The sequence below is a fragment of the Catonella sp. genome, assembly GCF_052169795.1.
GTDB lineage: Bacteria > Bacillota > Clostridia > Lachnospirales > Lachnospiraceae > Catonella.
The window spans coordinates 1-57,671 of the sequence record NZ_JBQNBU010000004.1 but is presented as its reverse complement, the minus strand read 5'-3'; the positions used below and the strand labels follow the sequence as shown (position 1 = coordinate 57,671).

The window sequence follows — 57,671 nt, the reverse complement described above, 5'->3', positions numbered from 1 at the left end:
GAAGTGGTACAGGATATTGTCAAATCTCCGGTATCAAGGCATTATAATCAGATAGAAGAAAGTGAAGCCCTTAAGATAAATACAGAAGACTCATATTTTTTAACTACAATAATTGTAAAAACTGTCATAGGTGATAAAATAGAGATTACCAAAGAGAAAGTTTATAACTATACAAATGGAGTTATACTGAAGGATACTGAGGTACAGGGTTATTTGATTTCAAGAGGGAAAGAGGAATACAGCATTGTACTTCTTAAGGATGATGTAGGTAACGGAAGAGATTTAAACGGCATAAAGGGAGTGTACGGGCTTGGACAAGCTATGGTCTGTGCTCTTCATAAAAAGGATGAATGTATGACAGTACTGAGGTGGTAGATGAAACGGTACTATATTTAGATTACAGCGAACAAAGGGATAAGAAGGTACAAGGCTAGCCTGTTACCTGCGTTAGTAAGATAAAAAGGAGATTGGATAAGTGGAAAAATGGATTGATGTTGATTTATTACAGAATTATCCGGAAGCTTCGGATGAGATGGTAAAAGATGCTCTTGATACCTGTACAAAACAGGTTAAGAACAATCTTCCTGAATTTGAGGAGCATTTTCCTCCTGCAAACAGTGAAGGAAATTTTTATAAACCGGACATTAATACAGACTGGACAAGCGGTTTCTGGACAGGAGAAGTTTGGCTTGCTTATGAAAATGCTGCAAATGCTGAAGATAAGGCATTATTTGAAACAGCAGGCAAGAAACAGGCAGATTCATTCTTAGAGAGAATTAACGTAAGACATTATATAGATCATCATGATATGGGATTTTTATATATACCGTCCTGTGTTGCGGCATATAAACTGCTTTCTTATGAGAATGGAAAGGAAGCGGCGATAAAGGCTGCCGACCAGCTTGTAAGCAGATATCGTCCTGAAGGAAAGTACATTCAGGCCTGGGGAGAAATGTGGGCAAGGGATAATGCAAGACTTATCATAGACTGTATGCTTAATGTACCGCTGTTATACTGGGCAAGTGAGGTTACAAAAGACGGACATTATGCGGAGATAGCTAAAAACCATATCCTTACAACAATGAAGTATGTTATAAGGGATGATGATTCTACCTGGCATACAATATTCTTCGATCCGGACAGCGGTGAATTTTCTCATGGCGCTACCTGTCAGGGATATAAGGATGCTTCAGCCTGGGCAAGAGGGCAGGCCTGGGGAGTTTACGGAACTGCTATAGCATATAAAAATACAGGTGATAAAGAATATATTAAGTACTTTGAAAGAGTATCAAAATATTTTCTCAGTCATCTTCCAAAGGACCTTTGTCCATATTGGGATTTAAGTTTTGGAGATGGGGATGAGGCTGAACAGCCAAGAGATTCTTCATCAGCAGCAATCGCAATCTGCGGATTCTTAGAAATGAGCAAGTACCTTGATGAGGAGAAGGCGGCATATTATACATCGGTTGCAAGAAAACTTATGCACTCTCTTATAGAGAATTACCAGGTAAAGGATAAGAGCATATCAAACGGTCAGCTTCTGCATGGAACCTATGCAAAGAAGACACCGTATAACACCTGCAACAACAGAGGGGTTGACGAATGTGTTATATGGGGAGATTACTTCTTTATGGAAGCACTTACAAGACTGGTAAGAGCGGATTGGGAGATGTACTGGTAAACTAACTACAGGAGTAGAAAGATGATTAAATTAAAAATTGTAGGTAAAGACGAAAGAGAAAAGGCCTGTGGCTTTGAAGGTGATGACAAGGCAGAGCTTGTTTACTGCAGTGAATACCTTGACGGAGACAGGATAGTGCTTGATACGGACAGAACCGGAAGATACTGTGTGGTACGCTTTGAAGACAGTATGAGAGAGGCATTTATATATGTGCCGGGTAGAAATGTGGCATTCTTTATACCGTCTGCAAATAACAGGCCTAATTATTCTCCTAAAAGCTTTACAGGAGCAATGCATTATATAGAGGCACGTTATGCAACGGATGAGGAAATAAGCAAGGTAAAAAATCTGGTATTAAATGTATATGACCAGCATGAAAATGCTACATTTTATCCTCATGCATCAGCAAACGTGGAAACCAGAGGAGAGGCGGTGTTTGCGGCAAGAAATGCCGTAGATGGAATGTATGCCAATTCTTCACATGGAAGATACCCATATCAGAGCTGGGGCATCAACAGAGATCCAAATGCTGCCCTTACCATAGATTTCGGAAGAGAAGTGCTTATCAATGAACTAAGGCTTACACTTAGGGCGGATTATCCTCACGATAATTACTGGGTAAGTGCAACCGTTAGCTTTGATGATGGAAGTAAAGAGGTATTAAAGCTTGAAAAATCAGAAAAACCACAGTGCTTTAAGATAAAGGAAAGAAAGATTAAGAGCTTTGTGCTTGACAAGCTTATAAAGGCAGAGGGCGAATCTCCATTCCCTGCACTTACACAGATTGAAGCCTGGGGAGTTGAAGCGTAGCAATATCACCCCATAGTCACAGACCTAAAACAGTTTATCCTACTGTATTATTCGGAATAAGAAGTCTGTGACCTATGACGTGAATAATTTGAGTTAAATTTTCATTTATAAAAGGAGGACAAAATGGATATAAGATATTCAGCAAATCAGAGAGATTTTAAACGTTATACTACAGAGGAAATCAGAGGAGAATTTCTGATTGAAAATTTATATAAGAAAGATGAAGTGGTAGCAGTATATTCACATGTGGACAGAATGGTAACTCTTGGCTGTATGCCTGTAGAAGAAGCAGTTTCCATCAGTAAGGGAATTGATGTCTGGGCAAACTTCGGTACCGACTATTTCCTTGAAAGACGTGAAATCGGTATTTTCAACATAGGCGGTGCAGGAAAGATAAAGGCTGACGGCGAAGTTTTTGAAATGGGCTATAAGGACTGTCTTTATATTACAAAGGGTACAAAGGAAGTAACATTTGAAAGTAACTCTCCTGAAACACCTGCTAAATTTTATATGGTAAGTGCACCTGCCCATACTTCATACAAGACTACCTTTATACCTATAGAAAAGGCGGCAAAAAAACCTCTCGGAAGTATGGAAACCTCTAATAAAAGAGTAATTAACCAGTTCATACATCCGGATGTGCTTAAGACCTGCCAGCTTTCAATGGGTATGACTGTGTTGGAGCCGGGAAGCGTATGGAACACAATGCCTGCACATACACATGAACGCAGAATGGAAGTATATATGTACTTTGAAGTGCCTGAAAATCAAGTGGTATTCCATATGATGGGAGAGGGTACAGAAACAAGACATATTGTTATGCAGAATGAACAGGCTGTTATTTCACCATCCTGGAGTATTCATTCAGGTGCTGGAACTTCAAACTATACCTTTATATGGGCAATGGGCGGAGAAAATCAGGCATTTGATGATATGGACAATATAGCAACAACAGATTTAAGATAGGAGAAAAATATGGAAAACATAATGAAACAGTATGATTTGACCGGAAAGGTAGCACTTGTTACAGGTGCTTCCTACGGAATAGGCTTTGCTATTGCAAAGGGACTTGCCTCGGCAGGTGCAACTATCGTGTTTAACGATAGAAAAGAAGACCTTGTGGAAAAGGGTATTGAGGCTTACAAAGAAGAGGGAATTAAGGCTTACGGTTATGTTTGTGATGTAACTGATGAGGATGCGGTAGAAGAGCTTATAAAGAAGATAGAAAACGAGGTAGGTGTAGTTGACATACTTGTAAATAACGCAGGTATTATTAAGCGTATACCTATGTGTGAAATGAAGGCAGCAGAGTTCAGAGAGGTAATAGATGTAGATCTTAATGCACCATTTATAATGTCTAAGGCTGTAATTCCTGGCATGCTTAAAAAGGGACATGGAAAAATTATAAATATCTGTTCTATGATGAGTGAGCTTGGAAGAGAGACAGTAAGTGCATACGCTGCAGCAAAGGGCGGTCTTAAAATGCTTACAAAGAATATTGCATCTGAGTTCGGTGAGCATAATATCCAGTGTAACGGAATAGGACCGGGATATATAGCAACACCTCAGACTGCTCCTTTAAGGGAGAAGCAGGCTGATGGTTCAAGGCATCCTTTTGATTCATTTATTATAGCTAAAACTCCTGCGGCACGTTGGGGAGAACCTGAGGATTTGGCAGGACCTGCAGTATTTTTGGCATCAGATGCATCTAATTTTGTAAATGGTCATATTCTCTATGTAGATGGAGGAATACTGGCATATATTGGAAAGCAGCCTTGATAAATATAATAATAGCGTATTTACACCATAGGTAGCAGCCGTATGTATTATCTTATCTATGCCTATGGAGTGATATAAATAACATCTGTGTTAGGGGCTGTCTTATTTATTAATGTGGCAGCCCGATTATTTTATATTTTGTAAATAATTGAGGTTTAGTATAAAACAAAGGGGATTCATTATGAAACTTAGGGGAATAACAAAAGCGGTAAGTCGGATTATGGTATTTGTTTTGTGTTTGCAAGCATTAATGCCTAACGTTCCAATTATGGTAAAGGCATCTCCGACAGGAGGTGGAACTGTCACACAGTATACACCGGGATTTCATGTGAAAGAAGATACCGGTATGACCATACTGCAGTTAGCACAAAAACCGGACTATTATCAGAATAACTATGAAAATACCTTGGATAAAAATAAAATTCCAGGGACAACAGTATTAGCTTACAATGATGTTGATGTGGCAAAGGCAGAAAGACCACTTATTGCATCGGCATGGAAGGGAGCAAAGCTTGATGAGAGCAATTTTATTGCTGCGGTGCAACAGACAGAAGAAGTGACAGCACAGAAATCCTATTTTACTATGGAAGACCAGCTGGCTTGTCTGGGTGCAGGTATCAACAATGTTTCGTCTGATACAGGGAGAGAAGTACATACTATCATTGAAGATTATAAGTTTGATGACATAACGAAAGATAAGGCAGTGCTTAGAATTTCTAAAAAGCCTGTAAAAGCATGGGAAAAGTTTTTTCCGAATAATGAAATTTTCACATTTAATGATGTGGATAAAGATAAGGGAAACTTAAAATCCAATAAGTTTTGGGCATTTATTTTGCCGGCGGGCTTACAGAAAGGAAACGGCTATCATTTTAAGGAAAATGAAAAAGAGTTTAATTTCCGTTTCGTTGAAAGTGGTGATGCTACAGTGAAAAAGAATTATCTTCAATTATGGTTGAACCATGGCACAAAAAATGATGCCTCTTATGAGTATAGTGTGTTTAAAGAAGTGAATGATAACAGCAATCAAAAATTGGTGCGTGAATATATGGATGATAATAAAGCGATTACAATTTCAAATACGAAAGAGATACAAGCCTCTTTTTATAAACGAAGAGATACAGTAGCTGCAAATATTTGGGCGGAAAACGGCGGTAGTGTAGAGCATGGTGACATTTCAAATTTTAAGGTAAATGCGAAGAGTTCGGTTATGATGAGAAAAAAAGCCGGATTATTGGAAATTGCAGTTTCAGATCCGACAGGAACGAAAGATGGAACTATTGAACTTGAAATTGACTCAAAGGGGTATGATGTTATTTCTAAAGATTCTAATATTACAGAGGATTTTTCCGTTCAGGGAAAAATAAAATTAATAATTGATGTAACGGGAAAAAATGGGGAAACCTCTAAGATTACAATTAGTACTATTCCTAAGGCGGTTGATGAAAATGCGACAAGTATTGACATTGTAAGAGGAAATTCCGAATTACTTCCGGTTCCTGCAGGCTTTGAAGTACCACTTCAGTGGACTACTTATTTTAAAAGAGCAGATGGAACTCCGATTAAAACGGTAGGAAGTGCCAATAAGAAAGATGTATTGAAAGCGGGAGAAGAAGATAACGGACGTTCGGAAGGAATCGCATCTACTTCTCATATCGCAATCATTGAAGGTATTGACGGAGGTGGACTTATTACAGCACGTGAGAAGGGTGTTGTTTATGCTAAGGTGACGGATAAAAATGGACAGAATAAAGAGTGGAAAGTCAATATCTTATTTGAGGATAAAAGTAAGCTACCGGTAGTAACCAAGGAAGATTATGAAAGGCTTAGAGGGAAATGGGTTTCCTTATTGGTAGGACGAAATTTAGATAAAGATGATACAAGCGTTATGGAAACCGTAAACAATCTCAATACACAGGCGAAGGAAATATGGAATCGTTATGTCTATAAAGGACAAAATGTGTGTAATGATATTCCTTGGACAGAGAAACCGCCTAAAGAAAATCCAAATATTGAATATAAAAGAGATGCTGTGGAATTTAGACCGGCATTTCAGAATGTTCTTCTTATGGCAAAAGCATATCGCACAGAGCATGGTGACTTATATAATAATCCGGAATTATTAAAGGACATGATTAATATTTTGGAATGGCTTACAACTAATTGTTATTGCCCACAGTCACAGACGGATAACTGGTGGACTTGGGAAATTGGTATGCCAAAAGACATAATTCCAACATTAATTCTTTTGTCTGATAAATTAACAAAAGAGCAGAAAGAAAAATTTACTGAAGGAGTAAGATTTTTTCAGCCTGATCCTTATCATGGTGGTGCAATCGGTACAGGTTCTACCCATGTATTAGGATATCGTATGCAGTATGCGGCAAATCGTATCGACAATTCTGTAACTGCAATGGGGCTAGGTTTATTGCTTGAAGATAATGAATTTATGTATCTTGCAAGTTTAGCCTCATCTTCTGTACTTGAGTTTGCAACAGTGAAGGATAATACTTTATTGGCAGCAGAAGGATTTGAAAACGGATTTTATAAAGACGGTTCTTATATTGACCACTCCCGTACCCCTTATGCCGGCTCTTATGGAGTAGTTGTATTGGAGGGTATAGTTAATATTTCATCTATTTTAGGAGGTTCTCCTTGGCAGTTCAATGCTGATAAAACAGAGATATTAGAAACAATCTTTGTAAATACATATGGAATTAGTATGTATAAAGGTTTAGTTTTGGAGATGTTACGTGGAAGAGCCGTTGCAAGAGAAAACGTAACAGGAAAAACAGTTGGTCGTCAGATAATGACTTATGTAATTAAAACCTTAGATTCTGTTGGTGCAGAAAAGAAGGCAATCTTACTAAACTGCTTAAAGAGCTGGTTATCAGCAGATGTAGAGTATATAAGTACTCTAAAAGAGTTAAACGAGCTTTTTGTGAAACAAAAAGCTCAGGAAATATTAAATAATAGTGGTATTTCTGCTGATCTTCCAAGTATGCATAAAAATTTTCCTCTGATGGATAGGGCAATCCACAGAACAAAAGATTGGCTTTTTGGTCTAAGTATGTATTCCGAGAGAATCCTTAATACGGAAATTATGAATGGGGAGAACTTATACGGTTGGCATCAGGGTGACGGTATGACTTATCTTTATGGAAAAGATAATACACATTACACTGATAATTACTGGAATACGGTGAATCCGTTCCGTTTAGCCGGCACAACAACCGTTTCTAAAAATATAGGAAATGGAGTAAAAGACAGTAGTGGTTTTTATCAAGATGGAGATTATACCTCTAAAGAAGATTGGGTTGGAGGAAGTGAGTTATCAGACTGTGGTGTAAATGGAATGTCGCTTTCCGGATACAATGATTCTAAAACACCGTATGAGCCGAACCTAAAAGCCTTAAAATCATATTTTATGTTCGGTGATGAAATCGTATGCTTAGGTAGTGGAATTAGTGATAACGGAAGTAATTTTATTACCGAAACAACCGTTGAAAATAGAAAGTTAAATGATGCGGCATCGAATAAAATCACAAAAGACGGAAATGAGCTTACTCTTAATCCGATTTCTGTAAAAGTAGCAGAGATTGTAGAAAAAGAAGGCTTAGGTAACGGAGAAGGTTCCATGGTGGGAACCGATTTAAATGATACAAAGTGGGTTCACATGGAAGGAACTGTTCCTGAAGACAGCATCGGTTGGTATTTCCCAAAAGGTACAAACAAGCTAAAAGCAAGAAAAGTAGCAAGTATGGGTAATTGGGGAAATATTAATCTTAAAGTTTCTGCAGATGTTGTGAAGAACTATTTTGAATTATGGTTTGATCATGGTAATAATCCACAGAATGAGGAGTATTCCTATGTTATATTGCCAAGAAAAAGTGCGGCTGAAACCGAAACATATGCAAAGAATCCAACTGTAGAAATTTTGGCCAATACGACAGATGTGCAGGCGGCAGGTTATAAAAACAAGAGCATTATCGGAGCAAATTTCTGGCAAGATAAGGAGGCGAGTGCAGCCGGAATTACTTGTAATAAAAAAGCATCTGTAATTATGAAACAGACAGGAAACACTTTAGAAATCGGAGTATCTGATCCGACTATGAAGAACACCGGAAGTATTGAGGTGGAAATTGATAAAACCTATGTAAGTGTGGTAAGAGTGGACTCGAATGTAACGGTATCCAATGCCAATCAAAAAATTCACCTCAGTGTAAACACAAAGGGAAAAAATGGAGATACTTCCGTAGCTATTTTAAGATTAAGAGAACTTTCGACAGAAGAGAACGAAAGTGGTTCGAAAACGCCACAAGCTCCATCTTCACCGTTCGTACCGGATGCAAAAAAGTATGAAAAATCGACATCGGAGAACAAACAATCATCTGATAAAAAGGCTAAAGAAAAAGAGAATGTTGAAAAACCGGTGACAGAGAAGATTGACGAAAAGAAAGAGCAAAGCATAACTTCAGAAATTTTTGTTCAGGCAGAGAGTGTTATCAGCAAAAAGAAAGAAGATAAAAAGACAGTGGTACTTACTGTAGAGGTAGGAAAAGAAACTGTTGATTCAGCTATTAAGCAAGCGACAAAGGGAGAAACGAAAAAGGTTGTAGTTAATCTTGGACTCTCCATTCCAACTAAAAGCACTCTTAAAGAGTTGAAAAAATTGGAAGAGATTAAAAAAGTGAAATTGAATTTTATTGTTCCACAAGATTTAGAAAAGAAAGGAACAGTAAAGATTACGGATATCCGAATGGAAAAAGAAGTATTAAAAGAGATTATTAAAAAAGGAGCAGACTTCAATATTTCTGTGCAAAATGAAGAGAAAAAGAATCTGTATTCATGGTCTATGAATGGAAAGGATTTAAAAGAGGCAAAGGCAGATACAATCAATTTTGCATTGGATATTGTTTCGCTAAAAGATTCCGAACCGATTAAATCTTTAGTAAAAGAGAAAAAAGGAGAAATAATTTCTTTCGCCCATGTAGGAAAACTTCCAGGAACTGCAACTATAAAAATATATGATACGGATAAATTTGACTATACTAAAAATCAAAAACTCTATGTATATTATTACAATGATAAGAAAGAGAAAGTTGAAGAAACTTACTACAGTAAAGGAAAATCTCTAGGAAAAGGAGGAATAGAATTTAAGATATCACATTGTTCCGACTATGTGCTGTTACCTAAAAAATTAGGAAAGAAATCTGTAGTATCCTTGATGGAACAGATGTCAGTGGTTTCCAAATTAAAACTTAAAGTTGGTGAGAAGAAAAATGTTTTTATCAATATTGCAGAGGGTGCTAAATTTAGCTGTAAGAGCGGTAATACAAAAGTTGTTACCGTTAAAAACGGTGTGGTAAAAGGAAAGGCTGAGGGAGAAACTGTTGTTAAAGTAACTGTAAAAATTAAAGGGAAAACATCTGTTTATAAGACAAAAGTAAGAGTAAAAAAATAAAATAAATCTAAGACTGTTTAAGGTTTATTAAAAAATAGGGTTGTCGCAAAAATGTGACAGCCCTATTTAAAATTTTTTTGAAATGAAATAAGTGAAAAAATTTTCTAAGCCCAAATTATGAAATATAATTTTTAGATTCTTTAATATAATCATCACAACTATGTGATACTTTACCTTTTGCCCAAAGTCCGGCAAGATTAATCTGTCCGGAGCCATATACGGCCTCTTTTGCACCGTCAATTTCAGGATTCACATACTTATGAAACCAAGTTGCAAGCTCATATCTTAATTCAGCGGCTTTTTCACTGTGAGTATCTTGTAAAAGCAGATTGTTTTTTTCATCAGGATCGTTAATCAAATCATACATTTCATCAGGGCCATAAGGATAGCGTTTGATATATTTAAATTCTTTGTTTCTTATCATACGGTTTGGACCATATTCATCAAGGACTATGATTTTATCATCTTGTTCATAATCAAGTCCTTTTAAGGCTTTTGCAAAACTTCTTCCGGGTAGGGTTTCATCCTCATAATCTTTAATTCCAATATAGTTTAATAAAGTAGGCATAAAATCGTAAGCTGAAACAAGTGAGTCACATACTTTATTCTCTGGAATAATACCAGGATGTGAAACAATAAAAGGTACTTTAACAGAACTGTCGTACATATTGATAGGAAAAGTCCCATTACCCTTTCCCCAAAAACCATGATGTCCACAACTAAATCCGTTGTCACTTGTAAATATGATAAGGGTATTTTCTCTGATTCCTAAGCTTTCAATCTTTTTTATAATTCTTCCGATGTTGGTATCCATAGCTGTAATTGCGGAAAAATAGCCTATTAGATTGGAACGGATATCTTTGGCGACTTCTTTTGTTAAATAAATACTGTCAGGATGCTCTTTTTCTTTTGGAATGGAATGAAAAGGACAGTCTTTATATAAATCCGTATATTCTTTCGGGTGATTATTTAACCATGGAGAATGAGGTGCTGTATAGCCGATTGTTAAATAAAAGGGCTGTTTACCGGCATATTCTTCTATAAACTCTATAGCATCATCTGTTATTACATCTGTTACATATCTAGGTTCATTGTAAAGTTTACCGTTTTTAATAAGTGGAGCATTATAGTAAGGGCCGCCTCCGGACTTATGAGCAAACCAGTGAGAAAAGCCTTTTTGAGGTTTTGCACTGTTCCCCATATGCCATTTTCCGGACAAGCCACATACATATCCATTATCGGCTAAAACTTCTGTATATGTCTTCATGCCTTTTAGGTATTCAATTTCTTCCTGTTCTTTATTATCATCTCTAAGCCAATCATGTATACCATGCTGCGAAGGGATTCTACCCGTTAGTAGAGAGGCTCTTGCAGGCGAGCAGACAGGTGATGCACAGAAAAAGTTGTTAAACATCATTCCTTCTTTTGCCAAACGATCTATGTTTGGAGTTATTATTTCATCATTTCCTGCACAACCCATCGACCAAAATCCCTGATCATCGGACAAAATAAAAACAATATTTGGATTTTTAGTATTCATAATTAATTCTCCTGTATTTCCCAAAACATACCATAAATAATATGTATACACTATCATATAATAGGTGATTTATGTTGTCAACATCACTGGAAAAGTCAAGGATGCAGTAGGATTTATTGTTTATCTCTCTGTTGGACTTGTTATTGTATAGAATAACATCTATAATATTTATAGATAAATAAAAGATATATGAAAGGTGATCTCTTATGCCTCCAATAAGTGTGTTAATTAAACCTGCATCTAGTCAGTGCAATATGGCCTGTGATTACTGTTTTTACTGTGATGAATCATCTAAGCGTTTGCAGTGCTCTTATGGATTTATGGATGAAAAGACTCTAAAAAATACAATACGAAAGACCTTGCTTAGGGCAGATGGTATGGCAAGTTATGCATTTCAAGGGGGTGAACCTACCCTGTGTGGATTGGATTTTTTTAAAAAAGTTATTGCCTACCAAAGGCAGTATAATAAAAATAATATTCAAGTTTATAATGCACTGCAGACAAATGGTTTCGCACTAACAGATGAATGGTGTGTTTTCCTAAAAGAGAATAATTTTTTAGTGGGATTATCTGTGGATGGAACGGAAGAAATACATAATTCGCTGCGCCATACAAAAACAGGGCAAGGTACATTTCAAAGAATACTTAAGTCCTCAAAACTTATGGATGATTATAAGGTTGATTACAATATCTTGACAGTTGTTACTGCAAAAGTGGCTAAGAATATTTCTGAAATATATCAGTTTTATAAAAGTAATGGATGGAACTATCAGCAGTATATTGCTTGTCTTGATCCTCTTGATGAAAAGCGTGGAAAAGAAGTTTATTCATTGACTCCAAAACTTTATGGACAGTTTCTTACTGATTTATTTAATCTTTGGTATAAAGATTATAAGAGAGGAAAAGAGCCTTATATACGCCAGTTTGTGAATTACATAAATCTTGGAGCAGGGGCTATGGCAGAATCCTGTGACCAAAGAGGAGTCTGTGGTATTCAGTATGTGGTAGAGGCAGACGGTAGTGTATACCCTTGTGATTTTTATGTGTTAGACGAATATCATCTAGGAAATTTTAATGAAAACCAGCTTGATAAGATAGATGAGAAGAGAAGAGAAATAAGATTTATAGAGCGTTCTCTTAATTTAGGTTTAAAGTGTAAGGATTGTTCCTATTATAGGCTGTGTCGTGGGGGTTGCCAGCGTTGTCGTGATTTAACCCCTGATACAGGGTTGTATGAAAATTATTTCTGTGAGGCATATAAGGTATTTTTTGATAACTGTTATGACAGGATTATGGAAATAGCAAAAAAAGTATGACCTATGCTGCTTATAGAAGAAATAATGATTTCATTCAAGACTTTAGAACAAGAAATTTTAAAGAATTTTGGCAAAAAATTTGTAAAAATATTGACTTTTTTTTGCCACCTTTTTGGGGTAGTGTGTAGGCTATAGTATAGATACGGATTTGGAGAGAATATGTTGAAAAAAATTTTAATTAAGAGCATAATGATAGCATTCATGCTGGGAGTGTTTTGTGGCGGCCTTCCAAGTAAGGAGGCAGATATTAATAAAATAGAAGCAGTCTATGCAGCTGAAAAAAAGATGGCAGTCTGCACAGCTGAAAAGCTAAGAATAAGGACAGATGCAGGAATTAATTTTCCTCAGCTCACATCCAATGGGAATAAAGTTTATCTTCTTTTAAATGAAAAAGCGGAAGTAAAAGGTGAGAAAACAGCTGCAAATGGACAGAAGTGGTATAAAGTCACATTCAAATTCAATGGGAAAAAGGTAACAGGCTTTGCTTTGAGTGATTTTATAAAAATTCAGGCCGAAAAGGATAAGACAGAAAAAAAAGAAGAAAATAACTCAAAAAATAATATATCTTCTGATGTGAAGTTAAAAGAAGTTCCTAAATATAGCTATAAAGCAGAAGTGAAGATAAAAGGTCTTCGCCTCAGGACTGATGCAGGTACGGATAAGGCTCAGTATAAGCTTGATAATCAGGGTGTTGTATTACCCAATGGTCAGGCAGTCAATATAATTGGTGAGAAAAATGACAGTAAAAAAGCCAAATGGTATAAAATCAGTACCAAAATCAATAAAAAGACAGTTAAAGGCTATGTGCTGGGAGAATATGTTAAGCTTTTGGTTGATAAGAAAAATTTTGCCTACGCAAAGGTAACAGCTAAAAAAGGTGCTGCTATCAAAGTGAAGGCTAATTCTAAAGGCAAGGCATTAAAAGACAGTAAGGGAAAGGATGTAGTTTTAAAAAAGGATACAATTGTCAGTATCTTCTATGAAATAACTTTGGGCAAAATTAAATATTTTAAGGCTAGTTTCAGTATGGGAGGAAAAGAGCTGACAGGATATTTGGTTGCGGACACGGTGAAATTTGTTGGTGTAGCAGAAGATGAGGCCGAGAAGGATGATTCAGAGCAGGAGACAGATGATTCTAATCAGAATGAAGACGAGGATTCATCAGAGGATGATGAAGAGAATGACGATGAATCTGAAGATGAGGATGACGGAAATGGTTCAGGAGTAATTGGAAATAATAATAATAATAAGATAAATAATAGCGGTCAGTTTGTAGCACAGAAAGCTTATATAACTTCTGATAAGGTAGAAATATATAATGAGAGAGATTATAAGTCGGATATTCTTAAGGAGATTGACACAGGTATTTCTTATAAGCTGTCTATGAACCAAGAGGTAATAGCTAGAAAACAGTATACGGTAGGGAACGAAAAATGGTATCTGATAACTTATATAGTAAATGACAGTACCGGAAAACAAGTAATTGGTGCCGGATTTATACCGGAAAAATTTATTAAATTAAGCGGGGAGCCTGTAGATGATTCTACAGGCTCTAGTAATAAGAAGAAACTTAGTGACAAAAAGTTTGAGGAAAGTCTTGCCGAACAGAGATTTCCGGAGGACTATAAACCCTTTTTAAGAGAATTGCATAAGGCACATCCTTACTGGCATTTTGAAGCAAGGCATTTGGGGCTTGACTGGGAGTATGCTGTAGAGAAAGAAAGCGTTGTGGGACTTAACCTTTTACATAATTCTAAGAATTATGCTTGGAAATCAATGGAAGAAAAGGCCTATGATTGGGTGAATGATGCTTTTATAGCTTATGATGGAAGTGGTTGGGTTACGGCATCTAATAAGGCGGTAAGATACTACATGGATCCAAGAAATTTTTTGAATGAGGATTATATTTATCAGTTTGAACTGCTCTCTTTTAAGCCGGAGTATCATACAGAGAAAGGGATAGAGGCTATTCTCTCGGGGTCGCCTATGAAGGATACATTTTTTGATTATATTGCATCTGATGGGACAAAAAATACTATGAGTTATGCAGAGACTTTTTTGCTTGCAGGTATTTATTCCGGAGTAAGTCCTTACCACTTAGCAAGTAGGGTGAAACAGGAAGTAGCAGGTGGAGGAAAGTTTTCATCAAGTGTTACAGGAACAGTGGCAGGACATGAGGGATATTATAATTTTTACAACATAGGAGCCTATAATAATACAGCACCCGGTGGGGCTGTTGCAAGCGGACTTAAATTTGCAGCTAATGGAAGTTTGTCAAAGACTATGATTGGGAGTAAAAGTTTCAATGAATTTATTAAAATTCCATGGAATAACAGGTATGATGCAATATTAGGTGGAGCAGCTTATATAGTCAATAATTATATATTGAGAGGGCAAAATACGCCTTATCTTGAGAAGTTTAATTTTACAGATAAGAATACATTTTCACACCAGTATATGGCGGCTATATTTTCACCCGGTTCAGAGTCACTGATTACAAAAAAAGCCTATGCTGAACTTATGGATGAACCTTTAGTATTTTCAATACCGGTTTTTGAAAATATGCCGGTCGAAATAAGTGCAATACCTGAAGATATATTAAGTCCTAATAACTGGCTTTCATCACTTAAAGCTACAGGTTATTCTATTACTCCTACCTTTAAGCCGTCTGTAACAGAAGGATATAGCATAGTTGTAGGTAGAGATGTAGAATTTATAGAACTTACAGGAAAGACTGCAAGTAAAAAAGCTGTGGTAACAGGTTTGGGTCAGATTCGTTTAGCTCCAAGCGGATTAACGGAAGTTCAGGTAGAAGTGGTGGCAGAAAACGGAGATATAAGGACTTATAAAATAAAGGTGGCAAAGGAGGGGTGAGATTATGAAAAAAAATATAATATCTATATTGATTTTTTTACTCTCTTTTTTATATTGCAGGGAAGATATTTTTGCATCAGATGCAAGTATATGGCTTAAAGGAGACAGTGCGGTAACAGTTGGGAATGAATTTGATGTTACTATTGAGATTAGCTCTGAAGAGGATCTAAATGAGATAGAAACCTATCTTTCTTATAGTGATGAAATAGCCAAATTTATTTCAGCGGATGATGGGATTGCAGGAGGAAAAGGGCTTTTAAGAGTAAATATAAGAAGCTTTGAGGACAATTCGAAGAAATTCACATATAAAATCAGGTTCTTGGCAAGGAAGGCAGGTAAATTTACAATTTCATTTTCAGATACAGTACATATGTATGCTAAGGATACTGATGATGAGATTTCAGTTGCTTCGAGTGATTTGGAGATTCTTGTAAAAAATAAAAGGCAGGCATCATCAGACAGTAGCCTTTCTAACTTAAAAATAGCAGGGGCAGAACTTAAGCCTAAATTTTCAAAAAGTATATTGGATTACACGGCAGAGGTAGGACCGGATGTAGAGAATATAGTGGTAGGAGTAGACCTCTCGGATGCAAATTCTGAGTACAGCTTAAAAAAAGACTATGAAGATAAACTGAAAACAGGTAACAATAAAATAGAAATTATAGTTAAAGCAGAGGATGGAAATACAACCACTTATACTATCACAGTTATCAAGGATGATGAATCGGTGTCGGAAAAAGGTGAGGCAGCTAATTCGGAATTAAAGCCTGAGGATGATAAAAACTCTGAAATTAAAAGCAAATCGGAAGTTACAGAAGAGCCTGAATATGTTCCAAATCCGTCTGATGATGAGGCTCAGACAGAAACTAATATAAAGGATAGCAAACAGGCTGTGGTTTATGTTATAATAGGTGCTGCAATTATTTTAGGAATAATGCTTATATCAGTTATAATAATATATATAAAGAATAAAAATAAAGATGAACTTGAGGATTAAATTTCTTGGAGGAGAGATGGATCGTAAATTAACAGATAATGCAAAACTGGCTTTAAATGCAGCAGAAAAAGCTGCTGTTTCTCTGTCGCAAAATTATGTAGGTTCTGAACATCTTCTGATAGGACTGCTTTTGGCAGATGGAGTTGCAAAGCGGGTATTAGAAGAGAATGGACTTTCTTATGAAAGATTTATAGAGATTGTAAATAAGGTGCTTATGCCGGGCAATGTAGCAGTAGATTCAGTAACCGACCTGACGCCCAGGGCTAAGAGAATTATGGCCTTAGCAGGAAGTGAAGCATACAGGCTGAATTCGGAACAGGTGGGAACAGAGCATATACTGATGGCTCTCCTTAAAGAAGGTGACAGCATAGCAGTAAAGATATTAAACACTATAGGGATTAATTTACAGAAAATATATATAGATATATTAACTGCCCTTGGAATGGATATACATCAGGCTAGAAATGATTATTCAAATTTTAAAAATTCAGACGGCGGAAATAAATTGCATACACCTATGCTTGATCAGTATTCAAGGGATTTGACAGAGTATGCAAGTCGGGGAAAGCTCGATCCTGTGATAGGCAGGGAAACTGAGATACAGAGAGTAGTGCAAATTCTTAGCAGGCGAACCAAAAATAATCCATGTATAATAGGAGAACCGGGCGTTGGTAAAACCGCAATTGCAGAAGGACTTGCTCAGAGAATAGTGGAAGGCAGAGTACCGGATACTATAAGAGGCAAGAGAGTAGTTACTCTGGATATGTCCGGAATGGTGGCGGGTTCTAAGTATAGGGGAGAATTTGAAGAAAGAATAAAAAGAGTTATAGATGAAGTAGTGAAAAGTGGAAATGTACTCCTCTTTATAGATGAAATCCATACAATAATAGGGGCAGGAGGAGCAGAAGGTTCGCTGGATGCATCTAATATACTAAAGCCTTCGCTTGCAAGAGGGGAACTTCAGGTAATAGGAGCTACTACAAGAGGAGAGTACAGAAAGAGAATAGAGAAAGATGCTGCACTTGAAAGAAGATTTCAGCCGGTTGTGATAGAAGAGCCTTCCGAAGAAGAGTCAATGCAGATATTAAAAGGACTTAGAGAGAGGTATGAGGATCATCATGCAGTAAAAATTACTGATGAAGCACTTCTTGCAGCAGTTAAGCTGTCATCAAGATATATAAATGACAGATATCTTCCTGATAAGGCAATTGATCTGATGGATGAGGCGGCAGCTAAGGCGAGACTTTCAGTTTATAATACAAAGCCGGAAAGCTTGGAGTTTGAAAAAAGGATAGCTGAAATTGAAGCTGAGAAAGAAGAGGCAATCAAAAATGAAGCCTATGATGAAGCCGGTCTTTTAAAAAAGGAACAGTGGAAACTGAAGGCAAGACTTACTAAACTAAGACTTGAAGAAGAACAGAAAAGTAAAAATAAGAATATTGTAGTAGGAGAGGATGATATAGCTTCGGTTGTAGCAAGTTGGACAAAAATTCCCGTAAATAAGATTAAGCAGGGGGAGAGTGATAGGCTGATTAAACTTGAATCAACCCTACATGAAAGGGTGATTGGTCAGGAGGAAGCCGTTGTTGCAGTATCGAAAGCAATAAGAAGAGGCAGGGTAGGATTTAATGTGTCCGGACGGCCGATAGGCTCATTCCTTTTCTTAGGACCTACAGGAGTAGGTAAGACTGAACTTAGTAAGGCTTTGACAGAGGCTATGTTTGGAAGCGAAGATTCCATGATAAGGGTTGATATGTCAGAGTACATGGAAAAACACAGCGTGTCTAAGATGATAGGTTCACCTCCGGGCTATGTAGGGCATGAAGAAGGGGGGCAGCTATCTGAAAAGGTGAGGCAGAACCCTTATTCGGTCATCCTTTTTGATGAGATAGAAAAAGCACATCCGGATGTTTTTAATATGCTTTTGCAGGTGCTTGATGATGGACGGATAACTGATTCTCAAGGTAGGACGGTAAGTTTTAAAAATACTATCATTATTATGACATCTAATGCCGGGGCTCAGAAGATAATTACTCCTAAAAAGCTTGGATTTAAGCCGGATGATGGCAAGGAAGCTGATTATAAGCTTATGAAGGCAGGAGTAATGGAAGAGGTAAAGAGGATATTTAAACCGGAATTTTTAAATAGAATAGATGAGACAATAGTGTTTCATACATTGTCTGAAAATGAGCTTAAGAAAATAGTTAAGATTATGCTTAAAGGGCTTGCAGCCAGGGCTAAAGAACAGATGGGACTCAGTATTAAGTTTACTGAAACAGCTATAAAGCATCTTGCTAAGATAGATAAAGAAGCAGATTATGGAGCAAGGCCGTTAGCAAGAAAGATTAAGACGGAAGTTGAAGATTTACTTGCAACAGAAGTAATTTTAGGTAATATAAAAGCCGGAGATTCAATTAAAATTAGTTGTAAAGATAGCAAAATTGATGTAAACTTAATTAAAAAAGAATAAATATTAAAAGGAGAATAAGATGGCAATCGTAGAAGAATTAATTCGCAAATCAGAAGAAGGGTTGGATTTTGGGAATTATAAGCTTACAAGTAAGGCTAAGCTTGAAGGTTTCTCATTTGAAGGAGATGTTTATAAAATTAAAACTTTCAAGGAAATTACAAAACTTGAAAGAAATGGACTTTTTGTGTATGAATCGGTACCGGGTACTGCTGTATTTAATTATAAGAGAAGTGAAGCAGGCGTAAGTTTTGAAGTACAGGGTGAGACTGATGCACAGATTACCTTGGAACTTGGTGAGATGAAAGAGTATGAGATAGAGGTTGATGGAGTAAGTGCAGGTACAATGAAGACTAATCTTGGCGGTAAGCTTACTATAAATGTAGAAACTAAAGAAGATAGTGCGACTCATATAATAGTAAAAGAGGCATAATGGCAAAGAATAAGACAGGATTTTTTTGTGGAGAATGTGGCTACGAGTCTATAAAATGGCTTGGTCAATGTCCTTCATGTAAGGCATGGAATGCTTTTTGCGAAGCTCCAATTACAAAAAAAGGAGGCAGCGGCCTGAAACAAGGCGTGGCTGCCTCTTTGCCGATTAAAATAAAAGATGTTTCTCTTGAAACGGATGAAAGGGTTACAACAGGTATTTCAGAGCTTGATAGAGTGTTAGGCGGGGGAATTGTAAAAGGCTCTCTTGTCCTTGTGGGTGGTGACCCCGGCATAGGTAAGTCCACACTTCTTTTGCAGATGTGTGCTAAGCTGGCGGATAAAAGTATTTCCGTATTCTATGTATCCGGCGAGGAATCAGAAAGACAGATAGCACTTAGAAGCGAACGACTTGGTGGCAAATTTTCGGATATGCTCCTTTTTTGTGAGACAGATATAGAAAAGATTGAGGCAGCAATAGAGTCAGAAAAGCCTGAGGTGGTAATAGTCGATTCCATTCAGACTATGTATTCTTCCAAGGCTGATTCGGCAGCAGGCAGCATTTCACAGGTAAGAGAAGTGACCTCTAGCTTACTTCGTATATCCAAAGGACTTGGAGTATCTATATTTATTGTAGGTCATGTTACTAAAGAGGGAACGGTAGCAGGTCCAAGGACGCTGGAACATATGGTAGATACTGTGCTTTATTTTGAAGGAGAAGATGTGGCTTCCTACAGGATACTTCGTGCAGTAAAAAACCGTTTTGGCTCTACCAATGAAGTCGGTGTATTTGATATGGGACAGACCGGACTTAGAGAAGTAGCCAATCCTTCTGAATATATGCTTAAGGGTATGCCGGAGAATGCACCCGGATCAGTAGTTGCCTGCACTATGGAAGGCAGCAGACCTATACTCGTAGAAGTACAGGCTTTGGTATGCCAGACTAATTTCAACTTTCCAAAGCGTACTACAGCCGGGGCTGATTATAACAGGGTAAATATTTTAATAGCGGTTCTTGAAAAAAGGCTTGGGTTAAATCTTGGTAACTGTGATGCCTATGTAAATGTGGCAGGAGGACTTAAAATAAATGAGCCTGCCCTTGACCTTGCGATAGTAGCGGCTCTTATATCAAGCTACAGAAATAGGGAGAGCAAGGGTAAGATAATAGCCTTTGGTGAAGTAGGGCTTACAGGTGAGGTGAGAGGAGTAAATCTTGCGAGGCTGAGGCTTGAAGAAATATCCAAGTTTGGAGAAAATCTTGTAATCATACCAAAGGTAAATTATACAAAGGATTTACCTTTTAAGGTGTTGCCGGTAAGCAATGTAAGGGAGTTAATGGATATAATATAATGGGAAAAACGCTGATTATAACTGAGAAACCCTCGGTAGCAGGAGAATATGCGGACATACTTGGAGTTCCGAAACGAGGTCAAGGCTCTTACAATAACAATGAGTACATAATTACCTGGTGTGTGGGGCATTTGATAGAAATGTGCTATCCGGGTGTTTATGATGAAAAATACAATAAATGGAGAATGGAAGATTTGCCTTTCCTTCCGGAAACTTATAAATATGCTGTTATTCCGAATGTGAAAAAGCAGTATGACATAGTGCACAGCCTTATGAATTCCGATGAGATTGATACAATCCTTTATGCAGGCGATAGCGGACGTGAAGGAGAGGTTATCATCAGGCTTATAAGGAATTTCGGTGGTGTAAGAGAGGGGATTGACGAAAGAAGGATCTGGATTGACTCCTTTACCGAAGATGAGATAAAGCGTGGTATGCGTGAAGCTAAGCCTATTTCAGCCTATGACAATCTGGCAGGCGCAGGGATAATGCGTGGAATAGAGGACTATGCTATGGGCATTAATTTTTCAAGAGCCCTGTCTGTAAAGTATGGTTCACTGTTAAACAATAAGGCAGGTACTAAAAAATACTCTGCAATAGCCATAGGCAGGGTTATGACCTGTGTACTTGGTATGGTGGTAAGAAGAGAGAGGGAAATAAGGAACTTTGTTCAGACAAGCTTCTATAAAATATCAGGAAATTTTGGAACCGAAGGAACCAGTTTTTCGGGAGAATGGAAATCAGGTAAGACAAGTAAATATTTTGAAAGCCCTTTACTTTACAATGAAAAAGGTTTTAAGAAAAAAGAAGATGCCGAGAAACTGATTAGCGAATTGGATGATTCTACGGCTGTAGTCCTTAAAAAAGATAAGACAAGTGAAAAGAAAAAAGCACCTCTTTTATTTAATCTGGCTGAGCTACAGGCAGAATGTACCAAGCGTTTTCATATCAGTCCTGAGGATACTCTCAAGGCTGTTCAGGGGCTTTATGAGAGCAAGCTTACCACTTATCCGAGAACAGATGCCAGAGTTATAACCAAGGCTGTGGCGGGAGAGATAACCAAGAATTTAAGCGGCCTTTATGCTTACACGCCGGTAAGTGAATTTGTACTTAAAATCAGGGATGAAGGACTTTATAAAGGTCTTGAAAAGACACAGTATGTGGATGATAAGAAGGTAACTGACCACTATGCTATTATTCCGACAGGAAATGTGAATGAACTTTCTAAACAAAGTGATTTGAACAAAAAAATCTATGATATGATAGTAAGAAGATTTTTAGCTATTTTCTATCCGCCTGCTGTATATGATAAGGTAAGCCTTGTGACAGGAATTAAGCATAAGGAAGGTGATTTCACAGAGGAATTTTATTCTTATGTAAAGGTACTTAAGGAAAAAGGTTACTTGGAGGTATCGGGCTTACCGACTAAGGAAAAAGAAAAAAAGGAAGAGGCTTTGAATGATGGAGACAGTGAAGGTGAAGTTTCAGACAATGAAGCTTTATTAAATTTGCTTTCAACTCTTAAGAAGGGGAGTTCTCTTTTAGTCAATAAACTTGAGACCAAAGAAGGTAAGACTACACCACCGAAGCGTTATACCTCAGGTTCTATGATTCTTGCCATGGAAAATGCAGGTCAGTTAATAGAAGATGAAGAACTTAGGGCGACTATAAAAGGGGCAGGCATAGGAACCTCTGCAACAAGAGCCGGTATTATAGATAAGTTAGTAAAAATAGGCTATCTTACTCTAAATAAGAAAACACAGATACTTACACCTATGCTTTTTGGAGAAATGGTTTATGAAGTGGCAGATATGGCTATTCCTGCCATGCTTAACCCTGAAATGACAGCAAGCTGGGAAAAAGGGCTTTCCGGAGTTGAAGCAGGAGAGATAACTACTGCAAAATACGAGGAGACACTCAATACCTATGTAAGGAAGTATATAGAAAATATCAGGCATAAAGACCTTAGTAGGGAGCTTGGAAGCAGGCTGGAAATGATTAAGAAATATAGCAAATAGATCATTCTACACTTGTAGTGCGGTTATAAAATTAGAAGTAAATGAAAATTTACTCGGATAAGGAGTGACAATGGAAAGTATTAAAATTACAGAGCTTTACGACCTTACCAAAACTATTGTGGCTGATTATTTAAGTAAATTTACTTATCCCTTTGAAGCACTTAAAGGAATAAGTGAGTTAATAATCAGTTTGGGTGAAAGTCTTGACAGCTCGGTTTATGAAAAAAGAGGGGAGAATGTCTGGGTAGCAAAGTCTGCTAAAGTGGCTCCTACTGCGTTCTTGGGAGCACCTTGCATAATAGGTGAAAATACAGAGGTAAGGCATTGCGCCTTTATAAGAGGAAGTGCCTTAGTCGGAAATGACTGTGTGGTCGGAAATTCTGTTGAACTTAAAAATGTAATTATTTTTGATAATGTACAGGTTCCTCATTATAACTATGTGGGAGATTCTATCTTAGGCTATCGTTCCCATATGGGGGCAGGCTCTATTACAAGCAATGTAAAGTCGGATAAAACTGAGGTGGTAATTAAGTCTGAAACTGAAAGCATAGAAACAGGTCTTAAGAAGGTAGGAGCCTTTCTTGGTGACTATGTAGAAATAGGATGTAACAGCGTGCTTAACCCGGGCACTGTAATTGGAAGAAGCTCAAATGTCTATCCACTTTCTATGGTAAGAGGGGTAGTGCCTCCGAATAGTATATATAAGAAAAAGGGAGATATTGTAGAGAAAAATGCGTAATTTAAGTCTTGATAGATTTTCAGAGGAGCTTTTTAGTAAAAATGCAATTCCGGGAGGTGGAGGAGCTACAGCCTTGGTTGGGGCACTTGCTGTTTCTCTAGGTGCTATGGCAGCTAATCTTACAGTAGGCAAGGTAAAATATGCAGAACATACTGCAAGATTAGAAGAAATTTTAATAAGAGCAGAAGAGCTGAGGGTTCATTTGCTTGAACTTATAGATGAGGATGCAAAAGGTTTTGGTGAGGTAAGCAAGGCTTATAAGTTAAAACCCAAGGATGAAGAAGTAATTGAAAAAGCTCTTGTCAGTGCTGCAACACCTCCGTTAAATATGATGAAAGCAGTAAAAGAGGTAATAGAACTTCTTGATGAACTTTCAGCCAAAACAAGTGTGTTGGTGGTAAGTGATGTAGGTGTTGGTGCAAAACTTGCAGGTGCAGCCTTAAGTTCAGCTTACTTAAATATAGTAGTAAATACAAGGCTTATGAAGAATAAGGCAGAAGCAGAAAGTCTGGAGAAAAAGGCTGAAAATCTGTATTTTTATGGGAAAAAAGCTGATGAAATATATGATAAGATTGTTAATATAATAAGGTAAATAAGTTATCTGAAAAAATCACCAATAAAAACGCTAAAAAATGTGAAAATTTTGTCAAAAATAATAATTGATACTGTGATGATTTTTTTTGTTTATTAGTGTATAATCACACTAGGGAAAATTTTAAAAAATTTTCGTGTTTGGTTAAACTAACAGTACAATATATTTTAAGAAAGAAAGAGGTACAACAGAATGGCAAACATTGATTTAACACAGTATGGCATTACCGGTACAACAGAGATCGTTCACAATCCTTCTTTTGATGAGCTTTTCAAAGAAGAGACAAAAGAAAGCCTCACAGGCTTTGAAAAAGGACAGGTTACAGAGCTTGGTGCTGTTAACGTAATGACAGGTATTTACACAGGTCGTTCACCTCAGGATAAATTCATCGTTATGGATGAGAATTCTAAGGATACAGTTTGGTGGACAACACCTGAGTATAAGAATGATAACCACCCAGCTACAAAGGAAGCTTGGGATGAAGTTAAGAAGCTTGCTCAGGAAGAACTTTCTAACAAAAGACTTTTTGTAGTTGATGCATTCTGCGGTGCTAATAAAGATACAAGAATGGCAGTTCGTTTCATCGTTGAGGTTGCTTGGCAGGCTCATTTTGTAACCAACATGTTCATTCAGCCAACAGCAGAGGAACTCGAGAACTTCAAGCCTGATTTCATTGTTTACAATGCTTCTAAGGCTAAAGTTGAGAACTACAAGGAGTTAGGACTTAACTCAGAGACAGCAGTAGTATTTAATATCACAAGCCGTGAGCAGGTTATTCTTAATACATGGTACGGCGGAGAAATGAAGAAGGGTATGTTCTCTATGATGAACTACTACCTCCCACTTAAAGGAATGGCTTCTATGCACTGTTCAGCAAATACAGATATGGACGGAAAGCATACAGCTATCTTCTTCGGTCTTTCAGGAACAGGTAAGACTACACTTTCAACAGATCCTAAGCGTCTTCTTATCGGTGATGATGAGCATGGTTGGGATGACAACGGAGTATTTAACTTCGAGGGTGGCTGCTATGCTAAGGTTATTAACCTTGACAAAGAATCAGAGCCTGATATCTACAACGCAATCAGAAGAGATGCTCTTCTTGAGAACGTAACTGTAGATGCTGATGGAAAGATTGATTTTAAGGATGGAAGCACAACAGAGAATACCCGTGTATCTTATCCTATTAACCATATTGAGAAGATTGTACGCCCTGTTTCAGCAGCTCCTGCAGCAGAGAACGTTATCTTCCTTTCAGCAGATGCTTTTGGAGTACTTCCTCCAGTATCTATTCTTACACCGGAGCAGACACAGTATTACTTCCTTTCAGGATTTACTGCTAAGCTTGCAGGTACAGAGCGTGGTATCACAGAGCCTACACCTACATTCTCAGCTTGCTTCGGACAGGCTTTCCTTGAGCTTCATCCTACAAAGTATGCAGAAGAACTTGTTAAGAAGATGCAGAAGAGCGGAGCAAAGGCTTATCTCGTAAATACAGGCTGGAACGGAACAGGCAAGAGAATTTCTATTAAGGATACCCGTGGTATCATTGATGCCATCCTTAGTGGAGATGTAAATAAGGCTCCTACCAAGAAGATTCCTTACTTTGATTTTGAAGTTCCTACAGAGCTTCCTGGTGTTGATACAGGTATTCTTGATCCTAGAGATACTTATGCTAATGCTTCTGAGTGGGAAGAGAAGGCAAAGGATCTTGCAGGCAGATTTGTAAAGAACTTTGCTAAATATGAGAACAATGAGGCAGGTAAGGCACTTGTTGCAGCAGGTCCTAAGCTTTAATGTATACACAACTTTATATTGATATATAGAGAGATCCTCTCCTTGGCTTAGCCGGGGAGAGGATAATTTTAAGAAAATAGTTCAACAATAGGGTTTGCTGAAAATTTTAATTATTAGATGAGGGGTGGAAAATTTTTAGTATGAAACGAACAAAAATTATCTATGGATTAATATGCTGTATATTTTTATCAGGAAGCAGCTTGCTTAATACTGTACCGGTTTATGCGTACGATTATAATGATGAAGATAATAATTATTATAATAATTATAATGATGAAGATGATGACTATGACAATAACTATGATTATTATTATTGGAAAAATTATTGGGAAAATAAGAATAGATATAATAATGAAAATAACCAAAATAATGGAAATAATTTAAATAATGGAAATAACCAAAATAGTGACAATAATCAAAATAATGACAATAATCAAAATAATGATAATACAATAAATCAGGACAATAATAATCAAAAAAATAACGATTATGATGATGAAGACGATGATTATATTTCTGAACCGGAAAAGCCGAAGATTGATATGACAAATGTTACTCTGGAAAAAGAAGAACTTGAAGGACTGCTTATTTCAAATGAAAATGATTGGGATAATAGATTAGAATTTAAAATAAAAGTAAACAGTGAAGTTGTTTTGAATCCTGTAGATGATGATAAAAACAATGATGAAGATAATGATGAAGATAATGATGAAGATAGCGATGAAGATAATGTAGAATTTCCTGAAGAAAATACCAGAGTAAGTGTTGAAAGTTCAAATGAGGACATGTATTTTAATGTGTACTTGCGAAATAATATTTTAATAATTACAACACAATCATCAGGAAAAACTACATTAAAGCTGACTATTAATGATAAAGAATTTAAGATTAAAGTAAAAATTATAAGTGTTGGTTTTAAGCAAAACTCGAATATTTTAGTTAAGGGTAAAAGTAAAGAAATTTTAACGGATGGTAGTCAAAAATATAAGATAAAATTAAAATCTTCTAATCCCGGCATAGTGTCAGTCAGCAAGGATGGTAAGGTAAAGGCTTTAAAAGAAGGAAATGCAATTATTACCGGAGAGATAGATGGCAAAAAGATGTATGCTCTTGTTTCTTCGGTTTCGGAAGTAAGGAAAAAGGCAATTGACTGGGCGGTAAGTTATGTAGAAAAGAGTGAGTACAGCCAGCCTAAAAGAATGCAGGAAGGCTTTTATGACTGCAGTGCCTTAGTTTGGAGGGCATATAATAAATTTGGAATTAATTTAGGCGGGATGAACTATGCTCCTACGGCAGCAGAACTTTGCAGGACTTATGATAAAAAGAAGCGTACTATGAGTTATAAAAACATTTATAAAAAAGACAATATATTAAAATTTTTACCGGGTGACTTAATGTTTTATTCCGGAGAAAAAAATGGGCGTTATAAAAATATTTATCATGTAGAGATGATATCAGGACTTTATTTTTCTGGATTGGATAAAAAAGGAAAGCCTGATATAGGTTTTGGATATATCAGAGTTTCTCCTTATGGAGATCTGACATACGCAAGGGTAGAGGTGAAATAAATAGAAGTATCAGATGGCTATGTTTTTTATTATACTATATTGTATAATGGAAGCATAGTTTTTGATATTTTTATGCATATCTTGCAAATCGGTCTAAATTATGTCTAAAGTATTAAGATTTATATAAAATATTGCTATATTTATCTAAAAAAGGTAGAATTATAGAGGATATAAATAATTTGCAGTATAGCACTTGGTAGGAGGTGTTTATGAAAAAAAAACTTATGGGCTTTATATTTGGTACGGTGTTCTTGACAGCTTCGTTTGGAAATTTTGGGAAACTTAAGGCAGATACAACTATAGAGGATATAGTTCCTAATCTAAATGTCATACGAAGCCTTGAAGATAAAGAACAGGTAAATATGTATAAAACAGTAGTGAATGAGAAGGGGTATCAGAATATAACTCTTAACTTTGATGAGACTAAAAAAGATCAGGTTAAAAATGGATGGACAATCAAGGTATATGATGAAAATAAAAAAGAAATTTATAAGGTGGACGGTATAAAGGCACAGTTTTCCACTGGAAACTTTTCATTTGCTAAGGATAAAATTGTCTATATTTCTGTTGAAAGTGCAACCTCAGGCTTTTTATTTATGCCAAAGGGAGTAGAGTATAATCTGAATTTTCATACTTATTCGGCAGAAGACTATGAAAGTGAACCTAATAACAAGTATATGAATGCTAATGAAATAGGGACAAGAAGTTATATAAAGGGAAATCTTATAAATAGTTCAGATGAAGATTATTATGTGTTTAAAACTGATGACAAGGGTTACACGGAATTGTTATTTGAAATTTTAGATTTTGAACCTGATAGAATAGGAAATGGCTGGGATATAGAAATCTATGATAAGAATAAGAGTCTTTTATATAAAGAGGAAAATATTAAAAAAGATACTAAGTTTCCTAAATTGCCACTGGTTAAAGGGCAGGAAATATATATCAGAATTAAGGCAAAGGGAAGTTTACTTTATGTTGTGCCGGAAGCGGTGGAATATAGGTTGCAGGCGAGTTTAATAAAGACAGATAAATGGGAGTTAGAGGATAATGGCAGTTTCAGTAAGGCGAATAAGCTGAAAACTACTTTGTCCGGAAACATATTAAATGAGAGTGATGTTGATTATTTTGAATTTAGTGCAGGTAAGTCAGGGAAGTATAAAATCAGCTTAAATACCGGAGATAATGTAGATGGAGAGTATAGGGTTGAGATTTTTGTAAAAAATAAGGGGAAATCTGTATTTCAAGAACAGACTAAAGGAGATAAGAATTTCATAGTTAAAGCTAAAAAAGGACAGAAAGTTTGGGTAAAACTTAGCGGTGTACATGGGAAATCACCTATAGGTAATGAATATACTTTGCGATATAAGGCGGTTAAAAAGAAAAGAGTTAAGAATGTAAATAAGGGTAAATAGGAGGTTTGTATGGATTTTTTGGAATTAGCAAAGGAAAGATATTCCTGTAGACAGTTAAGTGATAAAAAAGTAGAAAAGGAAAAGCTGGATAAAATCATACAGGCAGGTATACTTGCACTACTGCCACTAACGCACAACCTTATAAGATTTGGATTATAGAGAGTGATGAAGCAAAAGAAAAACTTGCCAAAGCAAACAGGTATAAGTTTGGAGCTGAAGTTTTCTTTATAGTTGGAGCTAAAAGAGATGCAGCCTGGGTGCGTAAATTTGATAATTATAATTTTGCGGATGTAGATGCATCTATAGTGGCTACGCATATGATGATGGAAATAGCTGATTTAGGTCTTGGAACTACATGGGTAGGGCATTTTGATGAGCCTCTGCTTAAGAAAGAATTTCCTGAAATGAAGGATTATGAACTTATTGCCATTTTCCCTGTGGGTTATCCTGCAGAAGATGCAAAGCCTGCTGAAAGACATAATATTAGAAAAACGGTAGAAGAAGCAGTAGAATATCTGTAAGAAAATTGAAATTTGAAGGCTATGATTAATTGTTAAATAGGTCACAGATGCAGCAATACTCTTGGTTGTGCTGTGTTTGTGACCTATTTATTATTATTTGTGATTAATTTGTGATAATTAAAAAAAATACTTGCAAAATTAACTCAAAGAGGTTATTATATGATTATGATTTAGCACTCATAAAGAAAGAGTGCTAATAAAGTAGAAATATATGATTTAATATACAAAGGAGGAACTAAGATGAAGTTAGTACCATTAGGAGACAGAGTAGTATTAAAGCAGATAGCAGCAGAAGAAACCACAAAATCAGGTATTATTTTACCGGATCAGGCACAGGAGAAGCCACAGCAGGCAGAAGTTATAGCTGTAGGTCCTGGCGGAGTAATAGATGGCAAAGAAGTAGTTATGCAGGTTAAAGAAGGACAGAAGGTTATTTATTCTAAATATGCAGGAACCAATGTTAAGCTTGAAAACGAGGAATATATCATAGTTAAGCAGTCCGATATACTTGCAGTTGTTGAATAAAAATTGGAATAACTTTAGATAAATTTAAGGAGAAAGAAAATGGCAAAACAGATTAAATTTGGTACAGAAGCTAGAAAGGCTCTTGAGGCTGGTGTTAATCAGCTTGCAGATACAGTTAGTGTAACTTTAGGACCTAAGGGAAGAAATGTAGTACTTGACAAGAGTTATGGTGCTCCTCTTCTTACCAATGACGGTGTTACTATTGCAAAAGAAATCGAGCTTCCTGATGAGTTTGAGAATATGGGAGCACAGCTTGTTAAAGAAGCAGCTACCAAGACAAATGATGTAGCCGGTGATGGAACTACTACAGCTACTGTACTTGCACAGGCTATGATAAATGAAGGTATGAAGAACCTTGCAGCAGGTGCCAATCCTATCATCCTTAGAAAAGGTATGAAGAAGGCAACTGAGTGTGCAGTAGAGGCTATTTCCAAGATGAGCAGCCCTGTAGAGGGTAAATCTCACGTACAGAGAATTGCAGCTATTTCAGCAGGTGATGATGAAGTAGGAACACTTGTAGCAGATGCTATGGAGAAAGTTAGTAAAGACGGTGTTATCACTGTTGAAGAGAGCAAGACTATGAAGACTGAGCTTGACCTCGTAGAAGGTATGCAGTTTGACAGAGGTTATGTATCAGCTTATATGTGCACAGATATGGATAAGATGGAAGCAGTTCTTGACAACCCATACATCCTTATTACAGATAAGAAGCTTAGCAACATTCAGGATGTACTTCCACTTCTTGAGCAGATTGTACAGCAGGGTGCAAGACTTCTCATTATCGCTGAAGATGTTGAGGGAGAGGCTCTTACAACACTTGTAATCAATAAGCTTCGTGGAACATTCAATGTAGTAGCTGTAAAGGCTCCGGGTTATGGTGACAGAAGAAAAGAAATGCTTCAGGATATAGCTATTCTTACAGGTGGACAGGTTATCTCAAGTGAGGTAGGTCTTGAGCTTAAGGATGCTACCCTTGAACAGCTTGGACGTGCTAAGAGTGTAAAGGTTCAGAAAGAAAATACAATTATAGTAGATGGTGAGGGCGATACAGAGGCTATTAAGTCAAGAGTTGCTCAGATTAGAAGCCAGATTGAAGAAACAACTTCTGATTTTGATAGAGAGAAGCTTCAGGAAAGACTTGCTAAGCTTGCTGGTGGTGTTGCAGTTATCCGCGTAGGTGCTGCTACTGAGGCAGAAATGAAAGAAAATAAGCTTCGTATGGAAGATGCTCTTGCAGCTACCAAAGCAGCTATAGAAGAAGGAATAATTGCAGGTGGTGGTTCAGCTTATATCCATGCTACAAAAGAGGTAGAGAAGCTTGCAGCTGAACTTGAAGGTGATGAAAAGACAGGAGCAAAGGTGGTGCTCAAGGCTCTTGAGGCTCCGCTCTTTAAGATAGCAGCCAATGCAGGTCTTGAAGGTGCAGTAATTATAAGCAAAGTTAAAGAAGGCAAGGCAGGCTTTGGTTTCGATGCTCTTAAAGAAGAGTATGTTGACCTTGTAAGTGCAGGAATCCTTGATCCTGTTAAGGTAACCAGAAGTGCACTTCAGAACGCTACCAGCGTAGCTTCTACACTTCTTACCACAGAAAGTCTTGTTGCAGATATTAAAGAAGCAGCTCCTGCTGCACCGGCAGGAATGGGCGCCCCAGGAATGGGAATGATGTAATGATACAAGAATAGAGAAGTAAAGCCCTCGTTGCAAGCTCGCTTGCAAACGAGGGTTTATCTTCTCTATTCGCCAACAATACGCACGTGCCGCCATTTTTCGAAGAAAAATGAGCAGAGCGTGCGTATTGTTGTAGGACTGTGAGAGTGCGGAGCACGGAGCAGTCCGGTATCATTACTAATACAAAGTTATCAGCAAACTAAGTAGCCGTTTTTCGTAAGAAAAACGAGCGGATTGCGAGTGTTGTTGTAGGACTGCGAGAGTGCGAAGCACGAAGCAGTCCAGTATCATTACTAATACAAAGTTATCAGCAAACTAAGTAGCCATTTTAAGGCAAAAATAAATTCTCTTTATCCATACTTTTTAGGATAATATCATACTCTCTTTCGTTAATATTATACAATTTTGCAACTCTCAAATCTAATTCATTATAAAGCTGTATTGTCCTGAATGTATCTACCTTAATGCCCAGTCTCAGTATCTTATCTACTACTTCAATAATCTTATTTTGTTCCTCTACTCCTACAACAGGAATAGGGATTTTTTCTATATGTGACCTTAGTACCTTCACAGAATCAAACATTTTTCTAAAATAAAACTGCACTATTCTTGAATTAAGTATTCCCATTACATATTTGGTATAAAGACCCGGAATCTGAGGGATTAGTACATTACAGCTATTCAGTGTAAGTGTACTCTTGTTATCATAAGCCATGACTATCTGATTACAGATAAATCTATATATAAGTTTTTCCTTTACCCTGTAATGTTCCGTAGGAGCGACCTGCTGATAGAGTTCAGGCTTGAACTCTATGTATTTTGAAGGATTTTTGGACTTATACTTAAATACATTGTTACCGCTGAGAATCTGTTCGTTTTTGTCTGACTTGGTATCCGAGAGAAATCTCTTGTTATCTCCGGTGATGATACCAAGGGCAAAGGTGGACTGACCTGCAAGGGTGGTATGCCCCATTGTAGCCTCAATTTTCTGTATTATCATATATTCGTCATCAGTGGTATTGAAAGAGCAGTATTCAGCATTCATTTTTCGTTCAATATCAATTGTGTATTCTCTATGCCCTTCCTTAATTCTCATGCCGAGGGATGAAAATGGAAGTCCGGTATACTTCATCTGTAAGATGATACTTGGACAGTTAACGCTGTCAAAAGCCTTGCTTAAAAATTCAATATAATCAAAAGAACATTTTTCAAATATAATTTTTCTTATAGGTGTATGTGACTTAACATTTAATATAGCATGAGGAAGAATGAATGAAAGAGTTCCATTCATTTTCAAATTGCTTAAAGCCTGTTCAATAAATATATCATAAGATTCTATCGACAGGGTGGTTGCACAGCTGAATTTATCATGAAGCTTAATTTTTTCATCATGTGAATAATGGTAACCCCAAGGAGGGTTGCCAAGTATATAATCAAACTTCTTATTTTTAGGAAAGTAGAGATAATCAGACTCGGTAATATGGCTGTAAATTAAATTTTTATCACTCAGCCTGTATCTGAATGCGTAATTGATTCTGGCAAGTTTTACGCTGAGAGGGTCTATATCGTTTGCGTATACATTATTGTGGTGAAAACTATCAGGAAACTGCAAAATGAAATTTCCTGTACCACAGCATGGGTCAAAAATTTTCTTATCATCCATCTTATCGGAAAGAGTAAGGTTGTGACATAATCTTTTGGCAACTTTAGAAGGAGTGTAATAACATCCCTGTACCTTTCTTTCACGAGAACTTTTTAACGAAATATATAGCAGACCGATAACATCGACATCTTTCTCGTAATAATAGTCTTTTGCAAAAAGTTCAGAATACTCATCAATGATGTCTGACACACCTTCAATACCGTCTATGAGGTCATTAATCAAAAAGCTATATGGCTCAGGCAGATATTCGTTGTTTATAAAAGCCTTTAAGACAGGTATATTAATAGACGAATCTGACATTGACAGTATGAGCTTTAAGGCACAGTCAGCTATGATGGATAATAAAAGTTCATTTGTAATTTCAATGTTGTTTTCATCAACAAAGTTTACTATTTCCTGAACAGGAGCAAGATTTTTTGAATCATTTGGTATATAAGAGTAATACAGACCTCTTCCCGATACAAATTTTTTATTGCGCCTGCTTTTTAAGGCAGCATTATTACCGCTAGAAATATCTGCTTTGAGTTTCTGCATATAATCTATGGTAAAATAAGTTGTGCCTAGTTCTGCAGGGATTAGTTTGCCTAATTTAATCCAGTTTTTAGCTGTTGCTTCTGAAATTGATAATTCCCTGCATACATCAGCAAGAGAAAGCATCTTCTCATCGGACCGTCTTTTCATGTCGAACCTCCTCTGTACTAAGTTGTTAATATGTTATAACTAAAATTTAGTTTTCCTACTTCTATTATAGTCTTAAATAAGACCATTGTCGATAAAAATATTATATTTTAAAAATAAACATCAATAAGAGATTCTATTCTCCGTTATCATTAATTAAGGAATTATTTTGAAAAAAGTTAAACAAAAAACTTAAAAATGATTTATAATAATATAAAAGATGGTGTTTTAAAAAGAGTTTTGATAATACTTGAGGAGGGACGATATGGACTTTCAATTTTGGCTTATGGCATTTATAATATTGGTTGTAATGGAGTTCCTGACAATGGGACTTACAACGGTATGGTTTGCAATAGGTGCGTTGGCAGCTTTTTTTGCCAGTCTGTTCGGGGCAACACTGTGGATTCAGATTATTCTGTTTTTGATAATATCCCTTGTAGTACTCGTAGTATATAGACCGCTTGCAGTAAAATATGTAAACTCTCGCAGAACTAAAACGAATATTGATGATTTAATTGGCAAAGAAGCTAAAGTTGTTGAAAGAATTGATAATGTCAACCAGATAGGCAGGGTAGTTTTAAACGGAATGGATTGGTCTGCAAGAACTACTATAGGAGGAACTATAGAAGTAGATACTATAGTCAAGGTAGTAGATGTTCAGGGGGTTAAGCTGATAGTAGAACCTGTTATCTCGGATGGATTTATGAATTTCGGTAAAAATACAGTTCAAGATAATATCTGATTGAAATAATATAGGTAATTTTGTAAAATGTGAAGGGATGTTCCCGATACATATAAAAATGAAGAAAAGAGGTATTTCTATGAGTGAATTATTAAATGTACAATTTCTTTCATTGACATTGGTTGCAATAGTTATAATCTTGATATTTGCATCCTGCATTAAGATTGTGCCACAGGCAACAGCTATGGTTATTGAAAGACTTGGAGGCTATCAGGATACTTGGCATGTAGGTATTCATGTAAAAATGCCTTTCATTGACAGGGTAGCTAAGAGGGTTACTTTAAAAGAGCAGGTAGCAGATTTCCCGCCACAGCCTGTTATTACAAAAGATAATGTGTCTATCAGGATAGATACGGTTATTTTCTATCAGATAACAGATCCTAAACTTTATGCTTACGGTGTAGAAAGTCCTATCTCAGCTCTTGAGAATCTTACAGCTACTACACTTCGTAATATAATAGGTGATCTTGAGTTAGATGAAACTCTTACATCACGTGAAACTATAAATACACAGATGCGCTCAACTCTTGATGTGGCTACAGATCCTTGGGGAATCAAGGTAAACAGAGTAGAGCTTAAAAATATTATGTGTCCTCCTGACATTCAGGGAGCAATGGAGAAGCAGGCTAAGGCAGAGCGTGAAAGACGTGCTGCAGTTACCAGTGCGGAAGGTGAAAAGAAGGCAGCCATCCTTGTAGCGGAAGGTAAGAAAGAGTCTACCATTCTTGAAGCAGAAGCTGAGAAGGCAGCTCAGATTCTTCGTGCAGAAGCTAAGAAGGAAGCTACCATTCGTGAGGCGGAAGGTCAGGCAGAAGCTATACTCGCAGTTCAGAAGGCCAATGCTGACGGTATTAAGCTCCTTAATGAGGCGGCTCCTTCAGGTGAGGTAATCAAGCTTAAAGGACTTGAGGCTTTCGGAAGAGCAGCAGACGGCAAGGCTACAAAGATTATAATTCCTTCAGAGATACAGGGGCTTGCAGGGCTTGTAAGCGGAATAACTGAAGTAGCTGCACAGGCTAAAAAGCAGGCGGAGGAATAAGTCCACATAAAAATGTTACATAAATGAAATCAGCTTATATCTTATTAAGGTATAGCTGATTTTATTTTGTTTATACTTGAAACTTTGAAATATTGGTACTATAATCGTTTTATAACTTTGAAATATCGGTACTATAATCGTTTTATAACTTTGAATAAATGGAACATTATAATTTATGGAGGCAGAATATGTTTGAAAGAAAAGCGTATAAGAAGCTGAAATACTGGAAAGAAAAGAAGGCTCCGAAGTATTCTGTGCTTTTGGAAGGAGCGAGACGTGTTGGGAAGTCTACGATTGCGGAGGAATTTGCAAAGCAGGAATATAAATCATATATAAAGATTGATTTTGCCAATGTAAAGAAAGATGTGCTTGATGTGTTTGATGATATTGCCGATTTAGATATTTTTTTTCTTAGGCTGCAGACAGCTGCAGGTGTCACTTTATATAAAAGAGAATCTGTCATTATATTTGATGAAATACAACTAATGCCTAAGGTGAGGCAGGCTATCAAATACTTGGTAGCAGACGGCAGGTATGATTATATTGAGACCGGTTCATTAATAAGTATAAAAAAGAATGTCAAGGATATTGTCATTCCTTCAGAAGAAATGAAAATACAGATATATCCAATGGATTATGAAGAATTTATGTGGGCAGTCGGCAAGGATACTTATCCGGTTTTAAGAGAACTCTATGAGCGCGGAAAAGCTGTCGGAAACTCATTAAACAGAAAATTAATGAGAGATTTCAGAATATATATGGCTGTAGGCGGAATGCCGCAAGCAGTTGCAGCATATGTAGAGGGAAAGAACTTTATTGAAATAGATGAGGTAAAAAGGGAGATTATAAATCTTTATAAAGATGATTTCTTCAAAATTGATAATACAGGACTAATTGGAAGAATGTATGATTCGGTTCCCGCTCAGCTTGCAACAAACAAGAAGAGCTATGTTATATCAGCAGCTACAGGAAAAAAGAAAATTGATAAAGATCTGGAGAGATTTTATGACCTATTAGATTCAAAGACGGTATTACCCTGCTATAATGTTCTTAATCCAAGTGTTGCACTGGCTCAAACCAGAGCTGACGAAACGTTTAAATTGTATTTGGCTGATACAGGATTGTTTACAACAATGATTTTCAATTCATCAGGAGAGATTGATGAGAACATTTATACAAAGCTGTTAAGTGACTCTCTTCCTGCGGATCTGGGATATCTGTATGAGAATGCTGTTGCACAGATGATAGCCGGCTCGGATAGAATACTTTATTATCATACTTGGAGAAGAGAGGGCAGTTCACATTATCATGAAGTTGATTTTCTTCTTGCGTCAAAAACAAAAATAGTTCCGATAGAAGTAAAATCATCCGGAGTAGGGAAGCACAAATCAATTACAGAGTTTCAGAAAAAATATTCTAAACAGGTTTCAAAACAGATTATGCTATCACAAAAGGATGTAGGCCATGTTGAAATGTTGAAATTATATCCGATTTATATGTTGCCTTATATTCTTGAAGAATTATAGGGCTGTGAACTATGGCGTGAATAATTGGAGTATAATATTTACAACAAAGTTTGATGTATGATATTATAGGACAGAAATTTTTAACTTCTTATTATATTTAGAATAAGACTGTTCCTGAATGTGACAATGAAGGGATATGTGAGAAGAGGTTTTGTGAATAATTTGAGATAAATTTAGGAGAAAATATGAATTTACTTACAGCAGAAAATTTATCAAAAAGCTTTAACTCAGACAAGATAATTTTTGAAAATATTTCTTTGGGCATAAATGAAGGAGATAAAATAGGGCTTATAGGTATAAACGGTACAGGAAAATCCACCCTTTTAAAAATCCTTGCAGGAGAGGAAGAAGCTGACAGCGGAAAACTTACTAAAGGTAATGCGGTTCGTATAGCCTATCTTCCACAGAACCCTGAATTTGACGATAACGAAAGTGTTATCTCAGAGGTAATCAAGGGCAAAAAAGCGAAAAATGAATTCTGGGACATGGAGGGAGAAGCAAGAAGCCTGCTTGCAAAATTTGAAATAGAAGATGTGGAAGCAAAAGTAGGTACACTTTCGGGTGGACAGAAAAAGAGGGCTGCCCTGGTGCGTACTCTTCTTGATGATGCAGAAATTCTTATTTTAGATGAGCCTACCAACCACCTTGATACAGCTATGTCCGAGTGGCTTGAGGATTATTTGAAAAAAATGAAACAGGCACTATTCATAATCACACATGACAGATATTTCTTAGACCAAGTAACCAACAGGATAGTGGAGCTTACACATGGAAAGCTGTATTCCTATGTGGGCGGTTATATGAAGTACCTTGAGCTTAAGGCAGAGCGTGAAGAAATGGAGATTGCAACCGAGCGGAAGAATGCCGCCCTTTATAAAAAGGATTTAGTCTGGATGATGAGGGGCGCAAGGGCTCGTTCAACAAAGCAGAAGGCACATATAGAACGCTTTGAGGAGCTTAAAAACAGAGATAAGATTATAGTTGATAAAGAAATAACGGTTGACTCGGTTTCCAGCCGTCTTGGTAAACAGATTATTGAGATTGATAACATTTCAAAGGCTTACGGAGATAAAGTGTTATTTACCGACTTTACCTATATGTTTAGAAGGATTGACAGGATAGGTATAATAGGTAAAAACGGCTCAGGTAAATCAACCCTGTTAAAAACCATTTTAGGGCAGGTAAAACCTGACAATGGAAATATCATCATAGGGCAGACTGCTAAAATAGGCTATTTCTCACAGGATTCCGGTGAGCTAAACCCCAATCAGACAGTTATAGAATCGGCAAAAGATATAGCAGAATATGTACAGACCAAAGATGGTACTGTTTCAGCTAGTAAAATGCTCGAACGCTTCCTTTTTGAAGGGGCAATGCAGTATACCAAGATAGAGAAGCTTTCAGGAGGAGAAAGACGGAGGCTGGCACTTTTACATACCCTCATTTCTGCACCTAATATACTTATCTTAGATGAGCCGACCAATGACCTTGATATAACCACACTTTCAATCTTGGAGGATTATTTGGACAGCTTTGACGGAGTGGTTATTACGGTTTCACATGACAGATACTTCCTTGACAGGGTGGCAAACAGGATATTTTCATTTGAAAATGGTTGTATAAAGCTTTATGAAGGTGGTTACAGCGATTATCTTGAAAAAGCTGAGCCTAAGACAGAGGAAGTAAAAGCAGAGAAAAAAGAAAGTGATGCAAAAAAGGAATGGAAGGCAAACAAAGTTACTAAGCTTAAGTTTACCTATGCTGAACAAAAAGAATTTGAAACTATAGATGAGGATATTGAAAAGTTAAACGAGGCTATAGAAAAGCTTGATGCAGAAATAGCTGAAAATGCTTCCAGATATGGAAAACTGGGTGAACTGATGGCGGAAAAAGAAAAACTGGAAAAAGAACTTGAACACAAAGAAGAGAGATGGCTTTATCTTACAGAACTTAATGAGAAAATAAAAGCCGGAGGAAGATAGATGCAAATTACATCATTTATATTAAAGGTAGTTGCTATAATCAGTATGCTGATCGACCACCTGGCAGAGGCTCTTTACAATGTGATTCCGGGTGAATGGTGGGGATTGTATGACCTGGGTAGAATAATAGGTAGAACGGCATTTCCGCTGTTTTGTTTTATGATTGTAGAAGGATATTACCATACAAGGAATAAATGGCGGTATTTAGGTAGTTTGGCACTGCTTGCCCTTATATCGGAACTGCCTTTTGATTCAATGTTTTCAAGAACTGATTTTAGATTTGAATACAGTTATCAAAATGTGTTTTTTACCCTTGTAATGGGGCTGTTTGCAATAATTTTAGTTGATGGCATAAATAAAAATGTAAAAAATATTTTCTTAAGTATTATCTTACAAATTACAATAATTCTGCCTATAATGTTTGCAGGACTTGAAATCTCGTCAGATTATGGAGTGATTGGTGTTATTTTAATAATGGCTATTTATTATTTTGAAAAACTGCAGGTGCTGTTTTTAAGATTTAGTGAAAACTTTGCATCAGAAAGAATAAGGTTCATATTTGCAGGAATTGCGGTATTTATATGGCTTGTAAGCTATGACTTGTTTTCAGGGAGAATAATTGAAACCTTTGGTCTTCCGGCGGTTATTTTGATTATGCTATACAATGGGAAAAGGGGGGAGTACAAGATACCTAAATATGTATTTTACCTTTTTTATCCGATGCACCTGATTCTGCTTTATTTTATGAGGAAGGTGCTTGAAGGATAATGAAATGTGTAATTGTCTGTCTTGAAAATCTGCCGGAAAAAGAGCTTTATTTTATAAGAAATATTTTTAAAGACTTTGAAATAGTATACATAGAATGTGAAAAATTTGACAATGTCTTAAAGATAAATGACCGTCAAGAAGGAGTACTTATTATTTCTTCGAAAAACTTTACCGTAAAAGCTTTAAATATGGCATTAGTGACTATTGTATATGATGAAAATGAAGGCGAGAGTCTGCCCTATGGAATTGATTTGATAGTGGGAAGTTTTGAAGAGATGGAAGCTGATTTTTTAATAAGACTCTATCAGCATAAAAAAGGTATTCCCTGCATAATAGCTGTGACAGAGAGGATGGTGCTCAGGGAACTTTGTAAGGAAGATATTGATGAAGTTATAAAAGTCAGCAGGCAGAAGCATGTACTTGAGTTTGTGGAAGATGGAAGAATGCCTGAGAATGAACAGAGGGAGAAACTATTAGCATATATTAAAAATATTTACCGATTTTATGATTATGGAATTTGGGGAATATTTGATAAAAGGGATGATGCCCTTATAGGGGTAGTTAGTTTAGATTTGTTGGTACATGGCGAAGATGCAGAGTATGAAATAGGCTTTTTTATAAGGCAAGAAACGCAAGGACAGGGCTATGGCTCAGAAGCTGTAAATGCAGTTATAAGTTATGTAAAGGAGAGAATAGGAATTGTAAGGCTTACAGCTGTAACAAAGAGAGAAAACATAGGAGCAATAAAATTACTTACTAAATGTGGATTTAAAAGGAGGGAACAAGATGGAACTGCCAAAGGATGCAACTATACTTTTGAGTTATATTAACACACAGCTGAGAGATTTTTATCCAAGTCTTGAAGAATTTTGTAAGGCAAAAGGGGTAGAAAGAAGTTATATAATTGAACAGTTGGAAAAGATTGACTATGTGTATGATGAGGGACTTAACAAGTTTGTGTAAAATAGAGGCTTGAAAAGGATAGTTATTTAGGTTATAATATTGATAGCTAAAGGAATAATATCATGATGACACAAACCCCTGAGAGGTGTGAACTCTCAGGGGTTCTTGAACATGTAGGCTAGTTGTCATTATTGATTCTGTCTAACCATTTGCAAATGAGATAGCTAGTCACATTTGCCATAACAGAAATGATAAAAGGAACAATATGCATAGATGACACCCCCTTCCCGCTGTCGGTCTGGAGTATGACAACAGAATAATTTTATATTATATATTTTTGATAGTCAATTAATTTGAGATAATAAAATTATAAAAAATAAAAAAGTGTAAAAAATGTATTTTGGAAAAGCCTTGCAAAGACTAGTTATTTAGGCTATAATATGAACAGCTAAAGTAATAAGTGACATATACACAAACCCCTGAGAGATGCGAGCTCTCAGGGGTTCTTGTACATATAGGCTAGTTGTCATTATTAATTCCGTCTAACCATTTGCAAATGAGATAGCTAGTCACATTTGCCATAACGGAAATTATAAAAGTAATAAGTTCCATATACACACCCCCTTCCCGCTGTCGGTCTGGAGTATGACAACAGAGTAATTTTATATTATAAATTTTAGATAGTCAATTAATTTGAAGAAATAAAGCTCATATTTACAAAAATTTAACTTTAAATATGAGTTTTTATATGCTATGATATGTAGTATTAAAAACTACATGCAAGGAGAAGCATATGTCATATTTAATTTTATGCGACAGTGGAGCGGATTTAACAGATGAATTAAAGGCAAAAGAGGAAGTTATTAAAGTTCCTTTAAGCTTGATGCTTGGAGATGAGGTTTTTGTAGACGATGAGAATTTGGATGCCCTAGATTTTCTTCAGAAAATGAAAAATTATCCGGATACCCCTAAATCAGCCTGCCCTTCACCTGAAGATTATTTAAAACATTTTGAAAAAGCTGATGAGGTATATATAATAACTATTTCTTCTAAGCTATCTGCCTCGTATAACTCGGCTAAGATTGCAATAGATATGTATCATGAGGAAAAAGGAAAAAATAAGATATACCTGATAGACTCCAAGGGAGCGGCAGCCTCTCAGACATTGCTTGCTAATAAAATAGTAGAGCTTAAAAATGCCGGAGCAAACTATGATGAGACGGTAAAAGGGGTAGAAGAGCTTAATGCGAAGAAGCAGACTACCTTTGTGTTGGAAACCCTTGAAAATCTTAGAAAAAACGGTAGGCTTACAGGCCTTAAGGCGTTTATTGCAGAGGCACTCAACATAAAGCCTGTTATGACCACGGACAAAGAGGGTAACATTATTAAAGCTGATCAGGCTAGAGGAATTAATAAGGCCTGTGCACTTCTTGCTGATTTAACAGCTAAACACGCAATAGAAACAGGAAGTAAGGCACTTGTAATTTCTCACTGCAATTGTCCTGAGAGAGCGGAAAAAATAAAAGCAATGCTTGAAGAAAAACATAAATTTGAAAAAGTAGATATTGTACCGACAGGAGGGCTTGCTACTCTTTATGCGGCAGAAGGTGGCATAATTATAGGTTGTTAACAGTGTAATATTTAAATAAAAAAAGAAGAGTCCAAATTAAAGGACTCTTCTTTTTTTTATAAAGGGCTACTGATCGGACTCGAACCGACGGCCTGCTGATTACGAATCAGCTGCTCCACCAACTGAGCTACAGTAGCAAATTGCCTTGTTATTATAACTGAAAAAATGTAAAATGTAAAGGGCAAGGTGTTTACAAAGAATAAGAATTATGATATAAAACTAAGTATGCGTTTGTAGCTCAGCTCGGATAGAGCACCGGCTTCCGAAGCCGGGTGTCGCAGGTTCGAATCCTGTCAGACGCATTTTTTGTATTTTAAAATAAAAATATGGGTAACTTTGATAAAAAAATATCAGAATATAGTGAATTGATACTTGATATTTTTCTCTATTCAAGTTAGAATAATAGATAAGTTTGATAACCCGAATCATTCACGCCATAGGTCACAGACCTATCATATTGTATAGTATGTTAGAGTCAACAGCTTTCGGTCTGTGACTATGGGGTGATATTACCAAACATCTGTAAAATATCGTAATTTCGAGCCTTCGGCTTGATTACGATATTTCACAAGATGTTTCGTGAATAATTTGGGATAAACAATATCAACACATATATTTAGGAGGATACTAAAATGGCAGTTAAAGTTGCAATTAATGGTTTTGGTCGTATCGGTCGTCTTGCATTCAGACAGATGTTCGGACATGAAGGTTCAGAAATCGTAGCTATCAATGATCTTACAGATCCTAAGATGCTCGCTCACCTTCTTAAATATGATTCATCACAGGGTAAATATGCACTTGCAGATAAGGTTACAGCAGGTGAGGACAGCATTACCGTTGATGGCAAGACAATCAAAATCTACAAGGAGAAGGATGCAAACAACCTTCCTTGGAAAGAGCTTGGAGTAGATGTTGTACTTGAGTGTACAGGTTTCTATACAAGCAAAGAAAAATCACAGGCTCATATCAATGCCGGTGCTAAGAAAGTTGTTATCTCCGCTCCTGCCGGTAACGATCTTCCTACTATCGTATATAATGTTAACCACGAGAATCTTAAAGCAGAGGATGACATCATTTCTGCAGCTTCTTGTACAACAAACTGCCTTGCACCTATGGCTAAGGCACTTAATGACTTTGCTCCTATCCAGAGCGGTATCATGTCAACCATTCACGCTTACACAGGCGATCAGATGACACTTGACGGCCCTCATCCAAAGGGAGATTTAAGAAGAGCAAGAGCAGCAGCAGCTAACATCGTTCCTAACAGCACAGGTGCAGCTAAGGCTATCGGTCTTGTTATTCCTGAGCTTAACGGCAAGCTCATCGGTTCTGCACAGAGAGTTCCTGTACCTACAGGTTCAACAACTCTTCTTTACGCAGTAGTTAAGAGTGATAAGGAAATCACAAAGGATGATGTAAATGCAGCTATGAAGAAGGCTTCAGATCCTGAGACATTTGGTTACAATGAGGATCAGATCGTTTCTTCTGATATCGTTGGTATGACATACGGCTCACTCTTTGATGCTACTCAGACTATGGTATCTAAGACAGGTGACGGACTTTACCTTGTACAGGTTGTTTCTTGGTATGATAATGAGAATTCATACACATCTCAGATGGTTAGAACAATTAAGTACTTCGAGAAATTTGTAAAATAATGATATAATAAATGCGGTTAAGCCGCCGAGGGCAAGGGCTCTCGGTGGCTTTTTTCACATAATGGAAAATAAGGAGAATAAACCAATGGCAGGATTAAATAAAAAAAGCGTTGATGATATTAATGTTAAAGGTAAAAGAGTGCTGGTACGCTGCGATTTCAATGTACCTCTTAAAGAAGGTAAAATTACAGATGAGAACCGCCTTGTGGCTGCTCTTCCTACAATCAAGAAGCTTATAGCAGATGGCGGTAAGATTATACTTTGCTCACATCTTGGTAAGCCAAAGGGAGAGCCAAAGCCTGAGCTTTCACTTGCTCCTGTAGCAGTTAGACTTGCTGAACTTCTTGGTCAGCCTGTAAAATTTGCGGCTGATGATGAAGTGGTAGGAGCTAATGCTAAGGCAGCTGTAGAGGCTATGAAAGACGGAGAAGTTGTACTTCTTCAGAACACAAGATATAGAAAAGAAGAGACAAAGAATGGCGAAGAGTTCTCTAAAGAACTTGCTTCACTTGCCGATGTATTTGTAAATGATGCTTTCGGTACAGCTCACAGAGCTCATTGCTCAAATGTAGGTGTAACAGAGCATATCGATACCTGCGTAGTTGGTTATCTTATGAATAAGGAAATCGAGTTCCTCGGTAATGCGGTTGAGAATCCTAAGCGTCCTTTTGTAGCAATACTCGGTGGTGCTAAGGTAGCAGATAAGCTCAATGTAATCAACAACCTTCTTGAGAAATGCGATACTCTCATCATCGGCGGTGGTATGGCTTATACCTTCCTTAAGGCTCAGGGTAAGGAAATCGGACTTTCACTTGTTGACAATGAAAAGGTTGATTATTGTAAAGAAATGCTTGAAAAGGCAGAGAAACTTGGTAAGAAACTTCTTCTTCCGGTTGATTCTGTTACAATTAAGGATTTCCCTAATCCAATAGATGCCCCTGTAGAAGTAGAAACTTACGATGCAGATAATATGCCTGCTGATAGAGAAGGCTGCGATATTGGACCAAAGAGTGCTGAAATTTTTGCAAATGAAGTTAAGTCTGCAAAGACAGTAGTTTGGAACGGACCTATGGGTGTATTCGAGAATCCTACACTTGCAGCAGGTACACTTGCGGTAGCTAAGGCTCTTGCAGAGACAGATGCAACTACCATTATCGGTGGTGGAGATTCAGCAGCAGCTGTAAACCAGATGGGATTTGGTGACAAGATGAGCCACATTTCTACAGGTGGCGGTGCTTCCCTTGAATTCCTTGAGGGCAAGGAACTTCCGGGTGTAGCAGCAGCTAATGATAAATAAGAATAATTTGGGATTACCAATTTAGAAACGGTTTTATAAAATTATTATTCTACCGGTCTTGCGACTTAGTGTGATAGTAATATGGTGTAAATTAGATACTAATGGAATTAAAAGAGTGCCGTATTTATGTGTTGCGATAGTTAATAAGGTTGGTAGGAATTTGAAAGGTTAATATAATGAGAAGAAAAATAATTGCAGGCAACTGGAAGATGAACAAGACTCCTAGCGAGGCAGTTGCATTAGTAAATGAATTAAAAGATTTAGTTAAAAATGATGAAGTAGATGTAGTTTACTGCGTACCTGCTATTGATATAGTTCCTGTGGTAGAGGCTGTTAAGGGAAGCAATGTTAAGGTTGGTGCGGAAAATATGTACTTCGAGGAGAGCGGTGCTTACACAGGTGAGATTTCAGCAGCTATGCTTAAAGACGCAGGTGTAGAGTATGTAATCATCGGTCACAGTGAGAGAAGAGATTATTTCAAAGAAGATGATGTGCTTCTTAACAAGAAGGTAAAGAAGGCTATAGAGGCAGGAATTACTCCTATTCTTTGCTGCGGCGAGACTTTAGAGCAGAGAGAAATGGGCATAGCAGTTGATTTTATCAGACTTCAGATTAAGTCTGACTTAAAGGATGTTGCAGCAGCAGATGTAGCTAAACTTGTAATAGCTTATGAGCCTATCTGGGCTATCGGTACAGGTAAGACAGCTACAAGTGAGCAGGCTGAGGAAATCTGTAAGGCAGTTCGTGATTGCGTAAGAGAAATGTATGATGATGATACTGCTGAGAAGGTTCGTATCCAATACGGCGGTTCTGTAAATGCAGGCAATGCAGCAGAGCTCTTTACAAAGCCAAACATTGACGGTGCTTTAGTAGGTGGAGCAAGCCTCAAGGCTGATTTTGGCAAGATTGTAAACTATAAGTAAGAATTTGACATTTTAGTTTTAATAGACTATAATGAAAGATGTAAAAGATTATTAAGTGTTCCATGAGTTCAAAAAGCGAACACCCCGGAGTGTCCTCTCCGGGGTGTTCTATTCCGTTTTTTAGAAAGGTGGTTTAATCCTTTTTAGGCTGGCCGCCTTTTTTCTTTTCTCTGTCCAGCCATTTGCAGATATAGTTTGCTGCTATACTTGCCATAACAGAGAATACAAAAGATATTAAGTTATCCACGAGCTCACCTCCCTTCTATGCCTAGCGGGAGAGGCAACGGTAATATTATAGCACATAAGTTCTGTATTGTCGTAATAAAAATAAGAAAAAAAGAAAAATTCCCAAAATTTGAACAAAACACATATAAAATATAAAATCCTCCTGAAAATTTAGTGAGATTTGCATATGATATTAATGTAATTTTTAAAAATTATAGGAATAATTTTTGAACAAAAGAGGAGAAAAGATATGAAGAAAAAAGTATTAGGCTTATTGCTGGCAGGAGCAATGGTTGTAACTTCGCTATCAGCTTGTGGAGGAAAACTTATGAGCATTCCTTATCAGCCAAACCTTTTTGCATTCTTCTATAATAAGGATATATTTAAACAGGCAGGTATAACTGCGGTTCCAACGACTTGGGATGAGTTTGTAGATGTTGCTAAAAAGGTTAAAGCAGCAGGATTTGATGCAATAACAAGTGATGATGCTTATATAGTATCTATGTTTGGTTATCATTTAAGCCACTTAGTTGGAGCAGAAAAGGCAACAGATATAGTTAAGAACGGCAAATGGGATGACCCTGCTGTTATGCAGGCAGCAAAAGACTATGAAGCACTTGCAAAAGATGGTCTTTTCTCAGCACAGATAGGTGGAAATGCTTGGCCGGCAGGACAGAATACAGAGCTTGCAGGCGGTACAGCAGCTATGTACTTAAACGGTTCTTGGCTTCCAAATGAAGTTCGTGATATAGCTACATTTGAATGGGGATGCTTTGGATACCCAAGCCTTAAGGGTGGTGTAGATGGTCCTGAGGCTGCTAACTATGGAGCACAGGTACTTGCTATTAATAAGGATTCCAAGCAGGCAGATAATGCTTTCAAACTTATTACATATATTACAAAGGGTGAGTTTGATGCTAAGCTTTCAAAAGAATCAATTGGTATTCCGGCCGATTCTTCTAATACAGAATGGCCTGATCTCTTAAAAGATGTTAAGCCTGTTATGGACAGCCTCAAAACCCGTTATGTATGGGCTGCAGGAGCAGAAGCAAATGAAAATATGACACCTATTATCAAAGAGAATTTCCAAAAGCTCTGTGCAGGTACAATTTCAGCTGATGATTTTGTAGGAGCACTTAAGGCGGCAGGAAAGTAAAAATAGTACTTTGAAGTGATTAGTTATGGTGGTATCGCAGAGGGCGTTACCACCATAAACTTTATATATACTTTATTTGGAGGTGATGGGATTGAAAAAAAATAAAGCAATGATAATTACATTTATCACTCCGGCAGTCCTGATGTTTTGCGTTATATTTTTATATCCTATATTGAGAACTATCTTAATGAGTTTTTTTAATATTGAGGGTGTAACTGACAAGATGTCAAGCTGGACCTTTGTAGGTTTGGATAATTATATTAAATTATTTTCTACAAAGCTTTTTATGATATCAGCTTGGAATCTTTTTAGAATATGGCTTTTTGGGGGAATAGTGGTAATGGCATTAGCCCTGCTCTTTGCTGCTATTATAACTAGCGGAATAAGGGGAAAGGCATTTTTTAGGGCAGTGATATACATGCCTAATGTAGTAAGTGCTGTGGCACTTGCGACAATGTGGCTTCAATATATATACAGTCCGAAGTTTGGCTTGATTAAAAACTTTTTTGCTTCGTTAGGTCTTGAAAAACTGTCTAAAATACTTTGGTTAGATGCAGACCATAAGTTTACGGCTCTCCTTATAGCATATTGTTTTGGAATGGTGGGCTATCATATGCTCATATTTACAAGTGGAATTGAGCGTATAAGCAAAGATTATTATGAGGCTGCTACATTGGATGGGGCAGATAAAATTAAGCAGTTCAGATTTATAACACTTCCACTTTTAAAAGGAATCTTTAAAACCAATATTACTATGTGGAGTGTAACCAGTGTAGGATTTTTCGTATGGTCACAGCTTTTTTCAACAGTTACGGCGGATACGGGAACTATAACACCTATGGTGTATATGTATTTACAGATTTTCGGTGCGGGAAATGCTGTGACAGAGAGAAACGCAGGGCTTGGTGCAGGCGTAGGTGTAGTTCTCAGTATTGCGGTTGTGTTGGTGTTCTGGGTTTCTAATATACTGCTAAAAGATGACAATATAGAATTTTAAGGAGGACGAGAAGATGGCAAAAAAAGAAAAAGATTTCAGAGAACCTTTTCGTCTGAAAAAAGAATTGAGACTCTTGCCGGGTATAATCACAGTTACGATATTTAACTTTATCAATATATGGAATGAGTACTTCCTATCTTTGATATTTGCGAATTCAGACCAGGTGCGTTCGGTAGCTGTAGGACTTTATTCTATGATTAATTCAATGAGGTATACGGGAGATTATGCAGGCATGTTTGCGGCGGTTATGATAGTCTTCTTACCTACATTTGTACTTTATATCTTCCTTTCAAATAAGATTATTGCAGGTGTTACAGGGGGAGCCATTAAGGGTTAAACACAATTAGATAAATGGTATTAAAAAGGGCATATCATCTTGATGGAGATATGCCCTTCTTAGATTGGTATCAAATTTTGGGGAAAATATATAAAACAGAGAATTTTTGTTAAGAAACATACCATTTTGCATCCAGTTTTTTATCTGCAAAATAATTAATCATTTCTTCTGTAAGGCTTACACCTTCATGCATTTGGATTATATCTTCAGGGTAGAACCAGGTTCCTTCCTTCAATTCATCTTTGTCAAGCTGTATCTTATCATCTCCGTCTACCTCTGCAAAGAAGCCTGCAAGTAAAGAAGAAGAGGCAGACCAAGGCTGGCTTTTATAAAAGGAGATGTTTTTAAGTTTAAGCCCGACTTCTTCAAAAGCCTCTCTAGCGGCACTTTCTTCAAGAGTTTCACCTATTTCAGTAAAACCTGCAACAAGGGCATAGCGGTTATAGCCTTTATTCGCATATTTGGTAAGTAAAATCCTACCCTTACTTATAATACCTACTATGACTCCGGGGCAGATTTTAGGATAAATCAGGTTGTTACATTTAGGACATCTTACCATACGCTCCTTACTGTCTAAGGTAGTATGATGACCGCATCTGCCACAGTAGCGATTAGCTTTATACCAAGAGTAGAGCTGCCAAGCTGTTATAACTGCAAACGAAGTGTCAAGCGGCTTAATAGAGCGATATTTAAGTGCAGGAAGATAGCATAAGTTCTTGGTCTCTGGAGAGAAATTATCATCATTTAAAAGATAGAGTTCTTTTTCCACTCCGTCAAGTTTCATTTTAAAAAGATAGATTAGTTTATCCGAGATTGAAGTGTTCTTATCATTCAGCTCTGAAAAAGTAGGCAGAGTCCATATAATTTCTTCACTATTAGCCTTGCCGGGTATCGCATTTTCAAGGCTTTCAATATTTCCCTCAGCATGACAGAGTAAGTCATTGTTCTTAAAATATAGTATTAGACTTTCATCGTTTGCTTTAGCATTTGGGTTGTAGCTGTTATTATAATCATTATTTAATAAATCCTGTATCATACTTTTCCTCTTTAATAATTGATATGAAGATTGTAACACTTATTAAAATAATATAAAAGTCTTTTAGGGGAAATTATTGTTTTTCATACTACTGATTAAAAAATATCAATTAAACAGTTAAAATATTACCTATGTAAAAAATAAAAAATGTGTTATATTAAAATTCATCAAGAATACAGGATAAAATTTAATGGACTTTGGAGAAAAATATGGAAAATTATAATAGGTATCAGAGAAATTATTTTATGCCAAAGAAGCCTAGCTATGACTGGGTACAAAAAGAATATATAGATAAGCCGCCATATTGGTGTTCTGTGGATTTGAGGGATGGTAACCAGGCACTGATAGAGCCTATGAGCTTGGAAGAAAAGCTGGAGTTTTTTAAAATGCTTGTAGAAATAGGCTTTAAGGAGATAGAAGTGGGTTTTCCGGCTGCCTCAGAAACAGAGTATAATTTTATTAGGGCTTTAATTGAAAATAATCTTATTCCTAAAGATGTGACAATTCAGGTGCTTACTCAGGCAAGGGAACATATTATAAAGAAGACTTTTGAAGCGGTAAAAGGAGCACCGCATGCAGTTATCCATGTATATAATTCTACATCTGTGGCACAAAGAGAACAGGTGTTTGCAAAAAATAAAGAAGAGGTTAAGGAGATTGCGATAAATGGAGCAAGATTGTTAAAAAAGCTTGCATCAGAAACAGAGGGAAATTTTTTGTTTGAATATTCTCCTGAGAGTTTTACAGGGACAGAGGTGGAGTATGCCCTTGAAGTCATAAACGCAGTGATAGATGAGTGGAAACCGACTAAGGAAAATAGGGCTATTATAAATCTTCCTGCTACAGTAGAACTCTCACTTCCGCATGTATTTGCTACTCAGGTAGAATATATACATAAAAATATGAAGCATAGGAATGGGGTTATTCTCAGCCTCCATCCTCATAATGACAGGGGGACGGGAGTTGCAATTGCGGAGTTGGGGCTTTTGGCAGGAGCAGACAGAATAGAGGGAACACTTTTTGGTAATGGAGAGCGGACAGGAAATGTGGATGTAGTCACACTTGCTATGAATATGTATTCGCATGGAGTAGATCCAAAGCTTAATTTTTCTAAACTGCCTGAGATAAAAGAGGTATACGAGAGACTTACTCGAATGGAAGTATCTCTTAGGCAGCCTTATGCGGGAGAATTAGTATTTACGGCATTTTCAGGCTCTCATCAGGATGCAATATCAAAAGGATTTGTTTACAGGGGAGAACATAAAGAGGATAAGTGGGTGGTACCATATCTTCCGATTGACCCCAAGGATGTAGGCAGAAGTTATGATGGAGATGTAATCCGTATAAACAGTCAGTCCGGAAAGGGTGGAGTAAGTTATATACTGCGAACAAATTATGGAATTGAAATACCGAAGAATATGCAGGAAGAACTTGGCTATACAGTCAAATCTGTTTCTGACCATGAGCATACAGAACTTACTGCAGATAGGATTTATGATATTTTCTTGGATAAATATGTGAACAACAAAGAAGTTTTTTCCATAAGAGATGCCGAGTTTGTACAAAGTGGTGGTTTTCTTGCAACAGTATGCATTACGCATAATAGCAAAGAACGAATAGTTAAATCCAATGGTAACGGACGATTGGATGCTGTTGCAAATGCTCTCAGACAGTATTTTGACATAGATTATGATATATCCGAATATGAAGAACATGCCTTAACCAAGGGTTCAACTTCTAAGGCAGTGACCTTTGTGGGAGTTGTATATGAAAATAAAAAATATTGGGGTGTAGGTTTTGATGAGGATATTATTAAGGCATCCATAGATGCACTTGTGTCTGCACTTAATCAGCTTGAGAAACTTTGTTTTGTAGAAGAAAAAGAAGAAAGGCTGAATAATATATTGAATATAATTCAAGAGAATTATAGGGACATCACTTTGGAGAAACTTGCTGAAAAGACTTATCTTTCTAAGCCTTATCTTTCAAAATATATTAAAGCTAAGTCGGGCTTATCTTTTGGAGATAATGTAAGGATGATAAGGCTTAAAAAGGCAAAGTCGCTTTTAGTCAGTGGCAATTTAAAGGTAGAAATAATTTCTGAGATTGTGGGTTATCCTAATGTAGAACATTTTATCAGAATTTTTAAGAGGGAATTTGGAAAAACCCCGTCACAGTTTAGGAGTGAAGCTAATAGAAATAAATAAGAAAAAGGAACTGTAGTACTAACAAAAATGTTGGTATACAGTTCCTTTTTTGTTAAATGAATATTTAAAGATTTTCTAGTAATTGAACATTGCCAAAGCCCCAAGGCTTATGGTTATCATTATAAATCCTGCCAGTAAAACCCCTGCCAGTACAGCGACAGTGCCTTTTTTTATATTAATACCTAACAGACAGGCAGCAAGGCTTCCTGTCCATGCTCCGGTACCCGGAAGAGGAATACCGACAAAGAGAGTAAGTGCAAGATATAGACCGAAACCTGCCTTATTTTCTAATTTTCTGCCTGCCCTGTAGCCTTTTTCGAGGAAGAAGGAAAATATCTTTCCGATGTAAGGTTTGTCCTTTCCCCAGTGAAGTATCTTGCCCGCAAAAAGGAAGATAAAGGGAATCGGCAGCATATTTCCGATTATAGATATGCCGTAAGCCGTAAGCGGACTTAACCCTATGGCAGTGGCAAGAGGAATGGCACCACGAAGCTCTATAAGAGGAAGCATTGAAATAAAAAATACCTGTAAATATTTAATCAGCATGAAACCTCACTTTATGGGAGGTAGAAAGCAGGGATAGATACATCTGCACTTCCATACATTTTCTTAGCAAAGAGAGCAGACACAGCCTTAAATGTTTCATCTGAATAATGAAGATCGAGAATTTTGGCTATGCAGTGAAAAGTATTAGGTGACATGCAAACTCCCCAAGTATCAGGAAGATTTGGCATTTCAGAAGACGAAATCATCAGTGGTGTAATGGTGATTATATCTTCGGTTTCTACATTGCAGGCGCAGATGATTAATTGTTCTTTATCGTCGAGTTTGAAGCTAAGCTCGTATCCTTTACCATTGTTTTTATTAGCAAAAAAAGAAGAGGCATCAGCCTTGATGGCAGCAGTATTAAGTAAAACATTTTTATTCAGAGAAGGAATGGCTTTTACAAGCTCAATTAGTTTATTTATGCTGCTTTGACTAAGAATATCGCCGCTTATTGAATCGCTGTCTTTTTTATCCATTAAAAATGTGATTAAAGCATCAATTTCATCTTGTGAAAGTAGTGACATATTTTTTTCAGACATAAGAACCTCGCTTTCAAATTTTAAAGTATTTATATTATCATTATAACAACCTCATGCTAAAAATACAATGGAAAAGTGGGACAAGAGATAAGAAAAATGCGATAATGATAGTTGTTATCAAAATTATCTGAAAATTATTGAGAAATTACATCAATTAACGCAAATTGCACAATAAAAATACATTAATAACCTTTACAGAATTAAACTTAAATAGTAAAATTAAAGAGAATGTTATAAAGTTTGTAACAAATGTTTTAACTCCTAAGTGTTAGGGTTATCAGTATCAATATTATTCAAAATTTAAGGAGGCTATCTATGGCTAGATCAATGAAAACTATGGATGGAAATACCGCTGCCGCTCACGTATCCTATGCGTTTACAGATGTTGCAGCTATCTATCCTATTACACCTTCTTCCCCTATGGCTGATTACACAGATCAGTGGGCTACACAGGGAAGAAAGAACATTTTCGGGCATGAGGTTATTATGTCTGAGATGCAGTCTGAGGGTGGTGCAGCCGGAGCAGTACATGGCTCATTACAGGCCGGTGCGTTAACCACTACCTATACAGCTTCTCAGGGACTTTTACTTATGCTCCCTAATATGTATAAGATTGCAGGAGAATTACTTCCTACAGTATTCCATGTATCAGCCCGTGCACTTGCAAGCCACGCACTTTCTATATTTGGAGATCATTCAGATGTTTACGCCTGTCGTCAGTCAGGCTTTGCTATGCTTTGTGCAAACAGTGTACAGGAGGTTATGGATCTCGGTGCAGTAGCACATCTTAGTACAATTGAGAGCCGTGTGCCTTTCCTTCATTTCTTTGACGGTTTCAGAACTTCACACGAAATTCAGAAAATCGAAGCCTGGGACTATGATGATTTAAAAGACATGTGCAATATGGAAGCAGTTGCTGCATTCAGAAATAAATCACTTAACCCTAACCGTCCATTACAGCGTGGTACAGCTCAGAACCCTGATATCTTCTTCCAGGCAAGAGAGGCTTCTAACCGTTTTTATGATGTTGTGCCTGAGGTTGTTCAGAACTATATGGATAAGGTTAATGTTAAAATTGGTACTAATTATAAATTATTTAATTACTACGGTGCTGAGGATGCAGACAGAGTAATTATAGCTATGGGTTCAGTTTGTGAGACAATTGATGAAACCATCGACTATATGAATGCTAACGGACACAAGGTTGGTGTTGTTAAGGTTCGTCTTTACAGACCGTTCTCAGCTAAACACCTTATTGCAGCTCTTCCTGAGACTGTTAAGAATATCATCGTACTTGACCGTACAAAAGAGCCTGGTTCTCTCGGTGAGCCTCTCTACCTTGATGTAGTAGCTTCACTCCGTGGAACTAAGTTTGAGAACTGTCTTGTTACTACAGGCCGTTATGGTCTTGGCTCTAAGGATACAACTCCAGCTCAGATTATTGCAGCTTATAAGAATACAGAGAAGCCAAGATTTACCATTGGTATCAAGGATGATGTAACCCATCTTTCTCTCGATATTACAGAAAATCCTTCCACAGCTCCTGCCGGAACTACCTCTTGTAAGTTCTGGGGACTTGGTGCAGACGGTACTGTTGGTGCAAATAAGAACTCTGTTAAGATTATCGGTGACCATACAGATAAATATGCACAGGCTTATTTTGATTATGATTCAAAGAAATCAGGTGGTGTTACTATATCTCACCTTCGTTTCGGTGATAAAAAGATTAACTCTACTTACCTTATAAATAAAGCAGATTTTGTTGCCTGTCATAATCCATCCTATGTACGCAAGTATGATATGGTACAGGATATCAAAGACGGCGGTACCTTCCTTCTTAACTGTCCTTGGGATGTAAATGAGCTTTCAGAGCGTCTTCCTGGTCAGGCTAAGAAGTATATCGCTGAGCATAACATCAAGCTTTACACAATAGACGGTATCAAGATTGGTAAGGAAATCGGTCTTGGTGGGCGTATTAATACAGTGCTTCAGGCAGCTTTCTTCAAGCTTGCAAATATCATCCCTATCGAAGATGCTGTGGAGTATATGAAGGCAGCAGCTAAGGCTTCTTATCAGAAGAAGGGTGACGATGTTGTACAGATGAACTACAATGCGATAGATGCAGGTGTATCCGGTATTGTAGAAATTCAGATACCTGAGGACTGGAAGAATGCAGAAGCAGAGGATATCTCAGCTAAGGCAGGAGAAGGTCTTGAAAATGTTGTACACTATGTAAATACAATTCAGAATAAGATAAATGCACAGGCAGGTAATACACTTCCTGTATCAGCCTTTGTGGAATATGCAGATGGTACTACACCATCAGGTTCGGCAGCATTTGAAAAGAGAGGAATAGCAGTAGAAGTTCCTACTTGGAATAAGGATACCTGTTTACAGTGTAACCTCTGTTCTTATGTATGTCCTCATGCAGCAATTCGTCCTGCCGTTATGGACGAGGAAGAGGCAGCTAAGGCTCCTGATTCTATGAAAATGGTAGATATGAAGGGTATGCCGGGCAAGAAGTTTGCAGTTACTGTATCCGTACTTGATTGTACAGGTTGCGGTTCTTGCGTGAATGTCTGCCCTGAGGTTAAGGGAAATAAGACTCTTTCACTTTCAGCTCTTGATACACAGCTTGTAGAGCAGAAGAGCTTTGATTATGGAAGAACGCTTGAACTTCATGAGGATGTACTTGCTAAGTTCAATGCAGTTACACCAAAGGGAAGTCAGTTCAGACAGCCTTACCTTGAGTTCTCAGGTGCTTGTGCAGGCTGTGGTGAGACTCCTTATGCTAAGCTTATTACTCAGATGTTTGGTGATAGAATGTATATTGCAAATGCAACAGGTTGTTCTTCAATCTGGGGCGGTTCTTCACCTGCCAACCCATATACAGTTGACAAGAGGGGCAGAGGTCCTGCTTGGGCTAACTCACTCTTCGAGGATAATGCTGAGTATGGTTATGGTATGGCACTTGGAACGGAAGCTCTTAGAATGAGAGTTATTGACAATGCTGAGAAGCTTATTGAAAAGGTAGATGCTGATACCAAGGAAGTTATTCAGAAGTATCTTGATACAAGAAAGAGCTCAGGCGAGAATACAGAGGCAGCAAGAAGAATGGTTCAGGCACTTTCAGCTTGTGGTGTTGAAGCTGAAGAGAAAGATTATATCCTTGCTAATGCTGACTTTGCAGGAAAGAAGAGCCAGTGGATCTTCGGTGGAGACGGTTGGGCTTACGATATCGGTTATGGCGGTCTTGACCATGTACTTGCCTCTAACAGAGATGTAAATGTATTTGTATTTGATACAGAGGTTTACTCAAATACAGGTGGACAGGCTTCTAAGTCTACTCCAACAGGTGCTGTAGCGCAGTTTGCTGCAGGCGGTAAGGAAGTAAGAAAGAAGAATCTTGCTGAGATAGCTATGGGCTATGGTTACATTTATGTAGCTATGGTAGCTATGGGTGCTGATTACAACCAGTGTGTTAAGGCTATAGCTGAGGCTGAGGCTTATCCTGGTCCATCACTCATAATAGGTTATGCACCTTGTATCGCACATGGTATTAAGGGTGGTATGAGAGTTTCTATGACTCAGGAGAAGAAGGCAGTTCAGTCCGGTTACTGGAGTCTTTTCCGTTACAACCCACTCCTTGCAGAAGAAGGAAAGAACCCATTCACTATGGATTCAAAAGAGCCTACTCTTACTTATAGAGAGTTTATTGAAACTGAAGTTCGTTATAATAGACTTCTTAGAAGCAACCCTGAGAAGGCAGAGGAATTATTCAAACGTTCCGAGGCAGAAGCTAAGTTCAGGCGTGAGACATTTAAGAGAAGAACTATGTGGAATGTTGAGGAGTAAAATGAGGTGGTTGTTTAGCCTGCATTTACTTGACAGATACAGCCTGGATAGTGTAAAATTAAAATTGTAAAACCACATAGATAAACACAAAAAAGCCTAGAAGCTGCAACTTCTAGGCTTTTCCCATGCAAAGCGTGGCAGGCTAGTTGTTATTATTATGTCAGTGTAGGAGATGACAACAGGAATATTATAGCAAAATAGCAAAGAACTGCAAGTAAATATAAAAAGAATAGTTTGCAAAAAAATATAGTAGTCCTAAGTAAAAGTGGACAGGTGTCACATAAGAGCAAAAATACCCTTTGTCAATACTTGACTATAATTGCTTTTAAAAGTAAAATTTTATAGTAATTATTATTAAAAAATGATAGTGTCAACTGACATATGAAAAAATGTTAGTAAGAAAAAAGCACTTTCACA

The 57,671-nt window shown here is 37.1% G+C and carries 41 protein-coding genes, 2 tRNA genes and 2 pseudogenes (1 of these 45 running past the window's edge); 39 read left to right on the top strand and 6 right to left on the bottom strand.

Going from position 1 to position 57,671, the window contains the following annotated elements; all coding sequences use genetic code 11:
- The 6 genes from ACTTKP_RS01240 to ACTTKP_RS01215 all read left to right on the top strand — a co-directional run.
- On the top strand, positions 1-375 hold the 3' portion of the coding sequence (locus ACTTKP_RS01240; protein ID WP_442552087.1) for a heparinase II/III family protein. The gene continues 1,632 nt to the left of window position 1, outside the view; 375 of the gene's 2,007 nt are visible here — the last part of the coding sequence; the start codon falls outside the window, past its left edge; it ends in the stop codon at positions 373-375.
- A gap of 100 nt (positions 376-475) precedes the next feature.
- Positions 476-1,681: a glycoside hydrolase family 88 protein gene (locus ACTTKP_RS01235; protein WP_442552086.1), complete on the top strand. Its 1,206-nt coding sequence runs from the start codon at positions 476-478 to the stop codon at positions 1,679-1,681.
- Positions 1,682-1,702: 21 nt separating this feature from the next.
- Positions 1,703-2,491: a carbohydrate-binding protein gene (locus ACTTKP_RS01230; protein WP_442552085.1), complete on the top strand. Its 789-nt coding sequence runs from the start codon at positions 1,703-1,705 to the stop codon at positions 2,489-2,491.
- A 123-nt stretch (positions 2,492-2,614) separates the two neighbouring features.
- Complete coding sequence (gene kduI / locus ACTTKP_RS01225; protein ID WP_442552084.1) at positions 2,615-3,457, top strand: 5-dehydro-4-deoxy-D-glucuronate isomerase; 843 nt, start codon at positions 2,615-2,617, stop codon at positions 3,455-3,457.
- 9 nt (positions 3,458-3,466) lie between these two features.
- Positions 3,467-4,270, top strand: a complete 804-nt coding sequence (locus ACTTKP_RS01220; RefSeq protein ID WP_442552083.1) for a gluconate 5-dehydrogenase — start codon at positions 3,467-3,469, stop codon at positions 4,268-4,270.
- A 181-nt stretch (positions 4,271-4,451) separates the two neighbouring features.
- Positions 4,452-9,731 carry a polysaccharide lyase family 8 super-sandwich domain-containing protein gene (locus ACTTKP_RS01215; protein ID WP_442552082.1) on the top strand — a complete coding sequence of 1,760 codons (5,280 nt, stop codon included), beginning with the start codon at positions 4,452-4,454 and terminating at the stop codon, positions 9,729-9,731.
- A gap of 115 nt (positions 9,732-9,846) precedes the next feature.
- Here the strand turns inward: ACTTKP_RS01215 and ACTTKP_RS01210 are convergent, their stop codons facing one another.
- Positions 9,847-11,271: a sulfatase-like hydrolase/transferase gene (locus tag ACTTKP_RS01210; RefSeq protein WP_442552081.1), complete on the bottom strand. Its 1,425-nt coding sequence runs from the start codon at positions 11,269-11,271 to the stop codon at positions 9,847-9,849.
- A gap of 206 nt (positions 11,272-11,477) precedes the next feature.
- On the opposite strand from ACTTKP_RS01210, the gene ACTTKP_RS01205 reads away from it, so the two are divergent.
- From ACTTKP_RS01205 to groL, 16 genes are all read left to right on the top strand, one after another.
- A complete protein-coding gene (locus tag ACTTKP_RS01205; protein ID WP_442552080.1) occupies positions 11,478-12,587 on the top strand; it encodes an anaerobic sulfatase maturase in 1,110 nt (369 codons plus the stop codon).
- A gap of 159 nt (positions 12,588-12,746) precedes the next feature.
- Complete coding sequence (locus ACTTKP_RS01200; RefSeq protein WP_442552079.1) at positions 12,747-15,461, top strand: cadherin-like beta sandwich domain-containing protein; 2,715 nt, start codon at positions 12,747-12,749, stop codon at positions 15,459-15,461.
- Between the two features lie 4 nt (positions 15,462-15,465).
- Positions 15,466-16,458: a cadherin-like beta sandwich domain-containing protein gene (locus tag ACTTKP_RS01195; RefSeq protein WP_442552078.1), complete on the top strand. Its 993-nt coding sequence runs from the start codon at positions 15,466-15,468 to the stop codon at positions 16,456-16,458.
- 16 nt (positions 16,459-16,474) lie between these two features.
- Entirely contained in the window at positions 16,475-18,928 is a 2,454-nt protein-coding gene (locus ACTTKP_RS01190) for an ATP-dependent Clp protease ATP-binding subunit (RefSeq protein WP_442552077.1), read from the top strand.
- Between the two features lie 19 nt (positions 18,929-18,947).
- Positions 18,948-19,358, top strand: a complete 411-nt coding sequence (locus ACTTKP_RS01185) for an endosialidase (RefSeq protein ID WP_442552076.1) — start codon at positions 18,948-18,950, stop codon at positions 19,356-19,358.
- Entirely contained in the window at positions 19,358-20,704 is a 1,347-nt protein-coding gene (radA, locus tag ACTTKP_RS01180) for a DNA repair protein RadA (protein WP_442552075.1), read from the top strand. The genes ACTTKP_RS01185 and radA overlap by 1 nt, the downstream gene beginning before the upstream one ends.
- Positions 20,704-22,722: a DNA topoisomerase gene (locus ACTTKP_RS01175; RefSeq protein WP_442552073.1), complete on the top strand. Its 2,019-nt coding sequence runs from the start codon at positions 20,704-20,706 to the stop codon at positions 22,720-22,722. The genes radA and ACTTKP_RS01175 overlap by 1 nt, the downstream gene beginning before the upstream one ends.
- Positions 22,723-22,792: 70 nt before the next feature.
- Positions 22,793-23,461: an acyltransferase gene (locus ACTTKP_RS01170; protein WP_442552072.1), complete on the top strand. Its 669-nt coding sequence runs from the start codon at positions 22,793-22,795 to the stop codon at positions 23,459-23,461.
- Positions 23,454-24,053 carry a cyclodeaminase/cyclohydrolase family protein gene (locus ACTTKP_RS01165; RefSeq protein WP_442552071.1) on the top strand — a complete coding sequence of 200 codons (600 nt, stop codon included), beginning with the start codon at positions 23,454-23,456 and terminating at the stop codon, positions 24,051-24,053. The genes ACTTKP_RS01170 and ACTTKP_RS01165 overlap by 8 nt, the downstream gene beginning before the upstream one ends.
- A 192-nt stretch (positions 24,054-24,245) precedes the next feature.
- A complete protein-coding gene (pckA, locus tag ACTTKP_RS01160; RefSeq protein WP_442552070.1) occupies positions 24,246-25,850 on the top strand; it encodes a phosphoenolpyruvate carboxykinase (ATP) in 1,605 nt (534 codons plus the stop codon).
- A gap of 140 nt (positions 25,851-25,990) precedes the next feature.
- Positions 25,991-27,418 (top strand): hypothetical protein, encoded by a 1,428-nt coding sequence (locus ACTTKP_RS01155; RefSeq protein WP_442552068.1) that lies wholly within the window; start codon positions 25,991-25,993, stop codon positions 27,416-27,418.
- Positions 27,419-27,627: 209 nt separating this feature from the next.
- Positions 27,628-28,833: a hypothetical protein gene (locus tag ACTTKP_RS01150; protein WP_442552067.1), complete on the top strand. Its 1,206-nt coding sequence runs from the start codon at positions 27,628-27,630 to the stop codon at positions 28,831-28,833.
- A 9-nt stretch (positions 28,834-28,842) separates the two neighbouring features.
- On the top strand, positions 28,843-28,992 hold the full coding sequence (locus ACTTKP_RS01145) for a nitroreductase family protein (protein WP_442552066.1): 150 nt from the start codon (positions 28,843-28,845) through the stop codon (positions 28,990-28,992).
- 98 nt (positions 28,993-29,090) lie between these two features.
- Entirely contained in the window at positions 29,091-29,354 is a 264-nt protein-coding gene (locus tag ACTTKP_RS01140; protein WP_442552065.1) for a nitroreductase family protein, read from the top strand.
- A 240-nt stretch (positions 29,355-29,594) separates the two neighbouring features.
- Positions 29,595-29,879 (top strand): co-chaperone GroES, encoded by a 285-nt coding sequence (locus ACTTKP_RS01135; protein ID WP_442552064.1) that lies wholly within the window; start codon positions 29,595-29,597, stop codon positions 29,877-29,879.
- A 39-nt stretch (positions 29,880-29,918) separates the two neighbouring features.
- Positions 29,919-31,547 carry a chaperonin GroEL gene (gene groL / locus ACTTKP_RS01130; protein WP_442552063.1) on the top strand — a complete coding sequence of 543 codons (1,629 nt, stop codon included), beginning with the start codon at positions 29,919-29,921 and terminating at the stop codon, positions 31,545-31,547.
- A gap of 328 nt (positions 31,548-31,875) precedes the next feature.
- On the opposite strand, the gene ACTTKP_RS01125 is transcribed toward groL, so the two are convergent.
- Positions 31,876-33,891, bottom strand: coding sequence for a TaqI-like C-terminal specificity domain-containing protein (locus ACTTKP_RS01125; RefSeq protein ID WP_442552062.1), 2,016 nt, complete (start codon positions 33,889-33,891; stop codon positions 31,876-31,878).
- Positions 33,892-34,153: 262 nt separating this feature from the next.
- On the opposite strand from ACTTKP_RS01125, the gene ACTTKP_RS01120 reads away from it, so the two are divergent.
- The 8 genes from ACTTKP_RS01120 (at position 34,154) to ACTTKP_RS01085 (ending at position 42,478) form a co-directional block, all read left to right on the top strand.
- Positions 34,154-34,630 carry an NfeD family protein gene (locus ACTTKP_RS01120; protein WP_442552061.1) on the top strand — a complete coding sequence of 159 codons (477 nt, stop codon included), beginning with the start codon at positions 34,154-34,156 and terminating at the stop codon, positions 34,628-34,630.
- Between the two features lie 79 nt (positions 34,631-34,709).
- Positions 34,710-35,669 (top strand): SPFH domain-containing protein, encoded by a 960-nt coding sequence (locus tag ACTTKP_RS01115; protein WP_442552060.1) that lies wholly within the window; start codon positions 34,710-34,712, stop codon positions 35,667-35,669.
- Positions 35,670-35,857: 188 nt separating this feature from the next.
- Positions 35,858-37,195, top strand: coding sequence for an ATP-binding protein (locus ACTTKP_RS01110; protein WP_442552059.1), 1,338 nt, complete (start codon positions 35,858-35,860; stop codon positions 37,193-37,195).
- 185 nt (positions 37,196-37,380) lie between these two features.
- Positions 37,381-39,177 (top strand): ABC-F family ATP-binding cassette domain-containing protein, encoded by a 1,797-nt coding sequence (locus ACTTKP_RS01105; protein WP_442552058.1) that lies wholly within the window; start codon positions 37,381-37,383, stop codon positions 39,175-39,177.
- Entirely contained in the window at positions 39,178-39,945 is a 768-nt protein-coding gene (locus tag ACTTKP_RS01100; protein WP_442552057.1) for a TraX family protein, read from the top strand. It abuts the gene before it with no gap.
- Positions 39,945-40,775, top strand: a complete 831-nt coding sequence (locus ACTTKP_RS01095) for a GNAT family N-acetyltransferase (RefSeq protein WP_442552056.1) — start codon at positions 39,945-39,947, stop codon at positions 40,773-40,775. Before ACTTKP_RS01100 ends, ACTTKP_RS01095 begins: the two co-directional genes overlap by 1 nt.
- Entirely contained in the window at positions 40,732-40,908 is a 177-nt protein-coding gene (locus ACTTKP_RS01090; RefSeq protein WP_442552055.1) for a DUF4250 domain-containing protein, read from the top strand. Before ACTTKP_RS01095 ends, ACTTKP_RS01090 begins: the two co-directional genes overlap by 44 nt.
- A gap of 733 nt (positions 40,909-41,641) precedes the next feature.
- Positions 41,642-42,478 (top strand): DegV family protein, encoded by an 837-nt coding sequence (locus ACTTKP_RS01085; RefSeq protein WP_442552054.1) that lies wholly within the window; start codon positions 41,642-41,644, stop codon positions 42,476-42,478.
- A gap of 64 nt (positions 42,479-42,542) precedes the next feature.
- Here ACTTKP_RS01085 and ACTTKP_RS01080 read toward each other — a convergent pair.
- A tRNA-Thr gene (locus ACTTKP_RS01080) sits at positions 42,543-42,615 on the bottom strand.
- A gap of 90 nt (positions 42,616-42,705) precedes the next feature.
- Here ACTTKP_RS01080 and ACTTKP_RS01075 point away from each other — a divergent pair.
- The 7 genes and pseudogenes from ACTTKP_RS01075 to ACTTKP_RS01045 form a co-directional block, all read left to right on the top strand.
- Positions 42,706-42,780 (top strand) — tRNA-Arg (locus ACTTKP_RS01075).
- Between the two features lie 330 nt (positions 42,781-43,110).
- Complete coding sequence (gap, locus tag ACTTKP_RS01070; protein WP_442552053.1) at positions 43,111-44,136, top strand: type I glyceraldehyde-3-phosphate dehydrogenase; 1,026 nt, start codon at positions 43,111-43,113, stop codon at positions 44,134-44,136.
- Between the two features lie 85 nt (positions 44,137-44,221).
- Positions 44,222-45,433: a phosphoglycerate kinase gene (locus tag ACTTKP_RS01065; RefSeq protein ID WP_442552052.1), complete on the top strand. Its 1,212-nt coding sequence runs from the start codon at positions 44,222-44,224 to the stop codon at positions 45,431-45,433.
- A gap of 173 nt (positions 45,434-45,606) precedes the next feature.
- Entirely contained in the window at positions 45,607-46,356 is a 750-nt protein-coding gene (gene tpiA / locus ACTTKP_RS01060; protein WP_442552093.1) for a triose-phosphate isomerase, read from the top strand.
- A 541-nt stretch (positions 46,357-46,897) separates the two neighbouring features.
- A pseudogene (locus ACTTKP_RS01055) lies at positions 46,898-47,737 on the top strand (ABC transporter substrate-binding protein); the annotation flags it as partial.
- Between the two features lie 91 nt (positions 47,738-47,828).
- Entirely contained in the window at positions 47,829-48,734 is a 906-nt protein-coding gene (locus ACTTKP_RS01050) for a carbohydrate ABC transporter permease (RefSeq protein WP_442552051.1), read from the top strand.
- 76 nt (positions 48,735-48,810) lie between these two features.
- Positions 48,811-49,071 (top strand): annotated as a pseudogene (locus ACTTKP_RS01045) (carbohydrate ABC transporter permease); the annotation flags it as partial.
- Between the two features lie 109 nt (positions 49,072-49,180).
- On the opposite strand, the gene nudC reads toward ACTTKP_RS01045, so the two are convergent.
- Positions 49,181-50,107: an NAD(+) diphosphatase gene (nudC, locus tag ACTTKP_RS01040; protein WP_442552050.1), complete on the bottom strand. Its 927-nt coding sequence runs from the start codon at positions 50,105-50,107 to the stop codon at positions 49,181-49,183.
- A gap of 209 nt (positions 50,108-50,316) precedes the next feature.
- On the opposite strand from nudC, the gene ACTTKP_RS01035 reads away from it, so the two are divergent.
- Positions 50,317-52,314, top strand: a complete 1,998-nt coding sequence (locus ACTTKP_RS01035) for a 2-isopropylmalate synthase (RefSeq protein ID WP_442552049.1) — start codon at positions 50,317-50,319, stop codon at positions 52,312-52,314.
- A 75-nt stretch (positions 52,315-52,389) separates the two neighbouring features.
- Here ACTTKP_RS01035 and ACTTKP_RS01030 read toward each other — a convergent pair whose 3' ends face one another.
- A complete protein-coding gene (locus tag ACTTKP_RS01030) occupies positions 52,390-52,860 on the bottom strand; it encodes a COG2426 family protein (RefSeq protein WP_442552048.1) in 471 nt (156 codons plus the stop codon).
- An 11-nt stretch (positions 52,861-52,871) separates the two neighbouring features.
- On the bottom strand, positions 52,872-53,399 hold the full coding sequence (locus ACTTKP_RS01025) for a hypothetical protein (RefSeq protein ID WP_442552047.1): 528 nt from the start codon (positions 53,397-53,399) through the stop codon (positions 52,872-52,874).
- 315 nt (positions 53,400-53,714) lie between these two features.
- Between ACTTKP_RS01025 and nifJ the strand changes: the two genes are divergently transcribed.
- Positions 53,715-57,254: a pyruvate:ferredoxin (flavodoxin) oxidoreductase gene (gene nifJ, locus ACTTKP_RS01020; protein ID WP_442552046.1), complete on the top strand. Its 3,540-nt coding sequence runs from the start codon at positions 53,715-53,717 to the stop codon at positions 57,252-57,254.
- The last annotated feature ends 417 nt before the right edge of the window (positions 57,255-57,671 follow it).

Coding starts and splice junctions, on each gene's coding strand:
- ACTTKP_RS01095 (WP_442552056.1), top strand. CDS start 39,945: ATGAAATGTGTAATTGTCTGTCTTGAAAATCTGCCGGAAAAAGAGCTT.
- ACTTKP_RS01155 (WP_442552068.1), top strand. CDS start 25,991: ATGAAACGAACAAAAATTATCTATGGATTAATATGCTGTATATTTTTA.
- ACTTKP_RS01210 (WP_442552081.1), bottom strand. CDS start 11,271: ATGAATACTAAAAATCCAAATATTGTTTTTATTTTGTCCGATGATCAG.
- ACTTKP_RS01100 (WP_442552057.1), top strand. CDS start 39,178: ATGCAAATTACATCATTTATATTAAAGGTAGTTGCTATAATCAGTATG.
- ACTTKP_RS01170 (WP_442552072.1), top strand. CDS start 22,793: ATGGAAAGTATTAAAATTACAGAGCTTTACGACCTTACCAAAACTATT.
- pckA (WP_442552070.1), top strand. CDS start 24,246: ATGGCAAACATTGATTTAACACAGTATGGCATTACCGGTACAACAGAG.
- ACTTKP_RS01205 (WP_442552080.1), top strand. CDS start 11,478: ATGCCTCCAATAAGTGTGTTAATTAAACCTGCATCTAGTCAGTGCAAT.
- ACTTKP_RS01030 (WP_442552048.1), bottom strand. CDS start 52,860: ATGCTGATTAAATATTTACAGGTATTTTTTATTTCAATGCTTCCTCTT.
- ACTTKP_RS01115 (WP_442552060.1), top strand. CDS start 34,710: ATGAGTGAATTATTAAATGTACAATTTCTTTCATTGACATTGGTTGCA.
- ACTTKP_RS01145 (WP_442552066.1), top strand. CDS start 28,843: ATGGATTTTTTGGAATTAGCAAAGGAAAGATATTCCTGTAGACAGTTA.
- gap (WP_442552053.1), top strand. CDS start 43,111: ATGGCAGTTAAAGTTGCAATTAATGGTTTTGGTCGTATCGGTCGTCTT.
- ACTTKP_RS01085 (WP_442552054.1), top strand. CDS start 41,642: ATGTCATATTTAATTTTATGCGACAGTGGAGCGGATTTAACAGATGAA.
- radA (WP_442552075.1), top strand. CDS start 19,358: ATGGCAAAGAATAAGACAGGATTTTTTTGTGGAGAATGTGGCTACGAG.
- ACTTKP_RS01065 (WP_442552052.1), top strand. CDS start 44,222: ATGGCAGGATTAAATAAAAAAAGCGTTGATGATATTAATGTTAAAGGT.
- nifJ (WP_442552046.1), top strand. CDS start 53,715: ATGGCTAGATCAATGAAAACTATGGATGGAAATACCGCTGCCGCTCAC.
- ACTTKP_RS01220 (WP_442552083.1), top strand. CDS start 3,467: ATGGAAAACATAATGAAACAGTATGATTTGACCGGAAAGGTAGCACTT.
- ACTTKP_RS01200 (WP_442552079.1), top strand. CDS start 12,747: ATGTTGAAAAAAATTTTAATTAAGAGCATAATGATAGCATTCATGCTG.
- ACTTKP_RS01090 (WP_442552055.1), top strand. CDS start 40,732: ATGGAACTGCCAAAGGATGCAACTATACTTTTGAGTTATATTAACACA.
- kduI (WP_442552084.1), top strand. CDS start 2,615: ATGGATATAAGATATTCAGCAAATCAGAGAGATTTTAAACGTTATACT.
- ACTTKP_RS01035 (WP_442552049.1), top strand. CDS start 50,317: ATGGAAAATTATAATAGGTATCAGAGAAATTATTTTATGCCAAAGAAG.
- ACTTKP_RS01105 (WP_442552058.1), top strand. CDS start 37,381: ATGAATTTACTTACAGCAGAAAATTTATCAAAAAGCTTTAACTCAGAC.
- ACTTKP_RS01120 (WP_442552061.1), top strand. CDS start 34,154: ATGGACTTTCAATTTTGGCTTATGGCATTTATAATATTGGTTGTAATG.
- ACTTKP_RS01125 (WP_442552062.1), bottom strand. CDS start 33,891: ATGAAAAGACGGTCCGATGAGAAGATGCTTTCTCTTGCTGATGTATGC.
- ACTTKP_RS01110 (WP_442552059.1), top strand. CDS start 35,858: ATGTTTGAAAGAAAAGCGTATAAGAAGCTGAAATACTGGAAAGAAAAG.
- ACTTKP_RS01185 (WP_442552076.1), top strand. CDS start 18,948: ATGGCAATCGTAGAAGAATTAATTCGCAAATCAGAAGAAGGGTTGGAT.
- ACTTKP_RS01230 (WP_442552085.1), top strand. CDS start 1,703: ATGATTAAATTAAAAATTGTAGGTAAAGACGAAAGAGAAAAGGCCTGT.
- ACTTKP_RS01175 (WP_442552073.1), top strand. CDS start 20,704: ATGGGAAAAACGCTGATTATAACTGAGAAACCCTCGGTAGCAGGAGAA.
- groL (WP_442552063.1), top strand. CDS start 29,919: ATGGCAAAACAGATTAAATTTGGTACAGAAGCTAGAAAGGCTCTTGAG.
- ACTTKP_RS01025 (WP_442552047.1), bottom strand. CDS start 53,399: ATGTCTGAAAAAAATATGTCACTACTTTCACAAGATGAAATTGATGCT.
- ACTTKP_RS01150 (WP_442552067.1), top strand. CDS start 27,628: ATGAAAAAAAAACTTATGGGCTTTATATTTGGTACGGTGTTCTTGACA.
- ACTTKP_RS01135 (WP_442552064.1), top strand. CDS start 29,595: ATGAAGTTAGTACCATTAGGAGACAGAGTAGTATTAAAGCAGATAGCA.
- ACTTKP_RS01215 (WP_442552082.1), top strand. CDS start 4,452: ATGAAACTTAGGGGAATAACAAAAGCGGTAAGTCGGATTATGGTATTT.
- ACTTKP_RS01190 (WP_442552077.1), top strand. CDS start 16,475: ATGGATCGTAAATTAACAGATAATGCAAAACTGGCTTTAAATGCAGCA.
- ACTTKP_RS01165 (WP_442552071.1), top strand. CDS start 23,454: ATGCGTAATTTAAGTCTTGATAGATTTTCAGAGGAGCTTTTTAGTAAA.
- nudC (WP_442552050.1), bottom strand. CDS start 50,107: ATGATACAGGATTTATTAAATAATGATTATAATAACAGCTACAACCCA.
- ACTTKP_RS01195 (WP_442552078.1), top strand. CDS start 15,466: ATGAAAAAAAATATAATATCTATATTGATTTTTTTACTCTCTTTTTTA.